Genomic DNA, 56,202 nt, shown 5'->3' on the forward strand with positions numbered 1-56,202 from the left:
CAGGTCCGCCTGTCGCTGCGCAACCCTGACCTGACAACCTCGCGCCGGGTGGCCGAGGCGGTGAATTCGTTCCTGGGACAAGCTGCTGCGCGTTCGACCGATCCGTCCACCATCGAGGTCAAGGTGCCCCCGAATTACAGGGGCAACGTGGTCGGCATGCTGACGGACATCGAAGGCTTGCGCGTGCAGCCCGACCAGCAGGCCCGCGTGCTGATCGACGAGCAGAACGGCGTGATCGTGATGGGCCAGCATGTGCGCATCGACCCGGTCGCCATCGCGCAAGGCAATTTGACCATCCGCATTACGGAAACGCCGCAAGTGTCGCAGCCCTCGCCCTTCTCGAGCGTCGGCGAGACAACCACCGTCAACCGCACCGACATTCAAGTCGATGAAGGCGCCGACAAGAAGCTGATGGCTTTGAATACGGGCGTCACCATGCAAGACCTGATCAAGGGCTTGAACGATCTGGGCGTCGGCCCCCGCGACATGATCGCCATTCTGCAGGCCATCAAGGCCGCAGGCGCGCTGCAAGCCGACATCGAGGTGATGTGATGAGCGCCGCCAACGCCCTTGACAGCTTGATGTCCGGCGCCAATCTCGCCTTAGAGCAGGCGCAGTCGAAGCTGCCCCAGGCCAAAGTCAGCCGCGAGCAGATTCACAAGACGGCGCAGGAGTTCGAGGCCAGCTTTTTGTCCCAGATGTTCCAGCATATGTTCGAAGGGGTCGGCAACGACCAGGTGTTCGGAGGCGGAGCGGGAGAGGACTCGTTCAAGTCATTCATGATTGGCGAATACGCCAAGATGACCGCCAAGACAGGGCGCGTAGGCCTTGCGCAGCAGATCGAGGCGCAGATGCTTAAACTTCAAGAGGTGACGCCATGAACGCTTCGCAAAATCTTCGCCGTCAGGCCGTGGCGCGCCAAGCCGACACCGCCGGTTCGCCGCAGGCCGAAGAAAAGCCGCAGGCCGAGGCCAAGGCGGACGCGATGGGCAAGGAATTCACTTCGGCCCTGATTTCGGTCGTCGAGGCGGCGCAGCATCTATGTCAGGTGTTGGAGGTCGAGAACGAGGCCCTGCGCGCGCATCGCTTTGCCGATATCGAACCCCTGCAAGAACGCAAGGGCGCGCTGTCGCGCCTGTACGAGCAGGGCATGAAGCAAATCGCCAAGGCCGGGCCGGACGTGATGAAAGGCTTGAGCCAGCCTCTGCGCGAGCAGGTGTTGGCTTTGGCCACGCGTCTCGACAAGTTGGTGGGCGACAATGGAAACCTTCTGAAGGCGTCCATCGAGGCCAATCAGCGGGTGTTGAAAGCGGTCGTCGACGCCACGCGCAAGCATCAAAGCGCCGGTACCGTTTATGACCGCGAAGGCGCCGTCAGCACGGGACGGCGCAAAGGAATTCCGTCGGTTGCCATTTCCGTCAACCGTACCCTCTAGCGGAAACGGGAGAATCCCATGTCGCTAACCCTTGGATTAACCACGGCGATCAGCGGACTTCAGGTTTCGCAGCGAAGCCTGGATCTGATTTCGCACAACATCGCCAACGTCAATACCGAAGGGTATTCGAGAAAGAGCGTCTTTGCGGAATCGCGCGTGCTGGCCGGGCGCGGCGCCGGCGTGCAGATCGCCTCCATCCAGCGCACGGTCGACGACAATCTGCGCAAGGATTTGCGTACCGAAAGCGGGAACTGGGCAAACGCCGAGACTTTGGATGCCTATTACAGCCGCATCCAGGATCTGTTCGGGCGCCCCGGCGACAATACGACGTTCAGCCATTTGGTTGGCACCTTCGGACAGTCGCTCGAATCGCTGTCGACATCGCCCGACATGAGCAGCACGCAATGGGAGACGGTCAGCGCCGCCAATGACCTGGCGCTCAGTATGAACACCATGTCCACGCAGTTGCAAACCTTGCGCCTGAACGCCGACAAGGAAATTACCTTGGCGATTAGTGTTGTCAACGAAAGGCTTGCCGACGTCCAGACGCTGAACGACAAGATCGTGCGCGAGCAGGCGGTCGGCCATGAAATCGGCGATCTGGAAGACCAGCGCGACCAGGCCTTGGCCGAAATCTCGGATTACATGGACATCCAGACTTTCGTGCGCGACGACAATACCGTGGTCATCTTCACGGGCCAGGGTCGCACGCTGCTTGACAGTCAGACCGTGGCGGTCAGCCATACCGCAGCCAACACCATCCAATCTTGGATGACCAAGGCGGGCGGCGACATCGCCCCCATTTACGTCGGCACCAACGACATCACCAACGAGATCGGCAGCGGGCGCATGAAGGCCTTGATCGACATGCGCGACACGATCATTCCCAATCTGCAGGCGGAGATGGACGAAGTCTCCCACCAGCTTAAGAAAGAGATCAACCAGATACACAATGCTGGCTCGGGCTTCCCGAATCTGACGTCGACATTCAGCGGAACGCGCTTTTTCGTCGATTCGGCAACACAGACCATGCGCTATACCGACGGCGATACGGTGTTGACCCTTTATGACTCGGATGGCGCTCAGACGGCGCGTACCACCATCAATACGCTGATGGTAGCCGCCGGAGAAACGATGAATGGCGACTGGGTGATCGACGACGTGGCGACGGCGATGCAGACCTGGATCCAAGCCAACGGTGCGGGCACGGCAACGGTGGCCGTCGCGGCCGACGGTCAGTTCGATATCGATTTGCGGTCCACCACGCTGGGACTGGCGATGCGAGACGAGTCATCGGACAGCGTGAAGTCGATGACGTTCGATGCGTCGACGACCGTTCCCGGCAGTGCGGGCAACTTGGTTTTTTACGACCCGTCCGGCGCTGCCGCCATCGCCACCATTGCCGTGGGCGCGGGCGACAGCATTGCCACCATCGCTTCCAATATCGATGCCGATCCCGATCTGGTGGCGACCTTGGTCAATGAAGGTGACGGCATTCGCATCCGGGTCAATCACGCCACGAGCGGTCAGGACTTCCTGATCGTCCCCAGCACCACGGCGTTGCGAGACGCCCTGGGCTTTGTCGGCGATGCGCAGGACGCCACGATTTCCTTCGATGCCGACGGCAATGGAACCATGGACGAAACGGGGATCAAGGGATTCTCGAACTTCTTGGGTTTGAACGACTTTTTCGTTACCGAACGTCCACACGACTTGTACGAGTCGGCGATCCAAAGCAAAGGTTGGACGGCACCAGCCGGCGGCACCTGGAGCCTGGGCGATCTGTCGTCCGGCATCGGCGGCCTGGGATCGATCACCATTGCCGCTGGCGCCTCTTTCACGCAGATCGTCAGCGCCATCAACAACGCCAATACGAATGCGGGGGTTACCGCCAACACGGTGACCGGCATTACGGCCAGCATGGTTCCCGAAGGTTCTGGCTACCGGTTGCGCTTGATTACCGATACCGGCGAGGAATTGCAGCTGACCCAAACGGCGGGCACCTTGCTGACCAGCATTAGCATGGAGGCCGGGGCCTCCGGCACTGCTTCCAACATTTCCGTCCGCTCTGACATCAAAAGCGCGCCCAGCATGGTTTCTCGCGGGCAGTTGCAATATAGCTCGGATACGGGCGAGTACTATCTGGGCACCGGCGACAATACGACGGCGCTCGCGCTTGCCGAACGCATGACCACGACGCTGACTTTCCGCACGGCCGGCAATGTTTCGGTTCAGACCATGACGTTCGAATCCTACGCCACCAATACGGTGTCCGATACGGCCACCCGGGTGGACAACAATTCGAATACGCTGGGCTATCTTACAAATCTGAAGGAAAGCCTGTATAGTAAGGACGCCGCGATTAGCGCGGTCAACCTGGACGAGGAAATGGCGCAGTTGATCGTTTTTCAGCAGTCTTATATTGCGGCTGCGAAGATGATCAGCACCACACAGACGCTGTTCGAAGTCTTGAACGGCATCATACGCTAATAAGGGAGGCAAGAAATGTCTCGCGTAGGTACACTGGCATCCGACACCATCCTGCTTAACCAGCTGCTGAACGTTCAGTCCCGACTCAAGGACCTGAACACCCAGGTGAACACCGGGAAAAAGTCCCAGGACTACGCTGGCATAGCGCGCGACAGCTTCGGCTTGGTGGCGCTTGAGAACCAGCGCGATCTGGCGCTCCGCTTCATTCAGACCAACACGTCGCAGCAGACCAAGATGGAAATCATGTCCAACTCGCTGAACACCGTCATGCAGACGGTCAGCACCTTCCGTTCGGAAATGGGCGATTTCCTGGCCAAGGGATCGGACGATCCGGATGCGCTGGCGTTGATTCAGCAATTGGCCTGGACGCATTTGCAGGAAATCCAGTCGGTTATGAACGAGAAGATGAACGGCCAGTACATCTTCTCGGGCGGCAAGACCAACACCAAACCGGTCGAACTGGCTTGGACGTCGTTGGCGGATTTCCAGTCCACCTACAAGCAAGCCTCGGTTTCGGCGACCGTGGGATCCTTGACCTTCGACAACGCGACGCAGACCATTACGGCTTCGAATGTTGGCTCCTTGTCTGGATTCTCGGCTGGCGACACCATCACCATAACCGGCACGGCGGCGAACAACGCCACCTACACCATCGCGTCGATCGATAGCACCAGTTCGGTGCTGACGCTGACGGCGGCGCCGGTCAACGAGGTGATTGCGGCGGGCGTCACCATCCAGCCGCAAAGCCAGTTCCCCACTACGCGGGCGGGCAATGTCGCCCTTGGGGCGGATTATTACTATAAGGGCGACAACATGCAGATTCAGCATCGTGTCGACGAGAATCAGGAATTTACATTGGGCATCAATGCCAACGATCCGGCGATCGAGAAGGCCATCCGGGCCATGCTGCTGATCTCGCAAGGAAATATGACCAATGTCGAGACTGGAAATGCGGGCCTGATCGGTTCGGTCATCCAGTTGGTGAATGATACGATCCAACACGACGCTGCGAACAATTCCGAGATGGAAAGCGACCTGCTGACCATGCAGTACAAGATCGAAACCAATGTTACCACGGTCAGAAAAGCGATCGATCGCATGACCATCTTCAAAGCGACAAGCGAGGCCAGGTTGGCCGATCTGGAAAACGTGAATACGACCGAGGCCGTGACGCTGCTAACCAGCCAGCAGACCGCTCTCGAAGTTGCCTATACCGCTTTCGGACGTGTCCGCCAGCTCAGCCTGTCCGACTATATCTAAAGGCCTTAGGTGTTTTCCCTCAGCCAAGGCTTTCTGAGGGGATGATCCTGCGGCCAAGTAAGGGTTTATTAAGCCCAGGCAAGCAAACTGATGCCAGGGTGAATCGCTAAGTGCCTGTGTTGCCTACTATCCCTGGTGCGTCTTGGGCTATGAACCCCCTGGAAACAGTGCTCCGGCGGAAAGGATGGCAAGATGGGTTAGCAGACCTAGAAAAGATTGACTCTTGGCTTGGGGCTGCTAACATATCGATTGATAGGGGAAGTCTGTGTTTTCTCACGGTGGGAGTGCCGCAACCCCTAGGCAGGCAGAACCGCCTACCGAATTGACCTAGAACAGGAGACCGATCATGGCTACAGACATCACACTTACATCAGCCATCCGCACCAATCTGCTTTCGTTGCAGAACACTGCGTCGCTGATTTCGCGCACCCAGAACCGCCTGTCGACCGGCAAGAAGGTCAACAGCTCGCTGGACAACGCTCAGGCCTTCTTCACGGCGTCGGGCCTTACCAACCGCGGCACCGACTTGGCCAACCTCAAAGATACGATGGATCAGGCCATCAGCCAGATGGGCGCCGCCACCAAGGGCATCGACAGCATCACCAAGCTGGTCGAGCAAGCCAAGGCGCTGGCCGTTTCGGCCCAAGGCACCACGGACACTTCTCAGCAGACCAAGCTGGCCAGCCAGTACAATACGCTGGTGACCGCCATCAACCAGCTGGCCTACAACTCCAGCTACAGCGGCAAGAACCTTGTGAACGGCACCAGCGCCTCGCTGGTCGTGACCTTCGACGAATTCGCCAGCCACAAGCTGACCATTTCGGGCGTCCGTCTCGACGCGTCCGGCCTGACCATGCAGACGGTGACCGCCTCCAACTGGACCGACTCGTCCACCATCGAATCGGGCATTGCCCAGGTCGATGCCGGTCTGAAGTCGCTGCGCGCCGAGGCCAGCTCGTTCGGTTCGAACAACTCGGTCCTGCAGATCCGCTTGGACTTCACCAAGAACCTGATCAATACCTTGGAAGAAGGCGCCGCCAAGCTGGTGAACGCCGACATCAACGAGGAATCCGCCAACCTGCTTTCGCTGCAAACTCGTCAGCAGTTGGGTATTACCTCGCTGTCGCTGGCCAACCAGTCCGAGCAGTCGATCCTTAAGCTCTTCTAAGAGCGAAGCTAGCAGTCAAATTGGGAAGGGGGCGCTCCACCGGCGCCCCCTTTTCCTTTGTTCAGCGCGCCTCACGTCGGCATACAAAAACGCCCCGGAAGTCCGGGGCGTTTTGGCTTCGGCGGAAACCGAAGATCAGGCGGAGATGCCGCCTGTCGGTGAAGGCGGGGGCGTTGCCGGGGCCGGGCTTGGTTCGCCAGCGGCATCCGGGGGCGAAATGCGCAGCCCTTCGGCCAAATTGCGATTCACGTTGATCAACACATCCAGAAGATTCGCCGTGCCTTCGGCCAGCGCCTTGGCGGTCTGCTTGTCGACGAAAATGCTCAGGCTCATGATGTTGGCCTTCAATTCCGGCGGCAGCTTGTTGTTCTTGTCGGTGATGTCGGTCTGGATGATGGTCCAGAGCAGATGATTGAACCTAAGCGCCTGACTGAAGGCTTGGTAATTGTCGACGTCCTTCTTGGCTTCTTCAAGCAGGAACGCCGCCTTCGTCAGCGCCATCGCCTCGACCTCGCGGGGAGACATGGCGGTCTTTTGAGCGTCGCTGTAGGCGTTAATCTTATCCTTGGCCATGAGACAGAACCTCCTGTTCGAAATCTATCAGCTTTCTGCAGACCTTCAAAGCCTGGTAATGGTCGCCTTCAAGGATGCGCTGAGACATTTCCATGATGATTCCCAAGACTTTTTCGTTGGGAACCGCGTTGACGAACTCGCGGACGAAGGAAAAGTAAAGATCGTGATAGTCCTTTTCCTGCCGGGGATTGGCGTACATGTTCAAGACGGTGACATAGATTTTTTTTGCGGCGGTGTCGGCTTCGTCAGGCGTGATGACCTCACGTTCCTTCAACACGGGCACCTTGTTCAAGATCACCAATTCGGCCTTGGTGCCGCCATTGGAAATGACGGCCGTGCCGATCAACGCCTTTTCATGCGGCTTCAACGTAATTTTCAAGGGCATGAAAATGCCAACTCCCAAATGAACAAGCCGAAGTATGCCCCAAATTCATTAACAACAATAGACCTGCAAATGGGCAGGGTCGAGTCGTAGAAAGAAAATCTGCCAAGAAAAGAAAACGGGCCGCTTTTGGCGGCCCGCTCTCGTCATGTGTTTGAAAACAAATGATCAGCCGGTCAGACCGGTGGCGGCCCAACTGCCGTCTTGCATGCGGCAGGCGGTTCCCTGGGTGGTGCCGCTGTTGCGCGGGGTGGCGACGCTGGCCTGGAAATCGCGGCACAACGTGCCGTCGCTCATCATATAGGTGTTGGTCGGCATGAAGACGCCCGAATTGCCGGTCTCATCATTGTTCCAGCCGGCGGCTTGGCCGTTGGGCAGGCTGGCAAAGGCCTGATTCGCCGTATTTTCAGCCTTGCGCATATCCATCTGCGACAGCATGGCGCCTGCCTGCGCACCGACATAGGCGCCTGCCGCGGCGCCTAGGGCGGCATAAACGACGCGGCTCCAACCGGCGCCGGGTCCACCGTAATAGACGGCCAAACCGCCAATAACGGCGCCCGTTGCGGCGCCCATGGCTTCGCCCATGCTGGCCGGACCACCCGTTCTGGGCGGCATGTTGGCGCAACCGGACAGAAGAAGAGCGCCCGAAAGCGCCACGACGATCGACTTCTTCATCCCTTGGGTCTCCTTACCTTTTGGACGAAACTGGTATCGGCAGCACCGTTCCGGCCACCGCAACTCCTGTGGATAATATCTGAAAAGTGTCGGCGAATCGAGCAGTTCCGCGCTTCTTCGGCTCCTTCTGCCCAACTGATTGAAAAATATCGGTCACTGTTGCAAAAGAGATTCGCTTGTCAGGCCCCGTGCGGGGGCTTCATAGTCGCTCCATGAGCTTACCCATTGATTCCATTGGGGCCGTTTATCTGGCGGCCCAGGGCTTCGAGTCCGAGCTGGCCCATGAATTGGGGGCCGATGCCTTGTCCTTGGGTGGCGGGCTTTGGGCGACGCAGGCGCGGCCGCGCCCGGCCGCCTGGGCGCAGAACATCTGGCTGCAGCCAGAACTCATTCCCGTTGCCTCCATCGGCCAAGCGGTCAAGGAGTTGAAGGCAAGGGGGCGCAATTGGGCCGCCACGGCCTTTCACCTGCACCGGCGCACGCAGCTGATCTTGGACCAGTTGCCAAAGGTGTCGGCCAAGCCGCTGGTTTTTCCCACTCCGGCCCCCACGGCGCCCATGGGCGCCTTTGCGCTTTTGGAGGCGGGCACGCTTTTGGCGTCGCCTCGAACCTCTAGCCCCTTTGCTAACGGCGAGGCGAAATTCGTCGAGGACAGGTCCAATCCGCCCAATCGCGCCTATCTGAAATTATGGGAGGCATTGACCCGGATTCGCCGTTATCCGCAACCGGGCGAGACATGTCTTGATCTTGGCGCCAGTCCGGGCGGTTGGACCTGGGTGCTGGCTGGGTTGGGGGCCGCCGTCACCGCCATCGACAAGGCGCCGCTGGATCCCAAAATCACAGCCCTGCCCAATGTGACTTGCCGACAAGACAGCGCTTTCGCGCTTGATCCCAAAATAGTCGGCCCCGTCGATTGGCTGTGCTCGGATGTGATCTGCTATCCCGAGCGATTGCTGGAGCTGATCGAACGCTGGCAGGGTCAGGCCAGGAATTTCGTAATCACGGTCAAGCTGCAAGGCGAAACGGATCATGCCGTCATTGACCGCTTCAAGTCTTTCCCAGGCAGCCGCATCGTGCATCTGTTTCACAACAAGCATGAGCTGACCTGGATATCCACCGAAGATCCTCTGCCCGATTATCTGTGACAGGAGCCGCCATGACGCCGCCCAAAACATTGTTCGACTTGGCCGGAGCGAAACCGCAAGCAGCCCGCTGGTCCCAGGCGGCGTTGCTGCTGATCGATCATCAACTGGAATACGATGTCGGCGGCGGTCTTGAACTGCCCGACATCCTGGCGGCAAAGGCAGAATTGCTTCGCCTGCTCGCATTGGCCCGAGCCAAGGGCGCGCCTGTGATCCATGTCGCCCATCATGGACGCCCGGGCGGCGGACTGTTCGATCCCAGCGGCCCCAAAAGCGGCTTCATGACCGAGGCCCTGCCCAGCGCTGGCGAAACGGTAATCCTGAAAGGGTTGCCCAACGCATTCGCCAAGACCAATCTTCATGAAACGCTGACCAATATCGGTCGTAAGGATCTGATCGTGGCGGGATTCATGACGCATATGTGCGTCAGCACCACGGTTCGTGCCTGCTCGGAAATCGGATATCTGCCGACCGTGGTGGCCAGGGCCTGCGCGTCACGGGATTTGCCCGACCCATGCGGTTCGGCCATTCCTGCCGAAGTCGTGCATCAGGTGGCGTTGGCCGAATTGTCCGACCGCTTTGCGGTGGTGGTCAAGACAGCGTTGGAAATACAAGATTAAGCGGCTGCACTAAAGTCGGGATTGGCATGTTTGTGGTTTGCATGGGCCACATAGCCGTAGGACTTGTCGATCTGTCGGGCTTCGGGGGCCGAAGGACGCTCAGCGGCCTTGGCCAGAACCTGCCAACTGGCGGCTGGCATCGTACCAGCCAAGTCACTGGCCCGGCCATGCTGCAATTGCGACTGTTCGCCAAAGGAATTTTCCGGCGCCGCAAAAGCACTGCCCGCGTTTGGTTGCGGGTTGACCTGGGCCAGTGCCCCCCTGGGAATAATACCGTTCAGACGGTTGCCGATGGAAAGTGACATGGCGGTCTCGCTTGGATGTTCGGAGGCAATCGCCACCGTAAGACCAGCCTAGCGCCATCTTGTCGGCGACGCTGTGCGCGAGGTCACAAGCTGACTGTGAGCGCCGTCACACCGCCATCGCCAATGCCAGGATTTTCTCGACGCCGTCCTTGTCGATATCCTTGCGTTCGCCCAGAGGCAGGCTGCCCCGTTCGCTCAAGCGCTGTGCGACGATCTTGGGCGTATCCGAAGCTAGGCCGTAGGACCCAAGCCCCGCCGGAACGCCAACCGACTTGAAGAAGGCGCAAGTGCAAGCGATCGCTTGGTCGATGCGCTGGGATTCCGTACCATCCTTGACGGCCCAAATCCGTTCGGCGAATTGCAGCAGCTTTTCGCGTTTGGCCTCGCGCTGCACCTCGATCAGTCCCGGCCAGACGCCCGCCAGCGTGCGCGCGTGATCGATGCCGTACAGGGCCGTCAGTTCGTGGCCGATCAGATGCGTGCTCCAATCTTGCGGCACGCCAACGGCGATCAGTCCGTTCAGCGCCATGGTGGCTGACCACATCAGGTTGGCCCTGGCGTCGTAGGACGCAGGCTCGGCCATGGCCGCCGGCGCGATGTCGATCAGCGTCGACAGCACCGACTCGGCCATGCGGTCTTGCAATGCGGCCTGTGCGGGAAAGGTCAGATATTGCTCGAGCACATGCACGAAGGCGTCGACGATGCCGTTGCCGATCTGGCGGGCGGGCAGGGTGAATGTGGTTTCGGGGTCCAGAACCGCAAAGACGGGCATGACATGGGGCGAGCCGAAGGCCAGCTTCTCGCCGGTCGATGACCGGCTGATCACCGCATAGGCGTTCATCTCAGAGCCGGTGGCGGGCAGAGTCAGCACCACGCCCAGCGGTACGGCGCTGGCAATGGGGGCGCGTTTGGTCAGGATGGTCCAGGCGTCGCCTTCGAATGGAATGGCGGCGGCGATCAACTTGCAGCCGTCGGCCACGCTGCCGCCGCCCACGGCCAGGATGAAATCGATCTTCTCCAGGCGAGACAGTTCAACCGCCCGCATCAGCGTTTCAAATTTGGGATTGGGTTCGATGCCAGCGAATTCGACGAAGAAAAGCCCGGCCTTGGAGAGGGCCTTGGTCACTTGCGCATGCACGCCATTGGCCTTGATGCTGCCGCCGCCATAGGCCAGCAGCACGCGCGACCCTTTGGGAATTTCCTTGGCGATCTGGGCGATCTGGCCTTGGCCGAAAAGTACCTTCACCGTGTTCTGGTAAACGAAGGGAGTCATGTGTCACCTCTATTCGCCGATGCCGATGCCTTTCAACAGCTTCTTCAACATGCCGCCCGCATCATCGACGGCTCGCGAGATATCCGGCAGTTCTGGGGCTTCGAAGATGGGTGTTTGCGCGTGCCACGAATCGGCCAGCGGCCTGACGGGCAGGCCCGCATGGGCGGCTTCCATCACCTCGCGCCACAATTTGGCGGGCAGGCTGCTGCCCGTCACCTTCTTCATCGGCTTGGCGTCGTCATTGCCGATCCAGACCACGGCGACGCGGTCGGCGGTAAAGCCTGCGAACCAAGCGTCACGGTAATTCTGGCTGGTGCCGGTCTTGCCTGCGACTGGCCTGCCGCCCGCCAGCGCCGCCGCCTTGCCGGTGCCGCTGGCGATCACCTCTGCCAGCATCTCATGCATGCCGGAAAGTGCCTGCGGGCTGATGACGCGCCTTGGTTCCATGGGTTCGAAACGCCAAAGAACCGGGCCGTGGGTTTCGGCCACTTCGACGATGCCGAAGGGTTGGGTATAGAGACCGCCATTAGCCAGGGCGGCGTAAGCGCCCGCCAGCTCAAGGGGACTGGTTTCGCTGGATCCCAAGGCCAGGGTGGCGTCGGGGCGCAATTCCGACAGGATGCCCAACCTTCTTGCGGTGGCGATGACGCTTTTTAGCCCCACTTCCTCGGCCAACCGCACGGCGGCGGTGTTCAGCGATTGGGCCAGCGCCGTCTTCAAGGTGACGGTTCCCAGGAATTTGCCGGTGTAATTGTCGGGGCTCCAATCGCCCATCTGGATGGGCGCGTCCTCGACTGTGTCGTCGGGCGTCATGCCTGCTTCCAGGGCGGCCAGATAGACGAAGGTCTTGAAGCTAGACCCGGGCTGGCGCTTGGCCTGATAGGCGCGGTCGAACTGGCTTTCGTCATAGTCGCGCCCGCCGATATAGGCCTTGATGGCGCCGTCGGTCGCCAGCACGACGGCGGCTCCCTGCGTGGCGTTCAGCTTGTCGCCCTGGCCGTCGAGCATGGCCTTCACCCGCGCCTCGGCCTTCATCTGCGCCACGCGGTCCAGCGTGGTGGTGACGGTCAGGTCCTTGCCTTCGGTGCCGGGCATGGCGGCCACTTGGGCCAAAATCCAATCGACGAAATAGCGCCCATAGCTGGGACGCACGCGAGAGGTGGCGGCCACTTCCTCGCGCTTGGCCTTTGCGGCTTCGTCTGGCGTGATCGCTTCAGCATTGACCATGTTCTCCAGCACTTGGGCGGTGCGCGAGCGGGCCTTTTCGGGATCGTTGGCCGGGCTGTAGCGCGACGGAGCCTTCAACAGACCTGCGATCAGCGCCGATTCGTAAAGGCTCAGCTTGCGGGCCGATTTCCCGAAATAGCGCCTTGCCGCGGCATCGACGCCATAGGTGCCCGATCCCAGATAGACGCGGTTCAGATAGATGGTCAGAATCTCGCGCTTGCTGAACCTGTTTTCCAGTTTGAAGGCCAGGATGGCTTCCTGCACCTTGCGCTTCAAGGTGCGTTCAGGGGTTAGGAACAGCACCTTGGCCAACTGCTGGGTAATGGTGCTGCCGCCCTGGCGCACGCCGCCCATCATCAGATTGCGCACCACAGCTCGGGCCAACCCGATGGGATCGATGCCGAAATGGCTGTAGAAGCGCCTGTCCTCGGTAGCCAGAACGGCGGCGGGCAGGCTTTTGGGCAGGTCGTCCAAGTCCAACGTTTCGCCGTAGACGTCGCCGATGGCGGCGATGGTTTCGCCGTCAGCCGCCAGCAAGGTGACTGCCGGTCGTCTCGTGGCGGCATTCAGGGATTCGATGTCGGGCAGATCCTGGGCATACCAGACGACGAGTCCGGCCAGCAGGAACGCGCCCAGCAGTCCCAGCTTGAACAGGACCAGCAGCCAGCGGCCCCATCCGCCCTTCCGGTTGCGCGGATGGCGAGGCTTCTTGCGCGCTCGCGCGCGACCGCTTTCCACGCTGGGGCGGTCGTCCTTGGAAGCGGTCAGGGGGCGGGAGGTCATAGTGCGGCGCAGAATGGCAGGGTGGTTTGGGCTTGTAAATGGCGGATAACAGCCAAAGACGTTAATATATCGTCAGGCCTTGGAGCGCCCCTGGACAAGCCGGGGCGGGTAGGGGATAGTCTCGCGTTCCCACGGCATTTTGGAAACCTAATGGAACTGCGTCCGATTTTTCTGGTGCTTGGCCTGTTGGTGTCAACGCTGGCCTTGTTCATGTTCTTTCCGGCGCTGGCCGACCTTGTGGCGCACCACGAGGATTGGAAGGTCTTCGGCATTTCGGGTCTGGTCACCTTCTTCACCGGCCTGCTGTTCGTGGTGGGAAGCCGGGGGTCGGTCAATCATTTCACCTTGCGCCACGGCTTCGTTCTGACGTCGCTGTCTTGGGTGGTGCTGTCGGCTTTTGGCGCTTTGCCTTTCGTCTTCTCGCATATGAGCATGAGCTATACCGACGCCTATTTCGAGGCGATGTCGGGCCTGACCACCACCGGGGCGACGGTGATCGTGGGTCTGGACAACGCGCCCCCGGGCATTCTGCTGTGGCGGGCCATCTTGCATGGCATCGGCGGCGTCGGAATCATCGTGATGGCGGTGGCGGTGCTGCCCAGCCTGCGCGTCGGCGGCATGCAGTTCTTCCGCATGGAATCGTCCGACAAGTCGGAAAAATTCATGCCCAAGGCGGCGCAGATGGCGATGGGAATCATCCTTGTCTATCTGGCTCTCGTCGTTTTGTGTTTCGTTGCGCTTTGGGCGGCGGGCATGTCGGCCTTTGACGCCATCTGCCATGCCTTGTCCGCCATCTCCACAGGCGGTTTCTCAACCAAGGACGCTTCGGTCGGTTACTTCGCCAATCCCTTGTTCGAATGGATCATCGTCTTCTTCATGCTTTCGGGCGCGTTGCCTTTGACCTATTACGTCCGGGTGGCCAAGGAAGGCTGGCAGGCGGCGGCCAAGGGAAGCCAAGTGCTGACTTTCCTGGGCGTGGTCGCAATCTTCGCGCTCGTCCTGACCCTTTGGCTTTGGATCGTCCGGGGCGACGGTTTTTTCGACGCGCTGCGCTTGGCGTCCTTCAACGTCATTTCGGTCATTACGACCACCGGTTTCGTGACGCAGGATTTCAGCCTGTGGGGCGATTTCGCCATGATGGTTTTTCTGCTGGCGGCCTTTGTCGGCGGCTGCACGGGATCGACGACCGGTTCGGTCAAGATCTTCCGCTGGCAGGTGCTGACTCGCTACGTGCGCACGCAGTTGGCGCTGATGTATCAGCCCAACCGCGTTTTCACCTTGAAATACGATCAGTCGACCTATTCCAACGATGTCGTGCTGTCGGTCATCATGTTCGTGGTCGTCTATTTCCTCAGCACGGCCTTTCTGGCCCTGGCGGTCAGTCTGACCGGCCTCGATTTCCTGTCTGCCCTGACCGGCGTGGTGGCCAGCATTGGCAATATCGGCCCAGGGCTTGGCAACACGGTTGGGCCATGCTGCACCTTCGAGCCGCTGAACGACGCCGCCATCTGGCTGCTGTCGCTGGCCATGCTGCTGGGACGCCTTGAAATCTTCACCCTGCTGATCTTGTTGACGCCCAACTTCTGGCGGCGCTGAGGCCTATCGAATATAGGCCGCCATATAGCCGCGGATATTTTCGCTCAAGCGGGCGTCAAGTTCCTTCATCATGGCTTCGACCATTTCGTACCAGACTTGGTCTTTCTGGTTGAGGGTGACGTCTTCCGGCACGCTCTGCACCCTTGTCGCCTTGGCCTCGGCCGAAGACAAAATCATGCCCCGCGCGTCGCGGATGGTCAGTTCGACCGCCAACTGGGAATTGTAGCGCGCCGACTGTTCCGTCTTGAACATGCCCGTAAAGCCCTTGTCGGTCTTCAAATCGGTTTCGGTGACCGGGGCGTCCAGGATGCGAAATTCGGCCCGCAAGGGACCACCCACCGCCACCAGCCGGTCTTTGGCCCAGATGCGGGCGGCGGCTTCGGGCGAGAAGTTCATCAGATGCTCGACATTGGGGGCGGCCAGCGGCGCCTTGTAGCTGCTGACGACATCCACCTGCGACACGGCGAGGCGGAACTGACCCAGATGGGCAAAGCTCATGCTGGGTTGGCTTTTGGGCGGCGGCGTGGTTTCGCAGGCCGCAAGAGCCAGGGGCAGGGAGATGGCGGCCAGGGCCAAAAGAGCGCGGCGCGTGATCATGGGTCTTCCTCTTCGCTGGGCGGTGATGTCGTTGGCTGCGATGCTGAGGCTGATTTATGGCCTTTTTCGGGCGGCGCGTCGAGCAGTTCCAGTTGTTCGGGATGGCTAAGTTCGATCATCGGGCCGTTGGTCAGAATGACGAAGCCGCGCACCCGCACCTTCTGGCCCTCCAACTTCTTGGGCGTGATCTTGGCTTGGCGCAACCGTTTGCCTGCCTCGCCATTCAGGGTCAGGGTAAAGTCGGTTTTCCAGTCGGGGCCGAAATTAAGGTAAGTTTTGCCCGTACCCCGTCCGGTGGCCAAAATCCTGCCTTCGACGATTTCAAACCGACCGGCGGGAACGAAACCATCGGCGGGGCGCAGGTGGTAGCGCTTGTCGGCCCACAGCCCCTGGCGTTGCTCGCGGGCCTGACTTTCCAGCGCAAGCAGCGTTTCAGCGCCCATTGCTGCATCGGACTGGGTGGCGACGCGGGCAAGGCCGCGCAACAGCAATTCGGCTTGCAGCCAAGTGTCGCTGCCCAGCAAGGCGGCCTGGGCGCGCCTGCGCCCATAGCGGTCTGGCGGCGCTTCGGCGGCCAGGATCAATTTCTTGCCGCGCACCAGCTTGTCCAGCGCCTTTCTGGCCGTATCCGCCAACGGCTCGTCGTCCTTGGGGGCCAAAAGCCCCATCAGGCGCAATTCCTTGCCGTTGGACAGGCGAATAGTGTCGCCGTCGATCGCTTCTTGCGCGGCGATCGTCTCGCCCAGGGCAAATCCTTCCGGCAATGGCAGAGCCAGGGCTGGCAGGGGCAAAAGCAGAAAGGCCAAGAGTAGAAAACGCATCCTCAGAAACTATCAACGAAAACTACTCGCGTGCAAGGCACGCGCGCCGGGTTCCATCCCGGCGGGAGCCTAGGGATGCGGAGCATCCCGCCCGGCGCCTGAGGGCAAACGAATAACGACTACCAACGAAAAAGGCGCTCCGCTAGGGAGCGCCTTTCCGTCATCAGACTTTGAAAGAAAAGTTACAATCAACCTTCCTTCGACTGCTTTTCGCGCATGGCGGCGCCCAGGATGTCGCCGAGCGAGGCGCCCGAGTCGGCCGAGCCGTAATCGGCCATGGCCTGCTTCTCTTCCTCGATCTCGCGGGCCTTGACGGACAGCGTGAACTTGCGGCTCGACTTCTCGATGGCGGTGATCTTGGCGTCGATCTTTTCGCCGATGGCGTAACGCTCGGGCCTTTGATCGGCGCGGTCGCGAGCCAGTTCCGCCTTGCGGATGAAGCCCGTAACGCCCTCGGTGATCTGCACCTCGACGCCGTTTTCCTGCACCTGCGTAACGGTGCCGGTGACCACGTCGCCCTTCTTGAAGCTGGAAGCGGCGCCAGCGAACGGATCGCTGGTCAGCTGCTTGATGCCCAAGCTGATGCGCTCCTTCTCGACGTCGACGTCCAGCACCTTGCACTTGACGTGGTCGCCCTTCTTGAAGCCCTGCAGGGCCTGCTCGCCGGGCTTTTCCCAATCCAGGTCGGACAGATGCACCATGCCGTCGATGTCGCCGGTCAGGCCCACGAACAGACCGAATTCGGTGATGTTCTTGACCTCGCCTTCGACTTCGCAGCCCACCGGGCACTTGTCCAGGAAGCCGCCCCACGGATTTTCCATGGTCTGCTTCAGGCCCAGCGAAATGCGGCGCTTGGCCGGATCGACGTCCAGCACCATGACTTCCACTTCCTGCGAGGTGGAAACGATCTTGCCCGGATGGACGTTCTTCTTGGTCCAGCTCATTTCGGAAACGTGGACCAGACCTTCGACGCCGGGTTCCAGTTCGACGAACGCGCCGTAGTCGGTGATGTTGGTGACGCGGCCCGTGTACTTGGCGCCGACCGGATACTTGGCGTCAACGCCTTCCCACGGATCGGCTTCCAACTGCTTCATGCCAAGCGAGATGCGCTGGGTTTCCGAGTTGAAGCGAATGACCTGCACCTTGACGCTCTGGCCGATATGCAAGGCTTCCGACGGATGGTTGATGCGCTTCCAGGCGATGTCGGTGACGTGCAACAAACCGTCCACGCCGCCCAGATCGACGAACGCGCCGTAGTCGGTGATGTTCTTGACCACGCCATCCAGGATCTGGCCTTCCTTCAGGCTTTCGATCAGTTCCGAACGCTGCTCGGCGCGGGTCTCTTCCAGCACGGCGCGGCGCGAAACCACGATATTGCCGCGTGAGCGGTCCATCTTCAGAATTTGGAAGGGCTGGGGGTTGCCCATCAGAGGCCCGATGTCGCGCACGGGGCGGATATCGACCTGGCTGCCCGGCAAGAAGGCCACGGCGCCCGACAGATCGACGGTGAAGCCGCCCTTGACGCGCCCGAAAATGGTGCCGTTGACGCGCTGAGCCGCCGTAAAGGCCTTCTCCAGAACGGTCCAAGCCTCTTCGCGCTTGGCCTTTTCGCGAGACAGCATCACCTGGCCGTCGCGATCTTCATAGCGCTCGACGAAAACGTCGATCACGTCGCCGATCTTTACTTCGGGCGAGCGGCCGGGGGCTGCGAATTCCTTGGTGGCGATGCGGCCTTCGCTTTTGAGGCCCACATCGATCATCGCCCAGTCGCCATCGACGGAGACGACGGTGCCCTTCAGCACTTGGCCTTCAAAGCCGCCGGTGCCAAAGGCTTCATTCAGGAGGTCAGCGAAATTCTCGGTCATCATATTACGGGGTAGTCCTTTCAAACGTCGCTATCCAGGCCAACCGGTTGTCTCCGGCGGTCTTGGTCATGTTCGCGGATGAAACGATTTTCAGCCGCGCGTTCTTTCTGAAATGGTGTCGAGCGCTGCCCTGAAGGCTGCATCTGCATCGAGCTTGGTGGTATCGAGAACCACAGCGTCGGGCGCTGGCACCAGCGGGGCGACGGAGCGGGAACTGTCCCTTTCGTCGCGCTCGCGCATTTCTTCTAGAACGCGCGCGTATATAGAGGATTCCCCGCGTTCTAGCAACTCTTTATGCCTTCGCTCGGCTCGGGCCTCGGGTGAAGCCGTGACGAAAATCTTAACATTGGCCCCCGGGCAGACCACCGTGCCGATGTCGCGGCCATCCAAGACGGCCCCCTTGGCGGGCAGAGGGGGGTGGGTTGCGAATTTTCGTTGGAATTCAAGCAATTCTGACCGAACATTGGGGATGCTGGCGACTTTCGAAGCCGCTTGGCCGCCTTCCTCGGTGCGTAAATCTGGGGCTTTCAGGTCGTCCGGCGTCAACATCTGGGCAGCCTTGACGGGGTCCAATCCTTCCCGTTTTGCCTTCATGCCGACGGCGCGATAAATCAGCCCGGTGTCCAAATAAGCCAGATTCAGATGGGCCGCCAGCCGCCGGGCCAAGGTTCCCTTGCCCGCAGCCGCCGGGCCGTCGATGGCGATGATGAAGGTCATGGTCACTCACTGTCCCTTTTCGCCAATCCCGAACTTGCTTGCGGGCCGCTTTGTTCAATCTTCGCGCCAAGCCCATTCATCAGTTCCACGAAACCGGGAAAGCTGGTGGCGATGGCCCGTCCATCGTCGATTCGCATGGGTTGGCGCGAGGCTAGGCCCAGCACCAGGAAACTCATGGCGATGCGGTGATCCAGATTGGCTTCGATCAAAGCGCCGCCCTGAGGGGCGCCCAATCCATGCACGATCAGGTCGTCGCCTTCCACCTCGATCGCCACCCCCGCCTTGGCCAAGCCGTTCGCCATGGCGGTCAGGCGGTCGCTTTCCTTCACCTTCAATTCCTTCAGGCCCAGCATGCGCGTGGTGCCTTCGGCGAAGGCGGCGGCCACGGCCAGGATGGGATATTCGTCGATCATCGAAGGGGCGCGCTCGGGCGGGACGGTCACGCCCTTCAGGCGGCAGGACCGGACGACCAGATCGGCCACCGGCTCGCCCGACAATTCCCTGGCATTGGTCAATTGGATGTCCGCCCCCATTTCCCGCAAGGTTTCGTAAAGGCCGAAACGCAAAGGATTGGTGCCGACATTGGGCAAGGTAATTTCCGATTCGGGCACGATCAGGGCGGCCACGGCGGGAAAGGCGGCCGATGAAGGATCGGCGGGCACCAGGATATGGCGACCGGTCAGTTCGGGGAATCCGTGCAGGGTGATGGCGCGTCCGCCCCCGGGGGCGGGGCCGACATCGACCTTGGCGCCGAAATGGCGCAGCATGCGCTCGGAATGGTCGCGGGTGGGTTCGGGTTCGATGACCGTGGTGGTGCCGGGCGTGTTCAGCCCTGCCAGCAAAACCGCCGATTTCACCTGGGCGGAGGCCACGGGCAGTTCATAGACGATGGGTAGCGGGGCGTCGGTGCCTGCCACCGCCAGCGGCGGGCGTCCGCCCGAACGGGACAGCACGCGCGCCCCCATGCGCTCCAGGGGTTCGGCCACCCGGCGCATCGGGCGTCGGCACAAGCTGGCGTCGCCGGTAAAGAAGGCGGTAAAGGGGTGGCTGGCCACCAAACCCATCACCAGGCGCATGCCGGTTCCCGCATTGCCCATGTCGAGCAGGGTTTCCGGCTCGGTCAGGCCGCCCACGCCGCGGCCCCAAAGGCGCCAGACTCCGTCCTGCCCGCGCTCGGCCTTGGCCCCCATGGCCCGCATGGCCGCAGCCGTGGCCAGGACGTCGTCGCCCTCCAGCAGGCCTTCGACGGTCGTCTCGCCCACGGCCAGGGCGCCCAGCATCAAGGCCCGGTGCGAAACGGATTTATCCCCGGGAACGCGGGCGGTTCCCTGAAGGCGGGGGGAGGCGGATGAAGACAGGGGCAGGGGGGTGGTTGGGGTCATTTCCGGCTTGGCTTTGTTGGTTTGGTGATAATGCTTTTGACACACCGCGCTTAACGTGGCAAATGGCCCTTGCGGATCGCCCTGCCGGGGCGGCGCCATTTGAAGACCGGACTCGACGGAGGAGCAAGCGTGGCCAAGCCTGAATGGGGAACGAAACGCATCTGCCCAAGCTGCGGCTGCAAGTTCTACGATATGCAGCACATGCCTTGTGTATGCCCCAAATGCGAAACCAAGTTCGATCCGGCGCAGGCTTTGCGCGGCAGCAGGAAGGCCGCCGCCGCAGCAGCCGCCGCCGAAAAGGAAAAAGCCAAGAACGCCAAGGCCAAGCTGGCCGCGGTTCCCATCGAGGCCGAGGATGTCGTGGGCGTGGTCCTTGAAGGCGACGAGGTCGAGGAAGAGGGCGACGAAATCCTGGAAGACGCCTCGGACCTGGGCGAGGACGACGACGATATGGCCGAGGTCATGGAGCATATCGACGAAGAAGGCGACGCCGAACCCTAAAAGGCTTGGTTTTTGGGGCCTCCCAGCGCCCCAAAAAACTTCTTGCGCAGGGGGGGGGAAGTTTCTATGTTCCACCCCCACGATTCAAGTCCCCCGCGATTCTCCTACATTTAGGAATTTCGGGTGGCGACATCGGGGCCATAGCTCAGTTGGGAGAGCGCTTGAATGGCATTCAAGAGGTCGTCGGTTCGATTCCGATTGGCTCCACCAAATAGAAAGCCCGGTCAGAAATGACCGGGCTTTCTTATGTTTTAGGATCGAGCCTATTGGCTTTATTTTGCCAGCACGTCCCTGACGGCATCCTTAACGCCGCCGACGGCGTTCTGGACCTTGCCCATGGCCTTTTCATCCTTTCCGTCGGCAACCATCTTGCTGTCGCCAAGGGCGTTGCCGACGGCGATCTTGATGGAGCCTTTGGCCTGTTTGGCGGAACCGGCGATGCGATCTTTGTCCATTTTCAATTCCTTTGAGATAGTTGCTGAGATTGAAGAAGATCGGGTGCGCGTCGCGTCACGCTCTCCTGTAAAAGCCGCCGCCCAGCAAGACGACGCCCAGAATCAGCACGCCCACGGCGGCGGCAGGCGGTATGGAATGCGACGTGCTTTCCGTGGTCTCGATCTTCAGATCACCCAGCTTGGCCACTTCCGTGGTTTCGCTTGTGGTGAAATAGGGAATGGCGAGACCCAGCACGCCAAGAACGGCCAGGACCAGTCCGGCAGCCATCAGCTTACTCATTGTTTTTCTCCTAGAGCGGATCGTCTGAAATCGAAACCGACATCCGGCTTCGATTCTGGAGTGAACCCTAAAGATAGCTCTCATAAATTCCGACCTGCGGAATTTCGAGCGTCACGGTTCTTCAGACGGCATTTCTCTCATGATCATCCTAGCAGCACGCGCCTGTCGTGAAGCGGGCCGGAATATACCCAAGCCGCATGCGCCAAGGTCTCGACGATTTGCCGCAATCGCTTGCGTATATCCCGCAATCGCCGACAAGGCCCAATTTCCAAAGAAATCTGCTATAATCAGTTACGGCCATCGCCGCTCCATGATGATTGGCCTGTTTGGCAGGTTGGGGTGAAGGCCGACATTCATTTCGTGCATTCTTCACGCTTCGGCGCGATCCGGGTGAATCGAGAGTACAAGTCGCATTGGAGAGCCTCATGGAAGAAGCCACGCCATTTCAATTGAGCAGAATTTATGCGAGCGGTTGGAATGAGGGCAGGAAATTCGCCCTGGAAGACATCAAAGAAGTCGCCGATCTGGTCCGGAAGCTAAATCCGCATCAGTCGCCGACCGAGCAGGAGCGTTGGAACCAGGGTTTTCGCGACGCGGTTTTCAACGACAATGGCGGCGCGACGGCTTTTCGTCGCTCGCAAGTCACCTCAGGAGGATAGTCATGGCCAAGGGTCAGAAGCGAAGCGGGCGCGAGCCGAAGAAGCCGAAAATGGCTGCGAAGAAAGTCGAGGCGCCGATGTCGATCTTCGACGAGCGGTCGTCATCGAATCCGGCGAAAAAGGCGATGAAAAGCCACACGGTCAAGCATTAAAGCCAACGCCAAAAGAAAGCCCCTGGTTTGCACCAGGGGCTAAGTCAATACAGGGAGGCTTCACGTCTGGGAGACGTAGGGTTCCAACGAACCCCTTTCGAGCGTCACACTCGAAACTCGTGGACATTGCGCTGCATCTGTTGCGCCGCAATATTCGTGGTTTCCTATATAACGAGGAGAAGCATTCCTAACCATGCAGAATTCCACAGCTCTGCCATGCATAATGCGCATGGCTTAATAATCGTGTAATATCAGCGCATTAGTGCTGAAGTTGACAGTATCTGCCCAGCGCAATGTGCAAAGATGGGTGGTTTTCCCCCGCCCGCTAGATGATCGGCATTAAACTTATTGCGAAGAGGCAAATGTGGGTTGCCCTTTGGCGGTCTCTGGCGAGTGAGCAGCGTCCCGATTTTGAGTGACTGCGTCGATTAATGGCATGTGAATAATCAATTTGAACTATGCCAATGAGAGGGCTACCCTTCACTGGCAATTCAACTATCCGCGAGAGGAGAAAACCAATGGCAAAATCCCTTCCCGTCATCGACATCGGCATCCCGGAAAAGAAGCGCAAGGCGATCGGTCAGGGATTGTCGCGGCTTTTGGCCGACAGCTACACGCTGTATCTGAAGACGCACAATTTCCATTGGAACGTTACGGGGCCGATGTTCAACACGCTGCATCTGATGTTCGAGGCGCAGTACACTGAATTGGCCCTGGCCGTCGATCTGGTGGCCGAGCGCATCCGTGCGCTTGATCTGCCCGCTCCCGGCAGCTACGCCGAATTTGGAAAGCTGACGGTGCTGAAGGAAGCGCATGGCGTGCCCAAGGCGATGGAGATGGTGCGCCAGTTGGTCAAAGACCATGAGACGGTGGTGCGCACAGCCCGCGAGGTTTTCCCTCTGGCCGACGATGCGGGCGACGAGCCGACCTGCGATCTGTTGACCCAGCGCATGCAGGTTCACGAAAAGACGGCCTGGATGCTGCGCAGCCTGCTGGACTGAGACTTGCAACATGATGAAGGTGGGGGGGCTGAAAAGCCCCCCATTTCGTTGACGCTTCACGTTCCCGCGGGGGCGGGCATGCGTTCTTCCGACATGCGCAGCCATTGTCCGGCGCGCTCGGCGCTCAGCGGTTTCGAGTACAGGTAACCCTGGGCCATGTCGCAACCCAGCTTGCACAACAGATCGGCTTCGACCTGCGACTCCACGCCCTCGGCGACGGTCGTCAGTTCCAGCGTTTGTCCTAAATTCACGATGGCCTCGACGATGGCCAAGTCCTCACTGTTGCTGCCAAGGTCGGTGATGAAGCCGCGGTCGATCTTCAACACGTCGATGGGCAGGCGCTTCAGATAGCTCAGGCTTGAATAGCCGGTGCCGAAATCGTCGACGGCCAGCCGCACGCCCATATCCTTCAGTTCCTGCAAGACCTGCGCGGCCTGGGCGGCGTTGGACATGACGGTGGATTCGGTGATTTCAAGCTCGAGCCTTGCGGGATCAAGGCCGGTGCGGGTCAGAATGTCCTTGATGCGCTCCAGCAGCTTGAGGTCCTGGAACTGACGGCAGGACAGATTGACCGAGACATGATCGACGGGAAGGTCCTTGTCCAGCCACTGCTTGACCTGTCGGCAAGCGGTTTCCAAGACCCAGGCGCCGATCGGCAGGATCAGTCCGGTTTCCTCGGCCAACGGAATGAATTCGCCGGGCGAGACCAGGCCATGCGCCGGATGGTTCCAGCGGATCAAGGCCTCGACCCCTGACGGCTCTGTGCTGGATAGCCGCACCTTCGGCTGATAGAACAACTCGAATTCGCCCATTTCCAGGGCTTGGCGCAGGCCGGATTCCATTTCAAGACGTTCGGTGGCGCGGCTGTTCATGCTGGTGTCGAAGAAGCGGTAGGTGTTTCGCCCGCCCGCCTTGGCCTGATACATGGCTGTGTCGGCGTTCTTCAACAGTTCGGTGGCGTCGACGCCGTCCTGGGGGAAGACGGCGATGCCGATGCTGGTTCCGGCATGCAGGGATTGCCCGCCCAGCTCGAATCTTTCGGTCACCAGGGAAACGATGCGTTCGGCCAGATGGGCCAGTTCGGCGGTCGATCCGAAATCGGTCAGAATGATCACGAACTCGTCGCCGCCCAGGCGGGCCACCGTGTCGCTTTTGCGCACGCACAAAAGAAGGCGCTCGGAAACGCCCTGCAAAAGCAGGTCGCCAATATCGTGCCCCAAACTGTCATTGATCACCTTGAAGCGGTCGAGATCCAGAAACATCACGGCGACGCGCATGACGTCGCGACGCGCCAGATCCAGCGCATGCGCCAGACGATCCTGCAATAGCAAGCGGTTGGGCAAGCCGGTCAGCGCGTCGTGATAGGCCTGATGCTTGATGCGCTCGTCCTTCTTGCGCGCCTCCGTCACGTCGCTGAACACGGCGACGAAGCGCATCACCCGGCCATTCTCGTCGCGCACCGCCGTGATGGTCTGCCAGACGATGAACAGTTCGCCCGACTTCTTGCGGTTCCACACCTCGTCTTGCCAGCGCCCGTCGGCTTGCAACGTCTTCCACATGTCGGTGTAGAAGGCTTCGTCGTGATGGTCAGACTTCAAGATGCGCGGCGTTTGTCCGATCGCCTCTTCAGGGGGATAGCCGGTGATTTCGCTAAAGGCGGCGTTGACCGACAAGATTACGCCATGCGCGTCGGTCACCACAACGCCGTCATGTGTCGATTCATAGACGCTGGCCGCCAGCTTCAGTTCGCGCTGGGCCTTGTGCAACTCGGTGATGTCAGTGCCGTAGATGTTGACGTAATCGGTGTTGGGGATCGGCACCAAGTTCAGGGATAGGCAGTGGCCGTCCACCTGGCATTCATGGGTATGGATCTGCCGATCCGCCATGACCTCGCGAACCCTGGCGTCCCAGGGGGCTGGCAGCTTGTCGCCCTGCCGGGCGCCCAGCATGGCGAGAAACGGCAAGCTGGCGTCGTTGGCCTGCATGACGATGCCGTTCTCATGCACGCGCAGAACCGGGAAGGGATTTTGCGTCGGGAACAACGCCATCGATTTCTGCTCTTCCTGGGCGCGGCGCAGCATCGTCACGTCCTTGACCAACACCAAACTTGCCAGGCCTTGTCCGCGCAGCTTCAGCCGCTCGAAAATGTGCAATCCGCCGGTTTCGTCTTCCAGCGTGATGTCGCCTTCGTCGTCGGCATCGCCCACGAACTTCTCGATTTCCCCGAATCTTTTGACCATGTCTTGCATGGTGGCGTTTTCGGGCACGACGCCAGCCTCGTCCAGTCGGATGATGCCCACGCCCAGATGGCCGGTCACGTCGTGCAGGACGCGCAATCGCTCCACCTCTGTCTCGGCCTGCATGCGAAAGGCCATATGCTTGAGCTTTTCCTCGGCCTCGCGCTCCAGGCGCGAGCGCGCTTTCATCACCTCGTCGGTCATGCGCTCGATCTGGGTCTCTAATCCTTTCAACTCGTCTTCCTGCTGCTCTTTCTCAAGCGCTGCCCCGAAAGCCTGGCGTGAAAACTGGCTGACCCGTTCGGAAACGCGGTTCAGGCGCCAGATCAAATAGGTCAGTGTAGCGGCAAACAGCAGCGACAAGGTCAGCGCCAGCGAGGCGCGTTGCAGGCGCTCTTGCGAAAGAATCGGCTGGACAAGCAGATTCATGCGCTCCTTGGGGATCAGGGTGGTGAAGTTGGCCCTGATCTCGGAAGCGCCGTAATCGAAGAACTCCTCGCCGGTGACCAGAAAGCGGTCTTCCAAGCGATCGACAAGGGAACCTGACGGCAAGATTTCCGGCTCGGTGCTGGCCAATATCCTTGCCGGATTTCCCCCGGCCAGAATCAGGATGTGGTTCTTGTCTCGAAACAAGCCCTGGCCGCTGAGTAAAAAGCCGTCATCGACCTGGGAAACCAACATGACATAGGCGGCCGTCTGTCCATCGTCGCCCATGATGGGGCTGGCCGAAAAGAGATAGGGAAAGCCGTCGAACATGCGAAGCTGCGCATCCTCGATGGCCACGGCGATCTGGCGCAGATTGATCAGGGCAAGCGCGTCGGGCAATGGTTTGGAGCTTGTGGCGTAGCCGTCCAGGACCAAGCCCGCCGGGTCGAGCACCAGGGCGAAATCGACAGGCGGGAACGAGCGCAGGACGCTTTTTTTGGGAAACCAGGACGGCGTTTTGATCTTGATCCCGGCAGAGAGGTCCACGGGCGGATGGGCGCCGGCCTTGTAAGGGCGGACATGCTTGTCCAGGATATGTTCGCGGGCATAGCCGCTGGCGGCAATGGTTTGCGCCAGAACATGGTGAGAGCGCAGCGAAACGTCGAAGCGCAGGCGGTCTTCATGGGCCTGCACTTCAAGCCGTGCCGCGAACTCGCGCTCGACCAATTCGCGCGTCCTGGCACTTTGGGCGAAGTCCAGAATCAGCCAAATGGGCGTAAGAGCCACAAGGCCCAAAAGCCCCATTTTCGCTACCACGGACAGGCGGCTCAGTTTCTTGAGCAAGTCCCCCATAAGTTCCGCTTATCCTATCTCGCCGACCAACTCGTCATTTTTGAACTTCCAGCCTTTCTTGCGCAGCTCTTGGGCGGAAAGGATTCCGTAATAGGGATCGATGGCGGGCGCGCTGGCAACCAGCGTGGCGGCTAGGTCTTGCGCCTTGGGGTTGACCGCAGGCCCAGCCGTCCAGCTTGTGATTCCCATGACGCGGTAGAAGGGGTAACGCCCTTCGGCCGTCGCTCGCATGTCGGATGGGTGGATGCCGTTCAGTTTCAAGATTTTCACCTGTCCGCGCTGGGCGTTGTCGGCGATGTGATACAGCGTTTCCCAGCCGACCGCGTCCTTTGTCTGCGACACTTCGATAATCATGTCCTTGACGGCGGTCACATCCAGCGCCTGGCGGGCGAAATCGTCGGGATTGCCGATCAGCAGTTTCCAATGGCCGGGCCTCGGCTTGCAATGCAGCCGGGTGATGGCGCGCACCTCGTGCTTGGTGGCGATGCCGCTCATCGGAAGGTCGGACCAGCTTTGGACCGCCCCTGTAAATAAGGCGCGGGCCTGCTCCCAGCTAATGTCGTTCAGCGGGTTGGACGGATGGACGATGATGGCCACCGGGCTGATGCCGATGGTGTGATAGCTGACGCCCGGCAGCCGATCGACGACGCCAGGCGGGCAGCACATGCCGGTGATGTCAGCGCTTTTCTCGCCAAGCGCCGCGCTGGCCAGGCCGCAAGTGCCTTCTTGGGCCGCCAGTTTCAGCCCTTTTTCTTGTCCCCATTTCATGGCGAAGGGCACCAGGGCAGGGAAAATCTGTTGATCGAGGGCCAGCATCAGATCGACGCCTTGCGGGCGCGCGATGGGGCGTTCCATCCAGCTAGGCGGCATCGGGGTCAGGGCGTCGGGCGGGCTGAAAGGCTGGCCGCCCAGGCTTTTGGCCTGCGATGCGGCTGGGTAGGGGCGCATCAAGGCGCTTCCCAGGGCCAATCCGCCTGCCGCCATCAGGAAGCGGCGCCGGGCCAATGGGGACACATTTTGCGAGCTCTGTGAAAAAGCTGGCATTTCAGCCTCCCTGATCTTTCACGCTGTCCATGCCTTTCCAAACCCGAGTCGGCACTGCCCGGTTGCACAAATCTATGTCCTGCTAAGGACCAAACGGGACGGTAGACGAAATTTCGGGTCAGGAAAAACGAAAAAATGTTGAGAATCATGGGATTAAATTATAAAGCGATTAAACTGTGTGAAAACACGCATCTGACTTCCTTAACAGGTCATATCTGGAATGCTTGGTTTCAAGCCCTCTGGGGCGCTTCATGACGGAATTGTCATGGCGGGACTTGCCATGGCTGGCTGGCGTGGTATCTAAGGGCGCCCGAAAGACGCCCAGACATAAGGCCTGCCCATGCCCAAGCGCACAGACATCCGCTCCATCATGATCATCGGAGCCGGTCCCATCGTGATCGGACAGGCCTGCGAATTCGATTATTCGGGGGCCCAGGCCTGTAAGGCGCTGAAGGAAGAGGGTTACCGGGTCATCCTGGTCAATTCGAATCCGGCCACCATCATGACCGACCCCGAATTGGCCGACGCCACCTATATCGAACCGATCACGCCCGAAATGGTGGCGCGCATCATCGAAAAGGAAAGGCCCGACGCGCTTTTGCCCACCATGGGCGGGCAGACGGCGCTGAACACCGCCATGGCGCTGGCCGATGACGGCGTGTTGGAGCGGCTGGGCGTGGAAATGATCGGCGCCAAGCGAGACGTGATCGCCAAGGCCGAGGACCGCCTGCTGTTTCGCGAAGCCATGACCAAGATCGGCCTGGAAAGCCCGATCAGCCAAGTCGTGAAGACGTTGTCCGAAGCCCGCGAAGCCTTGAAGCTGGTCGGCCTACCCGCCATCATCCGCCCCAGTTTCACGCTGGCCGGAACCGGCGGCGGCATCGCCTACAATACCGAAGAATTCGAGCGCATCGTGGCGGGCGGCCTGGCCGCTTCGCCGGTGCATGAAGTGCTGATCGAGGAATCGGTGCTGGGCTGGAAAGAATTCGAGATGGAGGTGGTGCGCGACAACGCCGACAACTGCATCATCATCTGCTCGATCGAGAATATCGATCCCATGGGCGTGCATACCGGCGATTCGATCACCGTGGCCCCGGCGCTGACCTTGACCGACAAGGAATATCAGATCATGCGCGACGCCTCGATCGCCACCTTGCGCGAGATCGGGGTGGATACAGGCGGCTCCAACGTGCAGTTCGCCGTCAATCCCAAGAATGGGCGCATGGTGGTGATCGAGATGAATCCCCGCGTCTCGCGCTCCTCGGCCCTGGCCTCGAAGGCCACCGGCTTTCCCATCGCCAAGGTGGCCGCCAAGCTGGCCGTCGGCTATACGCTGGACGAACTGGCCAACGACATTACGGGCGTCACCCCCGCGTCGTTCGAGCCGACCATCGATTACGTGGTCACCAAGATTCCGCGCTTCACCTTCGAGAAATTCCCCGGCGCCGAGGCGCTGCTGTCGACCTCGATGAAGTCGGTGGGCGAGGCGATGAGCGTGGGGCGCTGCTTTGCCGAGTCCCTGCAAAAGGGCCTGCGCTCGATGGAGACCGGGCTGTCGGGCCTTGACGATATCGAGATCGAAGGCGGCACCGGCAAGGATGCCGTGAAGGCGCAATTGTCAAAGTTCCGTCCCGACCGCCTGTTGGTCATCGCCCAGGCCTTCCGCCTGGGCCTGTCGGTCGAGGAAATCCAGGCGGCCAGCGCCTACGATCCCTGGTTCCTGCGCCAGATCGAGGCCATCGTGAAGGCCGAGGAAGCGATCAAGGTCAAGGGCCTGCCCGGCGACGCCCGCGAATTGCTGCGCTTGAAGGCGATGGGATTCTCGGATGCGCGCCTTTCGAAACTGTCCGGAAAGACCTTGACCGAAGTGGCTTTCCGCCGCGAGGTCTTGAACGTGCATCCGGTCTATAAGCGCATCGACACCTGCGCCGCCGAGTTCGCGTCATCCACCGCCTATATGTATTCGACCTATGAGGGCGACGGCATCGGTCCCGCCGAATGCGAGGCCCTGCCCAGCGACAAGAAAAAGGTGATGATTCTGGGCGGCGGCCCCAACCGCATCGGCCAGGGCATCGAATTCGATTATTGCTGCGTTCACGCCGCCTATGCGCTGGAAGAAGCCGGGTTCGAGACCATCATGGTCAACTGTAATCCGGAAACCGTTTCGACCGATTACGACACGTCCGACCGTCTGTATTTCGAACCCTTGACCGCCGAAGACGTGATCGAGATCGCCAGGGTCGAACAGAGGAAGGGAACGCTTCTGGGCGTGATCGTGCAATTGGGCGGCCAGACGCCCTTGAAATTGTCGCAGGCGCTGGAAAACGCCGGCATTCCCATTCTGGGCACCTCGCCCGACGCCATCGATCTGGCCGAGGACCGCAAGCGTTTCCAGGAATTGCTGGAGCGCCTGAAACTGTTGCAACCCGCCAATGGCACCGCCACCTCGCACGAGGAAGCGCTGAACGCCGCGCACCGCATCGGCTATCCGGTGGTGATCCGCCCCTCCTATGTGCTGGGCGGGCGCGCCATGCGCATCGTCCATGACGACGAGGAACTGGCCATGTACATGCGCGATGCTGTGAAGGTGTCAGGCGACAATCCGGTGCTGGTCGATTCCTATCTGCAAGACGCCATCGAGGTCGATCTTGACGCCATCTGCGACGGCAAGGACGTGTATATCGCAGGCATCATGGAACATATCGAGGAGGCGGGCATCCATTCGGGCGATTCCGCTTGCTCGTTGCCACCCTATTCGCTGAACGGCGCCGTCATCGACGAGTTGAAGAAACAGGCGCGCGCCCTAGCCCTGGGCCTTGAGGTCAAGGGCCTGATGAATGTGCAATTCGCGGTCAAGGATGGAACGGTCTATATCCTGGAGGTCAATCCCCGGGCCAGCCGCACCGTGCCCTTCGTCGCCAAGGCGACGGGCGTGCCGGTGGCCAAGATCGCCAGCCGCGTGATGGCGGGCGAGACTTTGGCTTCGTTCCATTTGGCCGAGAAAACCCTGTCGCATGTGGCGGTGAAGGAAGCCGTTTTCCCCTTCGCCCGTTTCGCCAATGTCGACATCGTGCTGGGACCCGAGATGAAATCGACCGGCGAAGTGATGGGGCTGGATTACAGTTTCCCGGTCGCCTTCGCCAAGTCGCAGATCGCGGCGGGCACCAATCTGCCCTGTCAGGGCACGGTCTTCATTTCGGTGCGCGAAAGCGACAAGCGGGCCGCCGCCGAAATCGGCAAAAGCCTGTCCGACATGGGATTCAAGCTGATCGCCACCACCGGCACGGCGGCCTTTCTGGCCTCCAAGGGGCTTGAGGTGGGGGTGGTCAACAAGGTGCTGGAAGGCAGGCCGCATTGCGTCGACGCCATGCTGTCGGGCCAAGTGCAGTTGGTGATCAATACCACCGAGGGTGCTCAGGCCCTGGCCGACAGCTTCGGAATACGCCGTACCGCCTTGATTAACAACATAGCTCATTACACGACCATGGCCGGGGCCAGGGCAGCCGCCGAGGCCATCGAGGCCATGATTAAGGGAAAACTCGACGTCGCCCCCTTGCAGGCCTACTTCAAGGCGTCCTAAGATATCGCCTGAACAGGCTGCCCCTCTGCTGCGAGCAGAGGGGTGGGGTTGTTTTGTTTTTCCTTTCTTGCAACGGCAGGGGAGCCGGCATGGAAAAGATACCAATGACGCCCGAGGGGCTTTCCCGCCTTGAGGAAGAGCTGCGGAACTTGCGCTCCGCTGAACGGCCGGCGGTTATCCGCGCCATCGCCGAGGCGCGCGAGCATGGCGATCTTTCGGAGAACGCCGAATATCACGCAGCGCGCGAGCGTCAGAGCTTCATCGAAGGGCGCATTGCCGAGCTTGAGGATATTTGCAGCCGCGCCCAGGTCATCGATCCCAAGCAGTTTTCGGGTGACGTCGTGCGCTTTGGCGCTTCAGTCACCTTGGCCGACGAGGATTCCGACGACGAACCCACCTACCGCATCGTGGGCGCTCATGAATCCGACATTTCGAAGGGCTTGATTTCCGTTCACTCGCCCCTGGCCCGCGCCCTGATCGCCAAGAAGCTGGGCGACACGGTGGAAGTGAAAACGCCGTCGGGCATGAAGTCGTACGAAATCGTGAATGTGAAATACGGCTAACCCAGCATCTCCCTGGCCAGCTTGACCGCATCCTTGGCCTCAAGCCGGGCCACGCATTCGTAACGCTCGCCCCGGAACGGCAATTGGCAGTCGCCGATGCAGCCTTGGCAGGGCATGTCGGACACCATTACCCGAAGATTGTCGGGCGCGTAGGCGGGCGCGTGCGGCAGCACTTCGCCGACATAGGCCGCCGCCGATAGCGACAGGGTGGGAACGCCCGACAAGGACGCCAGATGCATGGTGGCGCTGTCGGTAGCGATGACCAATTTGGCGGCCTTGAACAAGGGCAACAATTCCCGGAAGGGCCGTTCGATCACGCCCAGGCGTTCCGCCATCTCCTTGAAATCCGGATTGCGCTCGATGTCGCCCGGACCCGCCAGCAGCTTCAGATCGAAGTCGGAAAATTCCCGCGCCAAGGCTTCCCAGAAATCCGGCAAGGGCTGGCGGTCGCGGCTGGAAGCGAAGGGCGAGAAAAGGATGGTTGGCCGGGCCAGCGCCTCGGGCGGGGCCGACAGATGGCTTTCATGCAGCCGAAGCCTTGGCGCCTCGGGCGGTTGGCCGGTCAACGCCTGGGCCAGATGCAGCCAGCGTTCGATCATGCTGGCTGGCCTTGGGGCGGCGACCAGCTTGGTCAGGCGCTTGGCGTTGGTTTGCAGTTTGTCGCCGAATTTCGGCCAGGGTTTGGGTTCGAAGGCGGCGGAAAAATCCGCGCCATGCGCCGCCGCCGCCAACAGCGCGTCATCCATCCAGGGGTGTCTGCGCCAATCCAGCGAAACCACGCTTCCGACATTCCAGGACCGCACTTGGGCCAGGGTGGCGAAACGGTACCGCCAGTCCTTCATCAGCCGATAGAAATCGACGATCTCAACTTGGATGCCGGGCGGCATGGCAAAGGCGGTTTTTGCCGATTCCTTGCGCAGAAGAAGACGGATGGTTTCGCCAGGGGCAGCAAGGGTGCGAAAGGCGTCGATTGCGCAGGCCAGCAACAGCACGTCGCCCAGGCCGCCCGCCTCGATCAGCAACAGGCCGCTGGGTTTCTTGTCACTGACGCGGGCGGCGCCTGCCTTGACGGCGAGGGGATCGGTCAGCGCCCTTAAACGGCGCAGGGTGATCATGCGACGTGGGTGTTGTGTTCCGTCTCGCCGTCGTCGTCGGCGTTCAGGTCGACCGGAACGCCCGGCTCCATCTTGGAATTGCGAATCGCCAAGGCCGATTTGACGTGGCTGACATTGGGCGCGGCGGTCAATTGGGTGGTCAGGAACTTCTGATAGGCATCCCAATCGCTGGCGACAACCTTCAGAAGAAAGTCCGTTTCACCGGCCAACATGTGGCATTCGCGCACCTCCGGCCAACTGGCGACCAGCGCTTCGAAGGACTTCAGGTCATGGTCGGCCTGGCTCGACAAGCCGACATGCGAGAAGACGGTGACGTGATAACCCAAGGCCTGGGGGTCGACTTCGGCGTGATAGCCCCGAATATAGCCAGCCTCTTCCAACGCCCTGACGCGACGCAAACATGGCGGGGCGGAAATGCCAGCCCGCTTCGCCAGTTCGACATTCGTCATTCGGCCATCTTCCTGCAAATCGTGCAGGATACGCCGGTCAATCCGGTCCAGTTTAACCCGCTGCATGGAAATCCTTGGAACGCCAATCCCCTTGTTTGTGAAATTATATTATAACGCCAATTCCTATCCGCCAAGCCCCTTCGCACATGCAACGAAAGAATCATGCGCTGGCTATTTATGATGAATACATAAATATCAATTGGCTAGAGTATTTATTAGAACCAAATGAAAGGCTTGTTTTTCCAAGCGCTCTTGCCTAAAGTGCCAGAGTCTTTCCTCCCCAATTCCTTGATGGAGACTTCCCGTATGTCCGAATGCTGCAATTCCGTTGGCGTCCTTGTCGGCAAGCCCGCCCCCGATTTCACCGCTCCGGCCGTGATGCCCAGCAATGAAATCAATCCTTCCTTCAATCTGAAGGCTTATCTGGCTGGCAGCTACGGCTTGGTTTTCTTTTGGCCGCTCGACTTCACCTTCGTCTGCCCTTCGGAAATTCTGGCGCATGACCACCGCGTCAAGGCCTTCGAGGAGCGCAACACCAAGCTGATCGGCGTGTCGATCGATTCGCACTTCACGCATCTGGCCTGGAAGAATACGCCGGTCGAGAAGGGCGGTCTTGGCCAGGTTCAGTTCCCCATGGTGGCCGACATCAACCAGTCGATCTGCAAAAGCTACGGCGTGCAGTTGCCGGGCGGCATGGCGCTGCGTGGTACCTTCCTGATCGATAAGAACGGCGTTGTGCAGTCGCAGCATGTGAACAATCTGCCGCTGGGCCGCAATGTCGATGAAGCGCTGCGTTTGGTCGATGCGCTGCAATTCACTGAGCAGCATGGCGAAGTCTGCCCGGCAGGCTGGCAGAAGGGCAAGCCAGGCATGAAGGCCGATCCCAAGGGCGTTGCCGACTACCTGGCCAAGCACGCCAAGGATCTGTAAACCTGCCCGTTCAGAGATGAAAAGACGGGCCGGGGCGTTGCTCCGGCCCGTTTTGCGTTCAGCATGCCTTGCCTGATGGGCCTGGGCTTTCTATTCTAAGACAAGCAAACGAAAAACAAGGGGTTCGGCGGATGGCCACCAAACATACGAGAATTCTAATTCTGGGTTCGGGGCCTGCTGGCCTGACGACGGCGATCTATGCCGCCCGGGCGAATATGAAGCCGATCCTGCTGGCCGGTCTGCAACCGGGCGGGCAGTTGACCATCACCACCGATATCGAGAACTTTCCCGGCTTCGCCGAGCCGGTGGGCGGTCCTTGGCTGATGGAGCAGATGCAGCAGCAGGCCGAAAATGTGGGAGCCGAGATCGTTTACGATCTGGCCATGAAAGTGGACTTGTCCAAACGCCCCTTTACCGTCACAGCGGATTCGGGCGATGTCTTCACAAGCGACACGCTGGTGATTTGCACCGGCGCCTCGGCCAAGTGGCTGGGCATTCCCACCGAGAAGGCCTTCCAGGGCTACGGCGTTTCCGCCTGCGCCACCTGCGACGGTTTTTTCTTTCGCGGCAAGGAAGTTGCCATCGTGGGCGGCGGCAATACGGCGGTGGAAGAGGCGATCTACCTTACCAATCATGCATCGAAGGTGACGCTGATCCATCGCAGGGATTCGCTTCGCGCCGAGAAGATCATGCAAGACCGCATGTTCGCCAACCCGAAGATCAGCGTGATCTGGGACACGGTGGTCGAGGAAGTGGTGGGCGACGCCAATCCGCCGTCGATGACCGGCCTTAAGCTCAAGAATGTGAAGACCAACGAGACCAGCCTTTTGAAGGCGGATGGCTTGTTCGTCGCCATCGGCCATTCGCCTAACACCGAATTGTTCAAGGGCGTGCTGGACATGGACGGCGAGGGATATCTCATCACCCAGCCTGGCAGCGTCGCCACCAATGTCCCCGGCGTTTTCGCGGCAGGCGATGTGCAAGACAAGATCTATCGTCAGGCGGTGACGGCCGCCGGAACCGGATGCATGGCCGCCATCGAGGCCGAGCGCTTCATGATCTTGAACGGCGGCCACTGATGTCCAACATGGACTGGGACAAACTTCGGGTCTTTCACGCGGTGGCGGAAGCTGGCAGCTTCACCCATGCGGGAGAGACCTTGAATTTGAGCCAGTCCGCCGTCAGCCGTCAGATCAGCGCGTTGGAAGAAAGCCTGGGCGTTACGCTTTTCCACCGCCATGCGCGCGGCTTGATCCTGACCGAACCTGGCGAGTTGCTGTTTCGCACGGCGCGCGAGGTCTTCGCCAAGTTGGCGATGACCGAGGCCCAACTGGCCGAGGGCAAGGACCATCCGCAAGGCCCCTTGAAGATCACCACCACCGTCGCTTTCGGCACATTGTGGCTGACGCCGCGCATCCGCGAATTCCTGGATCTTTATCCCGACATCACGGTGTCGATGGTGCTGGACGACGGCGAGTTGGACTTGTCGATGCGCCAGGCCGATGTGGCGATCCGCATGCAGCCGCCCCGCCAGCATGATCTGGTGCAGCGCCATCTGATGACCATGCGCCATAAAGTGTATGCCGCACCCGACTACCTGAAGAAGTACGGCATGCCGCGCAGCCCGGCCGAGTTGGACAAGCACCGCATCGTGGTTTACGGCGAAGTGGGGACTTTGCCGATTGCCGACGTGAACTGGCTTTTGGAAGCGGGCGCCAACCCGGAAAAACCCAGGCGGGCGGCTTTGACGGTCAATAACATCTACGGCATCTTCAAGGCGGTGCTGTCGGGCGTGGGTCTGGCGGCGTTGCCTGATTACATGTCGCAGGAAGCCAACAATCTGGTCGAGGTCTTGCCCGAGTTGGAAGGCCCGCCGATCGAAGCCTATTTCGTCTATCCCGAGGAGTTGCGCAATTCAAAGCGCATCTCGGTCTTTCGCGATTTCCTGCTGCGCAAGATCACCGAACAGGGACACGGGAAGGGCTGATGCCATAAGCCATTGACTTATGTAAGCCACTGGCTTATAATTTCTTCATGTTCGAGTGGGACGAAAGCAAAAGCGAAGCGAACTTTCTGTCACGGGGTTTCGACTTCGCCTATGCGTCTCTCATCTTCGAAGGCCCCACGCTTGAGAAGGACGATCTTCGTGCCGCTTATGGCGAGCGGCGCATTCAAGCTGTCGGGCGCGTGGGAGAAGACTTCCTTTTTGTTGTCTATACGTGGCGGAGCGGCGTGCGCCGGATCATTTCAGCAAGGCCTGCCAGCAGGAGAGAACGCGATGGCTATTGTCAGATATACGGCGGCGGAAGCGAAGGCCAAGGCCCGAGTGAACCGGAACCTGCTTAAGGAAACGTCCGAAAAGAATATCGCCAGGTATGCTGAAGAAGACGGCACGAATCCCAAAGGCGAGGATTTCGTGAATGCTTTGGCCGAAGGGCGCGCCCGCAAAGTGATGCCGCTCGATGTGGCGGCCATCCGCAAGAAGACGGGGCTGTCCCAAGAGCGCTTTGCTTACGCTTTTCAGATCAGCCCGCACACGCTGCGCAATTGGGAACAGGGACGGCGCGTTCCCGAAGGTCCCGCCCGCGCCCTGTTGCTCGCCATCGACCGCGATCCCGAAGCGGTTACCCGCGCTCTGGCGGCGTGAAAGGCTCTAAGTTAAACAAACACCATCGCGCCATTGCTAGAAGCGTCGGCCAAGAAAGTGACGACGCCGCCCAGCGCCACCGGCACGTCCGCGCGCAAGTCGCTATGGTCGATGCCCAGCGCCTTCAGGCCCATTTCGCAGACCTGAAACGTCACGCCCAGCGCGATGCAGGCTTCCAGCAGTTCCTCGAAGGCGCCGATGCCGCGTTTCTTGAACATCTCATCCATGGCACTGGCCGAGGCGGCTTCCTCGCTGGGCAGTTTTCGCCAGCCATCGCCGGTCAGCAAGGCTCGGGCAGCACCCATGGTGAAGAACAAGGTGACCGGGGTGTTGGAAGCGATGGCGGCCCCGGCCATCACCAGCGCGTAATGCACGCGCTCGAACTGGCCCGAGAAGACCACGATGGACAGTTTGTCAGGCGGCGGCGCAGGCATGACCGGTGTAATCCTGGCTGGACAGATCTAGGATGGTCGGATGATCGCCGCACAGTTGGCAGCCCGGGTCGCGCTTCACCTTGATCTTGCGCATCTCGCAAGAAAGCGCATCGACCATGACCAGCGATCCCGACAAGGATTCGCCGATGTTCAACAATTCCTTCAGGGTTTCCGTGGCCTGCATGGCCCCCATCCAGCCCGCGATGGCCCCCAACACGCCCGCCTGCGCGCAAGAGGGAATGCTTTCCGGCGGCGGCGGTTCCTTGAAGATGCAGCGATAGCAAGGCCCGCCGGCATGCGTCTTGTAGACCGACAACTGGCCGTCAAAGCGAAGAATGGCGGCCGAGACCAACGTTTTCCTTGCAAGATGGCAGGCGTCGTTGACCAGAAAGCGGGTGGCGAAATTGTCCGAGCCGTCGCAAATCACGTCATAGCGCGCAAGCAGGTCCAGCGCGTTCTCGGGGCTTAAGCGCAGACGGTGGGCTTCGACCGCGACGTCGGGATTCAGTCGATTCAGCGTGCGCTTCGCACTTTCCACCTTGGACTGGCCGACATCTTCGGTACCGTGCAATATTTGGCGCTGAAGGTTCGACAGATCGACCATGTCGTCGTCGATGACGCCAATCGTGCCCACGCCAGCGGCGGCCAGATACATGGCGACGGGAGAACCCAAGCCGCCCGCGCCAATCACCAGAACTTTCGACCGCAGCAGTTGCGCCTGACCCGTGCCCCCCACTTCGTTCAAGATGATGTGGCGGGCATAGCGGAGAATCTGCTCGTCGGTAAAATCCATCACTCGTCTTCGAACAAGGGGGTCGATAGATAACGTTCGACGAAGCTGGGTAGAATGACGACGATCATCTTGCCTTTCATGTCGGGACGGCAGCCGATTTCAAGCGCAGCGGCCAAAGCGGCGCCCGATGAAATGCCGACCGGCAAGCCCTCTAGCTTGGCGGCCTTGCGGGCCACGGCGAAGGAGGTTTCGTTGCTGATTTGCAAAATTTCATCGACCAACCCGCGATCCAGCACGCCCGGCACGAAACCGGCGCCGATGCCCTGAATCTTGTGCGGCCCCGGCGCGCCGCCTGACAGGACGGGGCTGTCTTCGGGTTCCACAGCGATCATGCGCAGGCTTGGCTTCTTGGCTTTCAAAGCCGCTCCAATGCCGGTCAGCGTGCCGCCGGTGCCGACGCCGGAAATCACCATGTCGACGCCGCCATTGGTGTCTTTCCAGATTTCCTCGGCGGTGGTGCGTTTGTGAATTTCCGGGTTGGCCGGGTTTTCGAACTGCTGGGGCATAAAGGCCCCTTTCGTCGCCTTGACCACTTCCTCGGCCTTCAATACCGCGCCGCGCATGCCCTTGGAAGCGGGGGTCAAGATGATTTCAGCGCCCAGATGGGCCAGCATCTTGCGCCGCTCGATCGACATGCTGTCGGGCATGGTCAGGATCAGCTTATAGCCCTTGGCGGCGCAGACGAAGGCCAGCGCGATGCCCGTATTGCCCGAAGTGGGTTCGACGATCACGTCGCCAGGCTTGATCTTGCCTGCCTGTTCGGCGGCTTCGATCATCGCCAGTCCGATACGGTCCTTGACCGAAGACAGCGGATTGAAGAATTCGCATTTGCCAAGAATGATCGCCCCGGCGCCCGCGTCGGCAGCCAGTTTGGGCAGGCGGATCAACGGCGTCGCGCCGATGGTGTCAACGATGCTGTCGTAAATGCGTCCGCGAAACTCAGGAGCTTGGTTGGAAGAGGACGTCATGGCGCGTTTCCTTCTTTCTTTGACTTAAATGGCGAAGTCGAGCTTGTTCTCGGCTTCGCTGGCAATTCCGGTGCGGTAGGCCAGCATGCACAGATCGTCGATCGAGATGGATTCGAGCCTGGACATGATCTCATCTTGCTGCTTGAACCACATGGGTCGGATGACCTGGCGGCCCAGTTCCGATCCCGGCATGTCCTGGTAGGGGTCGTTGGCCATTTCAAGGGCGCTGACCACGCGCACGATTTCGCCCACCGTGATGCGCCGTCTCTCGCGGGCCAGCCGATAGCCGCCCTTGGGGCCGCGCACGCCGGTCAGGATGCCGCTGCGCACCAGTTGCTGAAGCGTCTGTTCGAGATAACGCCTGGGAATGCCCTGGCGTCTGGTGATCTCGCGGCTTTGCACCGGCTCGCCGCCCGCGTGATAGGCGATGTCGAGCACCGCTTCGATGGCAAAAAGCATTTTCTTGGATGGCTTAAGCATCATGCCTCCTTATTGATTACGTTCCGGTCGAGCCGAAGCCGCCGGTTCCTCGTGCGCTGTCTTCCAACTTTTCCGCCTCCAGCAGGGAGATGCGGGTGACGGGCGCAATCACCATCTGGGCGATGCGCATGCCCCGCGTGATGGTGAAGGGGTCGCCCGACAGATTGATCAGAATGACCTGCACCTCGCCCCGGTAGTCGGCGTCGATGGTGCCGGGCGAGTTGAGAACGGTAATGCCGTTCTTCAGGGCCAGCCCCGAACGCGGGCGGATTTGCGCCTCGAACCCATGCGGCAGCTCGATGGCGAATCCCGTGGGCACGGCCGCGCGCTGGCCAGACCCCAGAACCAAGTCTTGGGTGACTGCGGCGGGCAAATCCAGCCCTGCGGCATGAAGAGTGGCATAGCTGGGCAGAGGGATGTCCTTGCCATGCGGCAAGCGTTGGATCATGGCCGTGCTCATGACTTTTTCCCCTTGCTGGCCGAGGGCTTCAAGGCGCTGGCGATCCTGCCCGCCAATTCCGTTCCGATATCGGCTTTGCTCATCCTGGGCCAGCTTTCGATTCCATCACGGGTGATCAGATGCACCTGATTCATGTCGCCGCCGAAGGTGCCCGTCCCTTCCGAGACGTCATTGGCCAGAATCCAATCGGCCCCCTTGGCCTTCAATTTCTCTTGCGCGAAGGCCGACAGTTTCTGCGTTTCGGCGGCGAAACCGATGACCAGTCGGGGTCGGTTCTTCTTCAAGGCGGACAGGGTTGCCAGAATGTCGGGATTGGTCGCCAGTTCAAGCGCTGGCGGGGCCGCTCTCTTGGCCTTTTTCATCTTGTCCTTGGCGGGCGCTTTTACTTTCCAGTCGGCAACGGCGGCGGCGCAGATGGCGATGTCGGCGGGCAGGGCGCCAAGACAGGCGGCCAGCATTTGCTCGGCGGTTTCGACGTGTTGCGTGCGAAGGCCGGTCGGGTCGGGAAGTGAAACCGGACCCGACACCAGCGTCACCTCGGCCCCGGCCTTGGCCAGCGCCATGGCGATGGCATGGCCTTGCTTGCCCGAGGAACGGTTGGCGATGTAACGAACCGGATCGATCGGCTCGTGCGTGGGGCCGCTGGTGACCAGGGCGCGAAGGCCGGATAGCGGGCCGGATGCGAACTGGGCTTCGATGGCGGCAAGAATGTCTTGCACGTCGGCCAAGCGACCGGCGCCGACTTCGCCGCAAGCCAAATCGCCCGCTTGCGGCCCTACGCATGCGCAGCCGCGAGACAGCAGCAGCTTCAGGTTGGCTTGGGTGGCCGGATGCTCCCACATGGCCGTGTTCATCGAGGGGGCCAACAAGATCTGCTGGCGGGTAGCCAGCAAGACAGCCGTGGCCAGATCATTGGCCATGCCAGCGCCCATGCGGGCCATCAGATCGGCGGTGGCTGGGGCCACAAGGATCAAATCGGCCTCGCGCGCTAGGCGGATATGGCCCATTTCGATCTCGTCGGTCAGGGAAAACAGATCCTGATGAACCTTCTCGCCGGTCAGGGCGGCCATTGAAAGCGGCGTGACGAAGCGGGAACCCGCCTCGGTCAGCACGCATCTGACCCTGGCGCCCCGTTCCATTAACCGCCGGGCCAAGTCCAATGTTTTGTAGGCGGCAATGCCGCCCGCAACGATAAGAAGGATTTGTTTTCCAGAAAGCATGTGCCCCGCGCGATCAATATTCCACAATCCGCCGTGTTGTTAGAATAGATTTAACGCCCATCTTAGCGCAAGGGCCAAGTGTGAAATATTTATATCTTACGTAGCGTCAAGTTAATGATGGGGTGGTTATTTAAGGAATAGGAAGACCAAGAGAATGGCCGCCGCTACCCAGGCCAGCGAGCAGGCCGAGCAAACTTTGCGTTTATGTCCTGATTTCAAGGCTCCAAGCGTGTCGGGATGCAGCTTGATTCCCTGACTGGACAGCATGCCTGCCACTTTTTGGCCCTGGGAAATGATATGGGGCAGGCTGGCGATGCCGCCCGCCGTCCCCGTTACGGCCTCCTTGAGGCGGGCCAACGGCCCCAGGTGATCGGCCATCCAACCCTGAACCATGGGCTGGGCCAGCATCCACATATTCAGGTCGGGGCACAGGCTGCGCCCGACCCCTTCGGTGACCAGCATGCTTTTCTGGAGCAGCAGCAACTGAGGCTGAACTTCCATCTCGAACGTCTCGGTAATCTGGAACAACTGGCCCAGTAGCCGGGCCAGGGAAATTTCGGAAAGCGGGCGGCCTAGGATGGGTTCGGCGATCGAACGGCAGGCCTGGGCGAAGGTTTCGACCGACTTGTGGCCCGGCACGTAGCCCGCCTCGAAATGAACTTCGGCGGCGCGCTTGTAATCGCCGGTCAGGAAGCCCAGCAACATTTCGCCCAGATAGCGGCGGGTGGAAAGGTCCAAACGGCCGGTGATGCCGAAATCGACGGCGATCAGATTGCCGTTCGCATCGACGAACATGTTGCCGGGATGCATGTCGGCGTGAAAGAAGCCGTCGCGGAAGACCTGATTGAAAAAGGCGGCGGCGGCCTTCTCGACCAGCACCTTGGGATCGAAACCGGCCTCGATCAGGCGTTCGCGTTCGTCGACCGGAATGCCGTGCACGCGTTCGAGGGTCAGGACGCGTTTGGCGGTGCGCGTCCAATCGACCTCGGGAATGTTGAAACTGTCGTCGCTGGCGAAATTCTCGGCCATTTCGGCAGCGGCGGCGGCTTCGAAGCGCAAATCCATTTCCAGCAGCACCGTCTCTTCGATGGTGCGCACGGTTTCAATGGGTTTCAGGCGACGAAGCTGGGGTTGGGTGGCTTCCACGATTTCCGCCAGCCAAAGCAGGAAATCGAGATCGCGGGCGAAGGCCTGTTCGATGCCGGGGCGCAACACCTTGACCGCCACTTCGCGACCTTCGACGGTGACGGCGAAATGTACCTGCGCGATGGAAGCCGCCGCCACCGGCACATCGTCGAAACTGGAATACAGGCTGTCTAGGGGTTGGGCCAGTTCGGCCTCGATGGTGGCTTTGGCCTGGTCGCTGGGGAAGGGATCGAGGCGGTCTTGCAGTTCCGACAGATCGGCGGCGATTTCGTCGCCCAACAGGTCCGAGCGCGTGGACAGGGTTTGTCCGAATTTGATGAAGCTGGGACCCAGTTCGATCAGGGCGGCGGCCAGCCGCTGGCCGGGCCTGCCCGGCGCCTTTCGCCAATTGGTGAGCTTGACCAGAAGCGCTACCTGATGGCCGATGCCGAAATGGTCCAGCAGAAATAGGGCGTCATGACGCGCCAGGACGCGGGCGATATGAATCAGGCGGGAAAAATTGCGGACGAAACGGATCATTTGCTATCGCCCCTCAAGCGCCGGGCGCGTTTCTCCGAAACGCTAGGCTCCCGCGCGCACCGGCGCGCGCGCGTGCCTTGCACGCGAGACTTCCTGTTCGCATTTCTGGGCGTTCCCAAGTCCTTCACAGTCGCCACGCCGAATGGATGGCGGCGATGCCGCCCGACAGGTTGCGATAGCGGGCCTGCTCCAGCCCAGCCTCTTCCATCATCGAGACCAGTTCTTCCTGGGCCGGGAAACGGCGGATGCTTTCGGCCAGATACTGATAGGCCTCGGCGTCGCCCGCCACTTTGGAACCCAGCCAGGGCAGGACCGAAAAGGAATAGGTATCGTAAATCTTGTCGAATACCGGCAAGACGACGCGGCTGAATTCCAGGCAGAAAAAACGTCCGCCGGGCTTCAAGACGCGTTTGGCTTCGGCCAGGGCCAAGTCGATATGCGTAACGTTGCGAAGACCAAAGGCGATGGTGTAGGCGTCCAGGCTGGCGCTGGGCAGCGGAAGACGTTCGGCGTCGCCCACCACCCAGTCAAGTCCCTGCAAATAGCCTTTGTCGATGGCTCGCTCGCGGCCCACCTTCAGCATTTCCGCATTGATGTCGCAAACGGTCACCTGTTCGCCGCCGCGATCCAGGAAGCGAAAGGCGATGTCGCCCGTGCCGCCGGCGACGTCCAGCAGATGCTCGCCCGGACGGGGTTTGACGGCGTCGATGAAGGCGTTCTTCCAAAGCCGGTGGATGCCCAGGCTCATCAGGTCGTTCATCAGGTCGTAGCGGGGCGCTACGGAATCGAAGACGGCCCTGACCAGCGAGGCCTTTTTGGCCTCTTCCACGGTCTGAAAGCCGAAATGGGTGGTCTGCGGTCGTTCATTCATGGGGGAAACATACATTAACTTTTGGCCAAGTCCCTATATTAATATGCAAAGAGGGGTTCGGCGCCACTCGGGGCTTGACGCGCCCTGTTTCGCGGACTATAAACCGCGCTCTTTTTAATCGATGACCGGACGGGTTTTAAAGTCATGGCCAACCACAAGTCGGCAAAGAAGCGCATCCGCCAGACGGCGCGCCGCACTGAAGTCAACACGGCCCGCATGAGCCGTATCCGCACCTTCGTCAAGAAGGTTGAAGCCGCTATCGGCGCGGGCGACAAGGCCGCCGCCCAGGCCGCCTTCAAGGAAGCGCAGCCTGAAATGGCGCGTGGCGTGACCAAGGGCGTTCTGCACAAGAACACCGTGTCGCGCAAGATTTCGCGCTTGGCCAAAAGCGTCAAGGCGCTCGGCTAACATCAACTGAAAAACGCCTGAAAATGGGACGCGCTCGAGACATCGAGCGCGCCTTTTTCTTTTCTCAAAAAGAATCAGCGTCAAGGCTAAAAATTTTTCTCAGCCTGCGTCGTGCGCCTCTTGCCATCACGCCGAGTCGCGAGTAAAGTCCGACCCCTCGCCAGCGAGTCGGAGACTCACACAGCAAAGAAATATAAAATGTTGAACCGCCTAGAAATAGGTCGCTTATTTTGCAGAATGCGAAGTATCCATTTGAATGTTTAAACTTTACTTAATGTCGTTCGAATTTGTTCGTTTGTTGTATTCAAAAAAGCAATAAGGGGCGCTGAAGCGCTCCGGCTCTTGGAAGAAGATTCCGCCAGGGTGGGGGTAAGCTTTCGCCAGGAGGGTCTTGCGTTCCGTAGCTCCGAGGGGCGGGACGCGCGGAAGGCGGGCGGCGTCCATGTCATGGACTGCTGGTTAGTACGGGCGTAGTTGAGAGGGCGGAGAAGGGGATGGATGTGTCGGCGAAAGTGCTGTCGACGAAAGACCGGTCGCAAGCGGGCATTGGGGGTCTGAGCGAAGAAAAGCGTTGGGAGAAGGTTCGCACCCGTCTGCGTGACGAGGTGGGCGAGGCCGCTTTCAAAAGCTGGTTGGCTCCCGTTGACATCAAGGATGTCCGAGATGGTCGTTTGCGGCTGAACGCGCCTTCGCGCATGGTGCGCGATTGGGTGCAGACCCATTATGCCGACCGCATCCGCGCCCTGTGGGGCGCCGAAGCGCCTGGCGTGCACAAGGTCGAAGTGGCCATCGCGCCGCCCAGGGCCAAGGTGCCGCCGATTCCGGAAACCGTTCCCGCCGTCGTCGGGCGCAACATCGAAGCGCGCGAAGCAGCCAAGGAAGCCGGTCAGCCGGCGCCGGTTCTGGCCAGCGATGCCGATCGCGATGGCCTAGGCGCCCAGTTGGACGCCCGCTACACCTTCGACAATTTCGTGGTTGGAAAGCCCAACGAATTCGCCCATGCCGCCGCCCGGCGCGTGGCCGAAAGCAAGACGCCCGCCTTCAATCCCCTGTTCCTTTACGGTGGCGTGGGCTTGGGCAAGACGCATCTGATGCATGCCATCGCCTGGGAAATCCGCAGCCGCGATCCGCAGCGCAGCGTGCTTTATCTTTCCGCCGAAAAGTTCATGTACCGTTTCGTGCGCGCACTGCGCCATCAAGACATCATGGCCTTCAAGGAACAGTTCCGCTCGGTCGACGTGCTGATGATCGACGATGTGCAGTTCATCAGCGGCAAGGATTCGACGCAGGAAGAATTCTTCCACACCTTCAACGCCCTGGTGGATCTGGGGCGCCAGATCGTGGTGTCGGCCGACAAGTCGCCTTCGGACCTTGAAGGCCTGGAAGAGCGCTTGCGCTCGCGCCTGGGCTGCGGTCTGGTCGCCGACATCCATGCCACCAGCTATGAATTGCGCCTTGGCATCCTTCAATCCAAGGCCGAGCAGATGGGCGTCGACGTTCCGCCCAAGGTCATGGAATTCCTGGCCCACAAGATCACCTCGAACGTGCGCGAGTTGGAAGGCGCTTTGCGCCGCGTGACCGCCCATGCCCAGTTGGTCGGGCGTTCGATCACCCTGGAAAACACCCAGGAAGTTCTGCACGACATCCTGCGCGCCTCGGATCGACGCATTACCATCGAGGACATCCAGAAACGCGTGGCCGAGCATTTCAACATTCGCCTTTCCGACATGTCGTCGGCCAGACGCGCCAGGGCGGTTGCTAGGCCCCGGCAGGTGGCGATGTATCTGGCCAAGCAGTTGACCAGCCGCTCGTTGCCCGAGATCGGACGCAAATTCGGCGGGCGCGATCACACCACGGTGATTCACGCCGTGCGCAAGGTCGAGGAACTGGCCAGCCGCGATAGCGGCTTCGCCGAGGATGTCGAGCTGCTGCGCCGGATGCTGGAAGGCTAAACCTCCTTCTAAATCAGCGATCTAAAACGACCTCCGAGTCGCTTGCCGGGGGCAAGAAAGGGCTTCGCCTTGGCCTAACCCGTTGCTATACTCATCGCCCTTTTAGGGGATGCGAATCGGGACAGGAGTGGAAACCAGCCATGAAGCTGACCATTGAACGCGCAGCGCTTTTGCGTTCGCTCAATCATGTGCAAAGCGTGGTCGAGCGGCGCAACACCATACCCATCCTGTCCAATGTGAAGCTGGAAGCCAAGGGCGCAGGCCTGTCGCTCAACGCCACCGACATGGATCTCGACATCGTTGGCCAAGTGGCGGCTGAAGTGGCAAGGCCCGGCGAGACGACGGCGCCCGCCCATACGCTGTATGAAATCGTGCGCAAACTGCCCGAGGGATCGCAAGTCGAGATCGAGGAATCGGGCGAAGGCCAGATCACCTTGAAGTCGGGCCGCTCGAAATTCACGCTGGCCACTTTGCCGGTCGCCGACTTTCCGGTGATGAGCGGCGGCGAATTGCCGCACGAGTTCCAACTGGCCGCCGAAGAACTGAGATCCTTGATCGACCGCACGCGCTTCGCCATCTCGACCGAGGAAACGCGCTACTACCTGAACGGCATCTATCTGCATGCGGCGAAAAGCGACGGCATTCCGGTCTTAAGGGCCGTGGCCACCGACGGTCATCGTCTGGCCCGCGTCGAAGTGCCCTTGCCCGAAGGAGCCGAGGGCATTCCCGGCATCATCGTGCCCAGAAAGACGGTTGGCGAGTTGCGCAAGCTGATCGACGAAACCGAAAAGCCGATCCGCATCGGACTGTCGGATTCCAAAATCCGCTTCTCGTTCGATGGCGCCGTGCTCACCAGCAAGCTGATCGACGGCACCTTCCCCGACTATGAGCGCGTCATTCCGTCCGACAACGACAAAACCATCGAAGCCAGCTGCAAGGAATTCGCAGCCGCCGTCGATCGCGTCTCGGCCATTTCGACCGAAAAGTCACGTGCCATCAAACTGGCCGCCGTCAAGGGCATGCTGACCCTGTCGGCCTCGAGCGCCGAGAATGGCAGCGCGGTGGAAGAGTTGGAAGCCAGCTATGACGGCCCCGCCATCGAGATCGGTTTCAACTCGCGCTATCTGATGGACATTCTGGCCCAGATCGAGGGCGATGCCGTGCGCCTTGACCTGGCCGACGCCGCTTCGCCCACCGTGGCCAGGGAAGTCGCCGACGGCAGCGCCATCTATGTTCTGATGCCGATGCGCGTATGAGCGCCAAGATGTTGATGCGCGTTTGATCGAGCCGGGCCAGTCCATTCCCTCCTTGGCGGTGGTTCGGCTGCGATTGACCGGGTTTCGTTCCTACGGCCATCTGGCGCTTGATCCCGAAAGGCGGCCGGTGGCGCTGTTCGGCCCCAACGGGGCGGGCAAGACCAATCTGCTGGAGGCCGTGTCGCTGTTGGCGCCGGGCCGGGGGCTTCGCCGGGCCAGACCGCAGGACTTGGCGCAGAAGGACGGTGCTGGCGGCTGGGCGGTGGCGGCATCCTTGGTTTGCGGCGCTGAGCGATATGAGGTCGGCACCGGTTTCGAACCGGCGGATGGCGAGCGCAGGCAGGTGCGGATCGATGGTCAATCGGCCAGGGGGGCGACGGCGCTTTCCGGATTTTCCGCCGCCGTGTGGCTGACGCCCGCCATGGATCGTTTGCTGGCCGAAGGGCCGGGGGCGAGGCGCAAGTTGCTGGACCGCGTGGCCTTCGGTTTCGATCCCGGCCATGCCGGGCGGGTAACGGCCTATGAAAAGGCGATGAGCGAGCGGGCGCGCTTGCTGACCGGGCAGGGCATGAAGGCCGACGCGGCCTGGCTGTCGGGGTTGGAAGAGATCATGGCCGCCAAGGGCGTCGCGGTGGCGGCGGCAAGGCGCGAAGCGGTCAGGCGGCTGCAAGAGGCGATGGCGCAAGGCCCCGACAGTTTCCCCCGCCCCCAATTGGGTTTGGCGGGGTCGGTCGAGGAGGATTTGCAGACCAGCCCGGCCGTGGAAGTGGAAGACAAGTTGCGCGACGGCCTAAGGCAGGCGCGCCCGCGCGACCGGGAAAGTGGCGGCGCATCGCTAGGGCCGCACCGCAGCGATCTTGTGGTGCGCCATGCGGCCAAGGACATGTCGGCAGCACTTTGCTCGACCGGCGAGCAAAAGGCGCTGCTGGTGTCGTTGGTGCTGGGCTGGGCCAGGGCGTTGGCGGATGCCAGGGGCTTCGTGCCCCTGGTGCTGCTGGATGAGGTTGCGGCGCATCTGGATGAACTCCGGCGCGCCCAGTTGTTCGAAGCGTTGGACGATCTTGGCGCCCAGACATGGGCCACGGGAACCGACGCGCATCTTTTTTCCGCCTGGGGGGCGCGCGCGCAATTGTTTCGCGTCGAAGCCGGGCGGGCGACCATTATGAACTGACGGGTGATACGCATGTCGAGCGAGCCTTCCAATCCTTCGCAAGCCAACGCTTCCGATTACGATGCCGATTCCATCAAGGTGCTGCATGGGCTGGACGCCGTGCGCAAGCGCCCCGGCATGTATATCGGCGACACCGACGACGGCACCGGCCTGCATCACATGATTTACGAAATCGTCGACAACGCCATCGACGAGGCGTTGGCGGGCTATGCCGACCATGTGACGGTGACGCTGAACGGCGACGGTTCGGTCACCGTCACCGACAACGGGCGCGGCATTCCTTGCGGCTGGAACGAGACCGAGGGCAAATACGCCATCGAAATCGTCTTCACCGAATTGCATGGCGGCGGCAAGTTCGACCAGAATTCCTACAAGGTCTCGGGCGGCTTGCACGGCGTCGGCGCCTCGGTGGTCAACGCGCTTTCGGAACGGCTGGAATGCACCGTCGAGCGCGAGGGCAAAACTTATTACATCGCCTGGAAGCACGGCCTGATCGACAAGCCGTTGACGGTGATCGGCGAAGCCGCCACCGGTCGCGGCACGTCCGTCACCTTCAAGCCTTCTGCCGAAACCTTCACCATGGTCGAGTTCGACTTCCCCACCCTGGAACATCGGTTGCGCGAACTGGCCTTCTTGAATTCCGGCGTGCGGCTGATCCTGACCGACGCCCGCCACGGCGAGGAAAAGAAGATAGAACTGTATTACGAGGGCGGCATCGAAGCCTTCGTGCATTACCTTGACCGGTCGAAGACGGCTGTCATTCAAACCCCGATCGCCATCAAGGGCGAGAAGGACGGCATCACGGTCGAACTGTCGATGGAATGGAACGACAGCTATCACGAGACCATGCTGTGCTTCACCAACAACATCCCGCAGCGCGACGGCGGCACGCATTTGGCCGGTTTCAGGGCGGCGCTGACCCGCACCGTCAACGCCTATGCGGTCGATACCGGCATCGCCAAAAAGGAAAAAGTGGCGCTGTCGGGCGACGACATGCGCGAAGGACTGACCTGCGTTCTGTCGGTCAAGGTGCCCGATCCGAAATTCAGCTCGCAGACCAAGGACAAGCTGGTTTCAAGTGAAGTGCGCCCGGTGGTGGAAGGCATCGCGGGCGACAAGCTGGCCCAGTGGTTCGAGGAACATCCCGGCGAAGCCAAGAAGATCGTGGGTAAGGTGGTGGAAGCCGCCGCCGCCCGCGAAGCGGCCAGGAAGGCCCGCGAACTTACGCGCCGCAAGGGGGCCTTGGACATCGCTACCCTGCCCGGCAAGCTGGCCGATTGCCAAGAGCGCGATCCGGCGCTTTCGGAACTGTTCATCGTCGAGGGCGATTCAGCCGGCGGTTCCGCCAAGCAGGGACGCAACCGCAGCAATCAAGCCATTCTGCCCTTGAAGGGCAAAATCTTGAATGTGGAACGGGCGCGTTTCGACAAGATGCTTTCCAGCGCTGAAATCGGCACGCTGATCGCTGCGCTGGGCACCGGCATTGGCCGGGACGATTTCAACATCGACAAGGCCCGCTACCACAAGATCATCATCATGACCGACGCCGATGTCGACGGCAGCCATATCCGCACCTTGTTGCTGACCTTCTTTTATCGCCAGATGCCCGACGTGATCGAGCGCGGCTATCTGTACATCGCCCAGCCGCCTTTGTACCGCGCCAAGCGCGGCAGTTCAGAAGTGTATCTGAAGGATGAAAAGGCGCTGGAGAATTATCTGATCGACGCCGGTCTGGATACCGCCGTGCTGAAGCTGCATTCGGGCGCTCAGTTGGCGGGGGCCGATCTGCGCACCCTGGTCGAGCAGGCAAGGTCGGTGAAGTCGCTGCTGCTGCCCCTGGCCAGGCGCGTGCCGATGAAATTGGCCGAACAGGCGGCGATTGCGGGCGCTTTCAATCTGAAGGTGCTTAGCGACGATGTTTTGGCGCAAGAGGCGGCAAGCTATGTCGCCAAGCGCATGGATGCGTTGGAACCCGAATTCGAGCGCGGCTGGGTGGGGGCCAAGCGTCCCGACGGTGGCCTGACCTTCACGCGCACCCTGCGCGGCGTTTCCGAAACGCATAGTCTGGACGGCGTGATGCTGCATTCGGGCGAGGCGCGCAGGCTGGACGAAATCGCCGCCTCGCTGCAAGACAGTTACGCGCATAGCGGCAAGCTGACCACCAAGGATAAGGAATCGCTGGTGACCGGCCCCGTCGGTCTGGCGGGCGCCATCATGGATGCCGGGCGCAAGGGCGTTGGCATGCAGCGCTATAAGGGATTGGGCGAAATGAATCCCGAGCAGCTGTGGGCGACCACGCTGGACCCCGAGGCGCGCACGCTGTTGCAGGTGAAGGTGAACATGGCCGACGAAGCCAACGACATCTTCTCGACCCTGATGGGCGATCTTGTGGAACCGCGCCGCGACTTCATCCAAACCAACGCGCTGAAAGTGGCGAATTTGGATGTGTGAGGCTTAGCCAATCAACGAATTCTATGTTGGGAAGATATGTCAGAAGATGGTGTAGGAAACTTACTTAAGTTTCTTGGTACAGAGCACCAGCAGATTCTTACGACGTTGGTGACCTGCCGGGAGGAGTTTGACGCCTTTTCACAGCTTGATGCTCTTTATCAAGCCGTATTGGCAAACAGAGAAGTCTCAGGCCAGAACTTGGTTCTGCATCAACTTTTTATTTTTGCTCATTACCATCTATATTTTGCTATTTCGACACTCATGCGCTGCCATTTGTCTGAGGCGTTTGCTTCTGCTCGCGTGGCGATTGATGCCGCTCTCGCTGCAGCAATTATGATAGAAGATAGAAGCTTGCAGGCTGCCTACATTAAAAGGGAAAAACCCTTTGATAAGCTTGTTCGGCATTACAAGAATCTAATCAGAGACAGCAAATCTGTTCCAGAAATGGTGCCTCACCTAATTAAGCGGCACGACTTCTGTAGTCGGTATGCATCTCATGCTGATATGGATGTCTTTATACACCGTTCTTCGGTTATTGAAGGGCCTGGGGACGTGTTGGCTGTTGGATATTTCCAATTTCCTGACAGTCCAAACATGATGCGTATGTATATTCTTCAGCTGCTCCATGACTTTATCGTTGTCCTAGATACCTTCTCTGCTTTTTTTGTCGATGAAATTAGATTTGCGCCTGAAAATTGGCGTCAGGCCTTACGTGGCCTGGGAAACTTTGTAGAAGACCGTCTTCGTATTCTCGAGCCAACGCCTACAAAGTAAATCCTCAATAATGATATCGGCATTGCACGATAACGGCTTGGCGGGAATCGCCAGCACCTTCCACCCGATAGACCAGCCGGTGTTCGCCGGTGATGCGTCGTGACCACCAGCCGGAAAGCGTGCCCTTCAAAGGTTCGGGCTTGCCCAGCCCCTTGAAGGGCTGGCGCGAGAGGTCTTTCAGCAGCTCGTTGATTTTGCCAACCACGTTTTTGTCGTTGGTCTGCCAGAAGAGATAATCGTCCCACGCCTCTTCGGTCCACAGCAGCTTCATTCAACGGCCCGCTTGCGCGGCTTGGCCTTGCCCGCATTGGCGCTGTTGATGGACGCCATCAGCCTAGCCGCGTTGACCGGGCTTTGCAGCAGATGAAGCGTTTCCATGATGCCGTCGAATTCTTCCTTATCCAGCAGCACGGCGGAAGGGGCGTTCTGGCGCGTCACCAGCAAGGGCGTGCGCGACTGGTGAACCTCGTCCAGGCGCTCGCGCAGATGTTCGCGCAGGTCGGTATAGGTGCAGGTGTTCATCGCCGCCTCCAGAAGACACGTACAGAAATATGTACATATCTTCTGAAAAGGTCAAGAAGCGCCTAACGCCACCTATGCCTTCGGCAGCAGCACATGGAAAGTGGCGCCGAAACCGGCCTGGCTTTCCACCCAGACCCGCCCGTTCAGATGTTCGACGATGCCGCGCGAGATGGCCAGCCCCAGCCCGGTGCCCGAAGGCTTGCCGGTTTGCTTGTCGCTGACTTGGCGGAATTTGTCGAAGATGGCTTCGTGATGGGCCTCGGGCACGCCGGGGCCGTTGTCAGACACCGTGAACAAGATGCCGTCCTCGCGGCTCGCCAGTTCGGCGCGGATGCGCCCGCTGCCCTGGGGGGCAAACTTCACGGCGTTGGACAATAGATTGATCAGCACCTGGATCAAACGGTCGCGGTCCGCCATCACTTGCAACTGGTTTGCCGGCAAATGTTCCAGGACGGCGATGCCCTTGTCCTGGGCCAAGCGGCGCGTGGCCGCCAGGGCGGCGTCCAGGGCTTCGTTGGCGTCGATGGGGCGGATGTCCCAGCCCAGCGATCCGGCCTCGACCTTGGCCAAGTCCAGCACCTGATTGATCAGGCGGGTCAGCCGCTCGCTTTCCTCGACCACGATGCGCAGGAATTCCTGGCGCTGTCCGGGATCGAGATCCGGGTTGTCGCGCAGGATTTCCGAGAAGGATCGGATCGAGGTCAGCGGCGTGCGCAATTCATGGGTGACGGTGGAAACGAAATCGTCCTTCAGCCGGTCCAGTTCCTTCAGCCGTTCGTTGGCGGCCTTCAATTCGGCGCTGGCGGCTTCCAGTTTCTGGCTGTAGGCGATCACCTGCGAGGCTTCGTCCAGAATCTCCATCACCTCGGTCAGGCCCATCACCTCGCCCTTGGCGACGTTGGCCACCATCACGCGGGCCGAGGCGGCGCCGATGGCGCCCGCCAGCAGCCGCTCGGCGAAGGCCACGAATTCCGCGTCCACCACTTCCATCTCGGCCAAATCCAAACCGCGCGCCTGGGCATGGGCCAAAAAGGCGCGCTCGGCATTCTCGGTGCCCACGAAGCGGGCGGTCAGCGCCAACAGGTCGGCCATCTGGGCGGTGCCCCGCCAGAAGCGCCCGCCGCCGGTTTCACCGGCAGGCTTCAGGGCATCGACGAACAAGGTGGCCTGAATGCGTTCCAGCGTGCCCTGGCTGGACAGCATCGATACCCAGACATACAGGCCCAGATTGGCCATCATGCTCCAGATCAAGGCATGGGTGATCGGCTCGAAGCCGGACAGGCCGAACAGGGCATAGGGTTTCAGCAATTCGATGCCGAAGGGTCCGGTTTCGATGAAGGCCCCGGAAATCCAGCCCGAACGGGCGAAGGAAGGCAGCAGCAGCGTATAGAACCAGATGGCGGCGCCCGCCGACAGACCAGCCAGGGCGCCGGTTCTGGTCGCTCCCTTCCACAGAATGCCGCCCAGCAGGGCGGGGGCGAATTGGGCGGCGGCGGCGAAACTGACCAGACCGATGGTGACCAAGGCGTAGGACTGGCCGATGAAATGCGCATAGAGATAACCCAGCGCCACCACGCCCACGATGGCCCAGCGTCGGATGCTGAGCAGCAGGCCCGACAGGTCGGCCCGGTCCTTCAAATGCGACGGCGACAGGCGAAGCAAGGCGGGCATCACCAGATCGTTGCAGACCATGGTGGCCAGGGCCACCGTTTCCACGATGATCATGCCGGTGGCCGCCGACAGGCCGCCGATGAAGGCGAACAAGGCCAGCGCGTTCTGCCCGGCGCCCAGCGGCAGGTCCAGCACGAACAGGTCGGGATTGACGCTGGTGCCATAGGCCAGCCGTCCCGCCAGCGCGATGGGCAGCACGAACAGATTGATCAGCAGCAGGTACAGCGGGAACATCCAGGCCGCTTGGCGGATATGGTCTTCCTGCACATTCTCGACCACGGCCACCTGGAATTGGCGGGGCAGGGTGATGATGACCAGACCAGACAGAAAAGTCAGCGCCACAAAATCGCCCATCGCATGCGCGTCGGGTAGCGTGAACAGGCGGTGAAGCTGCGGGTCTTGGGCGGCCTGCTGGAATAGTTGCGCCGGGCTTTCGAACATGAAAAAGCAGACGAACAATCCCACCGCGATGAAAGCCACCAGCTTGACCAGACTTTCGAAGGCGACGGCGGCCACCATGCCTTCATGGCGCTCCGAGGCGTCGATATGGCGCGTGCCGAACAGAATGGCGAAGGCGGCCAACAGCAGGGCCACGTAAAAGGCGGTGTCTTCCAGCACCGGCGGCACGGCCTTGTGCTCGGTTTCCGACAGCACCAAGGCCTGGAAGCTGGCCGAGACGGCTTTCAGCTGCAAGGAGATGTAGGGCATGATGCCGATCACCGCGATCACGGTGACCAGCCCGCCCAGCAGCGTGCTTTTGCCGTAGCGGGCCGACAGGAAATCGGCGATCGAGGTGACGCGCTGGGCCTTGGAAACGCGGGCCATCTTGCGCAGCAAGATCCACCACAGGGCGGCCATCAAGGTGGGTCCCAGATAGATGGGCAGGAATCCGACGCCGCCGGTGGCGGCGCGCCCCACGCTGCCGTAAAAAGTCCAGGACGTGCAATAAACGGCGATCGACAGCGCATAGACGCCGGGCCATGAAATCAGGCTTTTGCCCTGGTCGGCCCTTTTGTCGCCCCACCAAGCCAGCGCGAACAATAAGAAGAGATAGGCGAGTGCGACGGGGATGACCAGCCAGGGGTTCAGCATGGCGGCTACTCCTGCCCGCCATCTTGGCCGCGCGACAGCGCGCGGGCGATCAGAATGATCAGAGCGCCCCAGGCCAGAAAAAGATACAGATACAAAAGCGGGATGCCGAAAACCGTTTCATCACGGTTGAAGATGGACAGCCACGGCGGCAGGAACAGACCCATGCCCAGAAGGAAAATTCCCGCCAGCCTCGTCTCGCGCCCCCCCTGACTGGCCAGCCGTACATGAGGAGGGGCGCGGCGGTGGGGCATGGGCGGCTCCTAAAAACTTTCCTGGTTGGCGCGCATCTGGGCCGCCATGTTGGTCAGGCGCATCACTTGGCCCAGCGTGACGATACCTTGAGATTCCAGAATTTCGATCAGACGGACCAGCACGACAGCCGTGGCCAGCGCATCGCCAAGCGCCGTGTGCCGGTCGGGAATGTCGATATTGAAACGCAGCGCGATGCCGTCCAGCGAATGATCTTCCAGATGCTGGTCGGCCAAGCGCGACAGCAACAGCGTATCGACCACCGGATTGGTAAAGCGCACGCCGGTCGCCTTTTCCTTCAGATGCAGGAATTTCAGATCGAAGGCGGCGTTGTGGGCGGCCAGCACGGCGTCGCCCGCGAAGTCCTTGAATTGCGGAAGCACGATGGCGATGGGCGGCTTGTCTTTGACCATCTCGTCGGTGATATGGTGGAACTTGATGCTTTCGGGGGGGATTTTCCGTCCCGGATGGACCAGACGTTCGAAAGTTTCGCCGGTCAGCAATCGTCCATTCACCACGCGCACGGCGCCCATCGAAATGATTTCGTCGCCTTGCGACGGCTT

The 56,202-nt window shown here is 60.5% G+C and carries 55 protein-coding genes and 1 tRNA gene (2 of these 56 only partly in view); 26 read left to right on the forward strand and 30 right to left on the reverse strand.

The genetic code is table 11. The annotated features are described in order from the left end of the window. The 6 genes from HQL44_07900 to HQL44_07925 all read left to right on the forward strand — a co-directional run. Nucleotides 1-552, forward strand: partial view of a flagellar basal body P-ring protein FlgI gene (locus tag HQL44_07900; protein ID MBF0268500.1) — the final stretch only. The gene continues 582 nt to the left of window position 1, outside the view; only the last 552 of its 1,134 coding nucleotides appear in the window; its start codon lies beyond the left edge, outside the window; its stop codon occupies nt 550-552. Nucleotides 553-581: 29 nt separating this feature from the next. Next, on the forward strand, nt 582-881 hold the full coding sequence (locus HQL44_07905; GenBank protein ID MBF0268501.1) for a rod-binding protein: 300 nt from the start codon (nt 582-584) through the stop codon (nt 879-881). After that, the gene (gene flgN, locus HQL44_07910; protein ID MBF0268502.1) at nt 878-1,435 is read left to right on the forward strand and encodes a flagellar export chaperone FlgN; all 558 of its coding nucleotides are present in this window, start codon (nt 878-880) and stop codon (nt 1,433-1,435) included. Before HQL44_07905 ends, flgN begins: the two co-directional genes overlap by 4 nt. A gap of 18 nt (nt 1,436-1,453) precedes the next feature. Continuing rightward, on the forward strand, nt 1,454-3,925 hold the full coding sequence (flgK, locus tag HQL44_07915) for a flagellar hook-associated protein FlgK (GenBank protein MBF0268503.1): 2,472 nt from the start codon (nt 1,454-1,456) through the stop codon (nt 3,923-3,925). A 15-nt stretch (nt 3,926-3,940) separates the two neighbouring features. After that, the gene (locus HQL44_07920) at nt 3,941-5,185 is read left to right on the forward strand and encodes a hypothetical protein (protein ID MBF0268504.1); all 1,245 of its coding nucleotides are present in this window, start codon (nt 3,941-3,943) and stop codon (nt 5,183-5,185) included. A 346-nt stretch (nt 5,186-5,531) separates the two neighbouring features. Further along, nucleotides 5,532-6,353, forward strand: coding sequence for a flagellin (locus tag HQL44_07925; protein MBF0268505.1), 822 nt, complete (start codon nt 5,532-5,534; stop codon nt 6,351-6,353). A 135-nt stretch (nt 6,354-6,488) separates the two neighbouring features. Here the strand turns inward: HQL44_07925 and flaF are convergent, their stop codons facing one another. The 3 genes from flaF to HQL44_07940 form a co-directional block, all read right to left on the reverse strand. Then, nucleotides 6,489-6,926, reverse strand: a complete 438-nt coding sequence (gene flaF, locus HQL44_07930; protein MBF0268506.1) for a flagellar biosynthesis regulator FlaF — start codon at nt 6,924-6,926, stop codon at nt 6,489-6,491. Continuing rightward, nucleotides 6,913-7,311, reverse strand: coding sequence for a flagellar biosynthesis repressor FlbT (locus tag HQL44_07935; GenBank protein MBF0268507.1), 399 nt, complete (start codon nt 7,309-7,311; stop codon nt 6,913-6,915). The genes flaF and HQL44_07935 overlap by 14 nt, the downstream gene beginning before the upstream one ends. A 165-nt stretch (nt 7,312-7,476) precedes the next feature. Continuing rightward, a complete protein-coding gene (locus HQL44_07940) occupies nt 7,477-7,983 on the reverse strand; it encodes a hypothetical protein (GenBank protein MBF0268508.1) in 507 nt (168 codons plus the stop codon). 212 nt (nt 7,984-8,195) lie between these two features. Here HQL44_07940 and HQL44_07945 point away from each other — a divergent pair, with 212 nt between their 5' ends. After that, a complete protein-coding gene (locus HQL44_07945) occupies nt 8,196-9,128 on the forward strand; it encodes a hypothetical protein (protein ID MBF0268509.1) in 933 nt (310 codons plus the stop codon). Between the two features lie 11 nt (nt 9,129-9,139). Next, a complete protein-coding gene (locus HQL44_07950; protein MBF0268510.1) occupies nt 9,140-9,745 on the forward strand; it encodes an isochorismatase family protein in 606 nt (201 codons plus the stop codon). On the opposite strand, the gene HQL44_07955 is transcribed toward HQL44_07950, so the two are convergent. The 3 genes from HQL44_07955 to HQL44_07965 all read right to left on the reverse strand — a co-directional run bounded on the left by HQL44_07955 (nt 9,742) and on the right by HQL44_07965 (nt 13,333). Further along, complete coding sequence (locus tag HQL44_07955; GenBank protein MBF0268511.1) at nt 9,742-10,050, reverse strand: hypothetical protein; 309 nt, start codon at nt 10,048-10,050, stop codon at nt 9,742-9,744. The two genes, HQL44_07950 and HQL44_07955, sit on opposite strands and share 4 nt — an antisense overlap. A gap of 106 nt (nt 10,051-10,156) precedes the next feature. Next, on the reverse strand, nt 10,157-11,323 hold the full coding sequence (locus HQL44_07960) for an iron-containing alcohol dehydrogenase (protein ID MBF0268512.1): 1,167 nt from the start codon (nt 11,321-11,323) through the stop codon (nt 10,157-10,159). A 9-nt stretch (nt 11,324-11,332) separates the two neighbouring features. Next, nucleotides 11,333-13,333 (reverse strand): penicillin-binding protein 1A, encoded by a 2,001-nt coding sequence (locus tag HQL44_07965; protein MBF0268513.1) that lies wholly within the window; start codon nt 13,331-13,333, stop codon nt 11,333-11,335. Nucleotides 13,334-13,483: 150 nt separating this feature from the next. Between HQL44_07965 and HQL44_07970 the strand changes: the two genes are divergently transcribed. Beyond that, nucleotides 13,484-14,929 carry a TrkH family potassium uptake protein gene (locus HQL44_07970; GenBank protein MBF0268514.1) on the forward strand — a complete coding sequence of 482 codons (1,446 nt, stop codon included), beginning with the start codon at nt 13,484-13,486 and terminating at the stop codon, nt 14,927-14,929. Between the two features lie 3 nt (nt 14,930-14,932). Here the strand turns inward: HQL44_07970 and HQL44_07975 are convergent, their stop codons facing one another. The 5 genes from HQL44_07975 to aroA all read right to left on the reverse strand — a co-directional run bounded on the left by HQL44_07975 (nt 14,933) and on the right by aroA (nt 20,311). Beyond that, entirely contained in the window at nt 14,933-15,526 is a 594-nt protein-coding gene (locus HQL44_07975) for a hypothetical protein (protein ID MBF0268515.1), read from the reverse strand. After that, nucleotides 15,523-16,347 (reverse strand): thermonuclease family protein, encoded by an 825-nt coding sequence (locus HQL44_07980; GenBank protein ID MBF0268516.1) that lies wholly within the window; start codon nt 16,345-16,347, stop codon nt 15,523-15,525. Before HQL44_07980 ends, HQL44_07975 begins: the two co-directional genes overlap by 4 nt. Before the next feature lie 188 nt (nt 16,348-16,535). After that, nucleotides 16,536-18,215, reverse strand: coding sequence for a 30S ribosomal protein S1 (gene rpsA, locus HQL44_07985; protein MBF0268517.1), 1,680 nt, complete (start codon nt 18,213-18,215; stop codon nt 16,536-16,538). 87 nt (nt 18,216-18,302) lie between these two features. Beyond that, nucleotides 18,303-18,929 carry a (d)CMP kinase gene (locus tag HQL44_07990; protein ID MBF0268518.1) on the reverse strand — a complete coding sequence of 209 codons (627 nt, stop codon included), beginning with the start codon at nt 18,927-18,929 and terminating at the stop codon, nt 18,303-18,305. A 2-nt stretch (nt 18,930-18,931) separates the two neighbouring features. Beyond that, entirely contained in the window at nt 18,932-20,311 is a 1,380-nt protein-coding gene (aroA, locus tag HQL44_07995; protein ID MBF0268519.1) for a 3-phosphoshikimate 1-carboxyvinyltransferase, read from the reverse strand. Between the two features lie 129 nt (nt 20,312-20,440). Between aroA and HQL44_08000 the strand changes: the two genes are divergently transcribed. Continuing rightward, nucleotides 20,441-20,812 carry a TIGR02300 family protein gene (locus HQL44_08000; GenBank protein MBF0268520.1) on the forward strand — a complete coding sequence of 124 codons (372 nt, stop codon included), beginning with the start codon at nt 20,441-20,443 and terminating at the stop codon, nt 20,810-20,812. A gap of 134 nt (nt 20,813-20,946) precedes the next feature. Beyond that, a tRNA-Ala gene (locus HQL44_08005) sits at nt 20,947-21,022 on the forward strand. A 62-nt stretch (nt 21,023-21,084) separates the two neighbouring features. On the opposite strand, the gene HQL44_08010 is transcribed toward HQL44_08005, so the two are convergent. Further along, nucleotides 21,085-21,267 carry a CsbD family protein gene (locus tag HQL44_08010; protein ID MBF0268521.1) on the reverse strand — a complete coding sequence of 61 codons (183 nt, stop codon included), beginning with the start codon at nt 21,265-21,267 and terminating at the stop codon, nt 21,085-21,087. 55 nt (nt 21,268-21,322) lie between these two features. Beyond that, the gene (locus tag HQL44_08015; GenBank protein MBF0268522.1) at nt 21,323-21,547 is read right to left on the reverse strand and encodes a hypothetical protein; all 225 of its coding nucleotides are present in this window, start codon (nt 21,545-21,547) and stop codon (nt 21,323-21,325) included. Between the two features lie 425 nt (nt 21,548-21,972). On the opposite strand from HQL44_08015, the gene HQL44_08020 reads away from it, so the two are divergent. Next, a complete protein-coding gene (locus HQL44_08020; GenBank protein ID MBF0268523.1) occupies nt 21,973-22,206 on the forward strand; it encodes a hypothetical protein in 234 nt (77 codons plus the stop codon). 670 nt (nt 22,207-22,876) lie between these two features. Beyond that, a complete protein-coding gene (locus HQL44_08025) occupies nt 22,877-23,359 on the forward strand; it encodes a DNA starvation/stationary phase protection protein (protein MBF0268524.1) in 483 nt (160 codons plus the stop codon). A 56-nt stretch (nt 23,360-23,415) separates the two neighbouring features. On the opposite strand, the gene HQL44_08030 is transcribed toward HQL44_08025, so the two are convergent. After that, nucleotides 23,416-26,874 carry an EAL domain-containing protein gene (locus tag HQL44_08030; protein MBF0268525.1) on the reverse strand — a complete coding sequence of 1,153 codons (3,459 nt, stop codon included), beginning with the start codon at nt 26,872-26,874 and terminating at the stop codon, nt 23,416-23,418. Nucleotides 26,875-26,883: 9 nt separating this feature from the next. Beyond that, nucleotides 26,884-27,879: a hypothetical protein gene (locus HQL44_08035; GenBank protein MBF0268526.1), complete on the reverse strand. Its 996-nt coding sequence runs from the start codon at nt 27,877-27,879 to the stop codon at nt 26,884-26,886. Nucleotides 27,880-28,258: 379 nt separating this feature from the next. On the opposite strand from HQL44_08035, the gene carB reads away from it, so the two are divergent. Beyond that, entirely contained in the window at nt 28,259-31,498 is a 3,240-nt protein-coding gene (carB, locus tag HQL44_08040; GenBank protein ID MBF0268527.1) for a carbamoyl-phosphate synthase large subunit, read from the forward strand. An 89-nt stretch (nt 31,499-31,587) separates the two neighbouring features. Further along, entirely contained in the window at nt 31,588-32,061 is a 474-nt protein-coding gene (greA, locus tag HQL44_08045; GenBank protein ID MBF0268528.1) for a transcription elongation factor GreA, read from the forward strand. Here the strand turns inward: greA and HQL44_08050 are convergent. Both HQL44_08050 and HQL44_08055 read right to left on the reverse strand, forming a co-directional pair. Continuing rightward, nucleotides 32,058-33,176 (reverse strand): glycosyltransferase family 9 protein, encoded by a 1,119-nt coding sequence (locus tag HQL44_08050; protein ID MBF0268529.1) that lies wholly within the window; start codon nt 33,174-33,176, stop codon nt 32,058-32,060. The two genes, greA and HQL44_08050, sit on opposite strands and share 4 nt — an antisense overlap. Continuing rightward, complete coding sequence (locus tag HQL44_08055) at nt 33,173-33,691, reverse strand: Lrp/AsnC family transcriptional regulator (GenBank protein MBF0268530.1); 519 nt, start codon at nt 33,689-33,691, stop codon at nt 33,173-33,175. Before HQL44_08055 ends, HQL44_08050 begins: the two co-directional genes overlap by 4 nt. Before the next feature lie 240 nt (nt 33,692-33,931). On the opposite strand from HQL44_08055, the gene HQL44_08060 reads away from it, so the two are divergent. From HQL44_08060 to HQL44_08080, 5 genes are all read left to right on the forward strand, one after another. Next, entirely contained in the window at nt 33,932-34,555 is a 624-nt protein-coding gene (locus tag HQL44_08060) for a peroxiredoxin (GenBank protein ID MBF0268531.1), read from the forward strand. Between the two features lie 131 nt (nt 34,556-34,686). Next, nucleotides 34,687-35,634 (forward strand): thioredoxin-disulfide reductase, encoded by a 948-nt coding sequence (gene trxB, locus HQL44_08065; GenBank protein MBF0268532.1) that lies wholly within the window; start codon nt 34,687-34,689, stop codon nt 35,632-35,634. 8 nt (nt 35,635-35,642) lie between these two features. Beyond that, entirely contained in the window at nt 35,643-36,542 is a 900-nt protein-coding gene (locus tag HQL44_08070; GenBank protein MBF0268533.1) for a LysR family transcriptional regulator, read from the forward strand. Between the two features lie 47 nt (nt 36,543-36,589). Next, nucleotides 36,590-36,901 carry a BrnT family toxin gene (locus tag HQL44_08075; GenBank protein MBF0268534.1) on the forward strand — a complete coding sequence of 104 codons (312 nt, stop codon included), beginning with the start codon at nt 36,590-36,592 and terminating at the stop codon, nt 36,899-36,901. Continuing rightward, nucleotides 36,834-37,202, forward strand: a complete 369-nt coding sequence (locus HQL44_08080; GenBank protein ID MBF0268535.1) for a helix-turn-helix domain-containing protein — start codon at nt 36,834-36,836, stop codon at nt 37,200-37,202. The genes HQL44_08075 and HQL44_08080 overlap by 68 nt, the downstream gene beginning before the upstream one ends. A gap of 11 nt (nt 37,203-37,213) precedes the next feature. Here HQL44_08080 and HQL44_08085 read toward each other — a convergent pair whose 3' ends face one another. From HQL44_08085 to ubiE, 8 genes are all read right to left on the reverse strand, one after another. Further along, nucleotides 37,214-37,636: a DsrE/DsrF/DrsH-like family protein gene (locus tag HQL44_08085; protein MBF0268536.1), complete on the reverse strand. Its 423-nt coding sequence runs from the start codon at nt 37,634-37,636 to the stop codon at nt 37,214-37,216. Further along, nucleotides 37,617-38,429, reverse strand: coding sequence for a molybdopterin-synthase adenylyltransferase MoeB (gene moeB, locus HQL44_08090; GenBank protein ID MBF0268537.1), 813 nt, complete (start codon nt 38,427-38,429; stop codon nt 37,617-37,619). Before moeB ends, HQL44_08085 begins: the two co-directional genes overlap by 20 nt. Beyond that, a complete protein-coding gene (gene cysK / locus HQL44_08095; GenBank protein MBF0268538.1) occupies nt 38,429-39,397 on the reverse strand; it encodes a cysteine synthase A in 969 nt (322 codons plus the stop codon). Before cysK ends, moeB begins: the two co-directional genes overlap by 1 nt. A gap of 24 nt (nt 39,398-39,421) precedes the next feature. Then, complete coding sequence (locus HQL44_08100) at nt 39,422-39,877, reverse strand: Rrf2 family transcriptional regulator (GenBank protein MBF0268539.1); 456 nt, start codon at nt 39,875-39,877, stop codon at nt 39,422-39,424. Nucleotides 39,878-39,893: 16 nt separating this feature from the next. Next, nucleotides 39,894-40,337, reverse strand: a complete 444-nt coding sequence (gene dut / locus HQL44_08105; GenBank protein MBF0268540.1) for a dUTP diphosphatase — start codon at nt 40,335-40,337, stop codon at nt 39,894-39,896. After that, nucleotides 40,334-41,557, reverse strand: a complete 1,224-nt coding sequence (gene coaBC / locus HQL44_08110) for a bifunctional phosphopantothenoylcysteine decarboxylase/phosphopantothenate--cysteine ligase CoaBC (protein ID MBF0268541.1) — start codon at nt 41,555-41,557, stop codon at nt 40,334-40,336. Before coaBC ends, dut begins: the two co-directional genes overlap by 4 nt. A 126-nt stretch (nt 41,558-41,683) precedes the next feature. After that, on the reverse strand, nt 41,684-43,222 hold the full coding sequence (ubiB, locus tag HQL44_08115; GenBank protein ID MBF0268542.1) for a 2-polyprenylphenol 6-hydroxylase: 1,539 nt from the start codon (nt 43,220-43,222) through the stop codon (nt 41,684-41,686). A 124-nt stretch (nt 43,223-43,346) separates the two neighbouring features. Then, nucleotides 43,347-44,093 carry a bifunctional demethylmenaquinone methyltransferase/2-methoxy-6-polyprenyl-1,4-benzoquinol methylase UbiE gene (ubiE, locus tag HQL44_08120; protein ID MBF0268543.1) on the reverse strand — a complete coding sequence of 249 codons (747 nt, stop codon included), beginning with the start codon at nt 44,091-44,093 and terminating at the stop codon, nt 43,347-43,349. 144 nt (nt 44,094-44,237) lie between these two features. Here ubiE and rpsT point away from each other — a divergent pair, with 144 nt between their 5' ends. The 6 genes from rpsT (at nt 44,238) to HQL44_08150 (ending at nt 52,105) form a co-directional block, all read left to right on the forward strand. Then, complete coding sequence (gene rpsT / locus HQL44_08125; protein ID MBF0268544.1) at nt 44,238-44,501, forward strand: 30S ribosomal protein S20; 264 nt, start codon at nt 44,238-44,240, stop codon at nt 44,499-44,501. A 494-nt stretch (nt 44,502-44,995) separates the two neighbouring features. Then, nucleotides 44,996-46,453 (forward strand): chromosomal replication initiator protein DnaA, encoded by a 1,458-nt coding sequence (gene dnaA / locus HQL44_08130; GenBank protein MBF0268545.1) that lies wholly within the window; start codon nt 44,996-44,998, stop codon nt 46,451-46,453. A 140-nt stretch (nt 46,454-46,593) separates the two neighbouring features. Next, the gene (locus HQL44_08135) at nt 46,594-47,709 is read left to right on the forward strand and encodes a DNA polymerase III subunit beta (GenBank protein MBF0268546.1); all 1,116 of its coding nucleotides are present in this window, start codon (nt 46,594-46,596) and stop codon (nt 47,707-47,709) included. 58 nt (nt 47,710-47,767) lie between these two features. Beyond that, nucleotides 47,768-48,880 (forward strand): DNA replication/repair protein RecF, encoded by a 1,113-nt coding sequence (gene recF / locus HQL44_08140; protein ID MBF0268547.1) that lies wholly within the window; start codon nt 47,768-47,770, stop codon nt 48,878-48,880. 12 nt (nt 48,881-48,892) lie between these two features. Further along, complete coding sequence (gene gyrB / locus HQL44_08145; protein ID MBF0268548.1) at nt 48,893-51,331, forward strand: DNA topoisomerase (ATP-hydrolyzing) subunit B; 2,439 nt, start codon at nt 48,893-48,895, stop codon at nt 51,329-51,331. Nucleotides 51,332-51,367: 36 nt separating this feature from the next. After that, nucleotides 51,368-52,105, forward strand: coding sequence for a hypothetical protein (locus HQL44_08150; protein MBF0268549.1), 738 nt, complete (start codon nt 51,368-51,370; stop codon nt 52,103-52,105). A gap of 4 nt (nt 52,106-52,109) precedes the next feature. On the opposite strand, the gene HQL44_08155 is transcribed toward HQL44_08150, so the two are convergent. The 5 genes from HQL44_08155 to HQL44_08175 all read right to left on the reverse strand — a co-directional run. After that, on the reverse strand, nt 52,110-52,376 hold the full coding sequence (locus HQL44_08155; protein MBF0268550.1) for a Txe/YoeB family addiction module toxin: 267 nt from the start codon (nt 52,374-52,376) through the stop codon (nt 52,110-52,112). Continuing rightward, nucleotides 52,373-52,627: a type II toxin-antitoxin system prevent-host-death family antitoxin gene (locus tag HQL44_08160; GenBank protein MBF0268551.1), complete on the reverse strand. Its 255-nt coding sequence runs from the start codon at nt 52,625-52,627 to the stop codon at nt 52,373-52,375. Before HQL44_08160 ends, HQL44_08155 begins: the two co-directional genes overlap by 4 nt. Nucleotides 52,628-52,699: 72 nt before the next feature. Further along, a complete protein-coding gene (locus HQL44_08165) occupies nt 52,700-55,390 on the reverse strand; it encodes a histidine kinase (protein MBF0268552.1) in 2,691 nt (896 codons plus the stop codon). Between the two features lie 5 nt (nt 55,391-55,395). Further along, nucleotides 55,396-55,641: a hypothetical protein gene (locus HQL44_08170; protein MBF0268553.1), complete on the reverse strand. Its 246-nt coding sequence runs from the start codon at nt 55,639-55,641 to the stop codon at nt 55,396-55,398. 9 nt (nt 55,642-55,650) lie between these two features. Further along, nucleotides 55,651-56,202 carry the 3' end of a PAS domain-containing protein gene (locus HQL44_08175; protein ID MBF0268554.1) on the reverse strand. 1,458 nt of this gene lie beyond the right edge of the window, so only the last 552 of its 2,010 coding nucleotides appear in the window; its start codon lies off the right edge, out of view; its stop codon occupies nt 55,651-55,653.

It is taken from the genome of Alphaproteobacteria bacterium (assembly GCA_015231795.1).
In the GTDB taxonomy this organism is placed as follows: Bacteria; Pseudomonadota; Alphaproteobacteria; order Rhodospirillales; family WMHbin7; genus WMHbin7.

Bases quoted from the DNA above. Each gene is read 5' to 3' on its own strand.
- ubiE (MBF0268543.1), bottom strand. From the start codon at position 44,093: ATGAATGAACGACCGCAGACCACCCATTTCGGCTTTCAGACCGTGGAA.
- HQL44_08160 (MBF0268551.1), bottom strand. From the start codon at position 52,627: ATGAACACCTGCACCTATACCGACCTGCGCGAACATCTGCGCGAGCGC.
- HQL44_07925 (MBF0268505.1), top strand. From the start codon at position 5,532: ATGGCTACAGACATCACACTTACATCAGCCATCCGCACCAATCTGCTT.
- HQL44_07990 (MBF0268518.1), bottom strand. From the start codon at position 18,929: ATGACCTTCATCATCGCCATCGACGGCCCGGCGGCTGCGGGCAAGGGA.
- HQL44_08100 (MBF0268539.1), bottom strand. From the start codon at position 39,877: ATGCTTAAGCCATCCAAGAAAATGCTTTTTGCCATCGAAGCGGTGCTC.
- ubiB (MBF0268542.1), bottom strand. From the start codon at position 43,222: ATGATCCGTTTCGTCCGCAATTTTTCCCGCCTGATTCATATCGCCCGC.
- HQL44_08075 (MBF0268534.1), top strand. From the start codon at position 36,590: ATGTTCGAGTGGGACGAAAGCAAAAGCGAAGCGAACTTTCTGTCACGG.
- moeB (MBF0268537.1), bottom strand. From the start codon at position 38,429: ATGGATTTTACCGACGAGCAGATTCTCCGCTATGCCCGCCACATCATC.
- HQL44_08050 (MBF0268529.1), bottom strand. From the start codon at position 33,176: ATGATCACCCTGCGCCGTTTAAGGGCGCTGACCGATCCCCTCGCCGTC.
- HQL44_08025 (MBF0268524.1), top strand. From the start codon at position 22,877: ATGGCAAAATCCCTTCCCGTCATCGACATCGGCATCCCGGAAAAGAAG.
- HQL44_08015 (MBF0268522.1), bottom strand. From the start codon at position 21,547: ATGAGTAAGCTGATGGCTGCCGGACTGGTCCTGGCCGTTCTTGGCGTG.
- HQL44_08165 (MBF0268552.1), bottom strand. From the start codon at position 55,390: ATGCTGAACCCCTGGCTGGTCATCCCCGTCGCACTCGCCTATCTCTTC.
- rpsA (MBF0268517.1), bottom strand. From the start codon at position 18,215: ATGATGACCGAGAATTTCGCTGACCTCCTGAATGAAGCCTTTGGCACC.
- HQL44_07935 (MBF0268507.1), bottom strand. From the start codon at position 7,311: ATGCCCTTGAAAATTACGTTGAAGCCGCATGAAAAGGCGTTGATCGGC.
- coaBC (MBF0268541.1), bottom strand. From the start codon at position 41,557: ATGCTTTCTGGAAAACAAATCCTTCTTATCGTTGCGGGCGGCATTGCC.
- HQL44_08085 (MBF0268536.1), bottom strand. From the start codon at position 37,636: ATGCCTGCGCCGCCGCCTGACAAACTGTCCATCGTGGTCTTCTCGGGC.
- cysK (MBF0268538.1), bottom strand. From the start codon at position 39,397: ATGACGTCCTCTTCCAACCAAGCTCCTGAGTTTCGCGGACGCATTTAC.
- HQL44_08060 (MBF0268531.1), top strand. From the start codon at position 33,932: ATGTCCGAATGCTGCAATTCCGTTGGCGTCCTTGTCGGCAAGCCCGCC.
- HQL44_08150 (MBF0268549.1), top strand. From the start codon at position 51,368: ATGTCAGAAGATGGTGTAGGAAACTTACTTAAGTTTCTTGGTACAGAG.
- HQL44_07965 (MBF0268513.1), bottom strand. From the start codon at position 13,333: ATGACCTCCCGCCCCCTGACCGCTTCCAAGGACGACCGCCCCAGCGTG.
- HQL44_08020 (MBF0268523.1), top strand. From the start codon at position 21,973: ATGGAAGAAGCCACGCCATTTCAATTGAGCAGAATTTATGCGAGCGGT.
- aroA (MBF0268519.1), bottom strand. From the start codon at position 20,311: ATGACCCCAACCACCCCCCTGCCCCTGTCTTCATCCGCCTCCCCCCGC.
- flgK (MBF0268503.1), top strand. From the start codon at position 1,454: ATGTCGCTAACCCTTGGATTAACCACGGCGATCAGCGGACTTCAGGTT.
- HQL44_07960 (MBF0268512.1), bottom strand. From the start codon at position 11,323: ATGACTCCCTTCGTTTACCAGAACACGGTGAAGGTACTTTTCGGCCAA.
- HQL44_07945 (MBF0268509.1), top strand. From the start codon at position 8,196: ATGAGCTTACCCATTGATTCCATTGGGGCCGTTTATCTGGCGGCCCAG.
- flaF (MBF0268506.1), bottom strand. From the start codon at position 6,926: ATGGCCAAGGATAAGATTAACGCCTACAGCGACGCTCAAAAGACCGCC.
- HQL44_07975 (MBF0268515.1), bottom strand. From the start codon at position 15,526: ATGATCACGCGCCGCGCTCTTTTGGCCCTGGCCGCCATCTCCCTGCCC.
- flgN (MBF0268502.1), top strand. From the start codon at position 878: ATGAACGCTTCGCAAAATCTTCGCCGTCAGGCCGTGGCGCGCCAAGCC.
- HQL44_08135 (MBF0268546.1), top strand. From the start codon at position 46,594: ATGAAGCTGACCATTGAACGCGCAGCGCTTTTGCGTTCGCTCAATCAT.
- carB (MBF0268527.1), top strand. From the start codon at position 28,259: ATGCCCAAGCGCACAGACATCCGCTCCATCATGATCATCGGAGCCGGT.
- dut (MBF0268540.1), bottom strand. From the start codon at position 40,337: ATGAGCACGGCCATGATCCAACGCTTGCCGCATGGCAAGGACATCCCT.
- trxB (MBF0268532.1), top strand. From the start codon at position 34,687: ATGGCCACCAAACATACGAGAATTCTAATTCTGGGTTCGGGGCCTGCT.
- HQL44_07940 (MBF0268508.1), bottom strand. From the start codon at position 7,983: ATGAAGAAGTCGATCGTCGTGGCGCTTTCGGGCGCTCTTCTTCTGTCC.
- HQL44_07980 (MBF0268516.1), bottom strand. From the start codon at position 16,347: ATGCGTTTTCTACTCTTGGCCTTTCTGCTTTTGCCCCTGCCAGCCCTG.
- gyrB (MBF0268548.1), top strand. From the start codon at position 48,893: ATGTCGAGCGAGCCTTCCAATCCTTCGCAAGCCAACGCTTCCGATTAC.
- HQL44_08055 (MBF0268530.1), bottom strand. From the start codon at position 33,691: ATGCAGCGGGTTAAACTGGACCGGATTGACCGGCGTATCCTGCACGAT.
- dnaA (MBF0268545.1), top strand. From the start codon at position 44,996: ATGGATGTGTCGGCGAAAGTGCTGTCGACGAAAGACCGGTCGCAAGCG.
- HQL44_08070 (MBF0268533.1), top strand. From the start codon at position 35,643: ATGGACTGGGACAAACTTCGGGTCTTTCACGCGGTGGCGGAAGCTGGC.
- HQL44_08155 (MBF0268550.1), bottom strand. From the start codon at position 52,376: ATGAAGCTGCTGTGGACCGAAGAGGCGTGGGACGATTATCTCTTCTGG.
- HQL44_08010 (MBF0268521.1), bottom strand. From the start codon at position 21,267: ATGGACAAAGATCGCATCGCCGGTTCCGCCAAACAGGCCAAAGGCTCC.
- rpsT (MBF0268544.1), top strand. From the start codon at position 44,238: ATGGCCAACCACAAGTCGGCAAAGAAGCGCATCCGCCAGACGGCGCGC.
- HQL44_08170 (MBF0268553.1), bottom strand. From the start codon at position 55,641: ATGCCCCACCGCCGCGCCCCTCCTCATGTACGGCTGGCCAGTCAGGGG.
- HQL44_08030 (MBF0268525.1), bottom strand. From the start codon at position 26,874: ATGGGGGACTTGCTCAAGAAACTGAGCCGCCTGTCCGTGGTAGCGAAA.
- HQL44_08080 (MBF0268535.1), top strand. From the start codon at position 36,834: ATGGCTATTGTCAGATATACGGCGGCGGAAGCGAAGGCCAAGGCCCGA.
- greA (MBF0268528.1), top strand. From the start codon at position 31,588: ATGGAAAAGATACCAATGACGCCCGAGGGGCTTTCCCGCCTTGAGGAA.
- HQL44_07920 (MBF0268504.1), top strand. From the start codon at position 3,941: ATGTCTCGCGTAGGTACACTGGCATCCGACACCATCCTGCTTAACCAG.
- HQL44_07905 (MBF0268501.1), top strand. From the start codon at position 582: ATGTCCGGCGCCAATCTCGCCTTAGAGCAGGCGCAGTCGAAGCTGCCC.
- HQL44_07955 (MBF0268511.1), bottom strand. From the start codon at position 10,050: ATGTCACTTTCCATCGGCAACCGTCTGAACGGTATTATTCCCAGGGGG.
- HQL44_07970 (MBF0268514.1), top strand. From the start codon at position 13,484: ATGGAACTGCGTCCGATTTTTCTGGTGCTTGGCCTGTTGGTGTCAACG.
- HQL44_07950 (MBF0268510.1), top strand. From the start codon at position 9,140: ATGACGCCGCCCAAAACATTGTTCGACTTGGCCGGAGCGAAACCGCAA.